We start from the raw sequence: 54,258 nt of genomic DNA, 5'->3' as shown, positions 1-54,258 counted from the left end.
CGCCGTCGGCGTGTGCGGCACGGACAAGGAGATCGCCGCCGGGGAGTACGGCTGGGCCCCGCCCGGCCGCGACCGCCTGGTCATCGGCCACGAGTCGCTGGGCAGGGTGCGGCAGGCGCCGTCCGGCAGCGGCTTCGCCCCGGGGGATCTCGTGGTCGGAGTGGTCCGGCGGCCCGACCCGGTGCCGTGCGGCGCCTGCGCGCACGGGCAGTTCGACATGTGCCGCAACGGCCGTTACACCGAGCGCGGCATCAAGGAACTGGACGGATATGCCGGCCAGAGCTGGGTGGTCGAGCCCGGATACGCCGTCCGGCTGGATCCCCGGCTGGCCGACGTCGGAATGCTCCTCGAACCGACCAGCGTCGTCGCCAAGGCGTGGGACGAGGTGGAGAAGGTCGGTGCCCGGGCCTGGTTCGCGCCGAAGACCGCGCTGGTCACCGGCGCGGGGCCGATCGGCCTGCTCGCAGCGCTGCTCGGCGTGCAGCGCGGGCTGGAGGTGCACGTCCTCGACCGGGTCACGGACGGCCCCAAACCGGCCCTCGTACGGGACCTCGGCGCGGTCTACCACGCCGGGGACGCCGGAGAGGTCGCCGCGAAGGTGAGCCCCGACGTGGTGATCGAGGCGACCGGCGCAGGACCGGTCATCTTCGCCGTGGCCGCCAACACCGCGCCGTACGGCATCGTCTGTCTGACCGGCGTCTCCTCGGCCGGGCGCCGGATCACGCTCGACGCGGGCGGCCTCAACCGCGACATCGTGCTGCAGAACGACGTGCTCATCGGCTCGGTCAACGCCAACCTCGGCCACTATGCCGGCGCGGCCGACGCCCTGGCCAGGGCCGACCTCGCCTGGCTGAACCGGCTGATCAGCCGCAGGGTGCCGCTGGAGGCGTTCCACGACGCCTTCACCGCCGGGCCGCAGGACGTCAAGGTCGTCATCGAGCTGTGACGGCTCCGCCGTTCACACCAGGAAGATCAGCATGGCGGTGAGGCCGAGGGTCACCGCTATGAAGCCCCCCGTCCTGGGCTGCCGGGCGGCCTCCCGGCGGGAGGAGACCACCAGCAGGGCGCCCACGCCGAGCGCCGCCACGAGGTGCAGGCCGTACCAGACGGGAATGGGCACCCTGGCCAGGAAGGTGCCGGAGAGCAGGTCGTCGGTGGACCCGTAGCCGCCGAGTGCGGCGACCGCGGCCAGGCCCAGCACCGGGAGCGCATACCGGAACCGGCCGAGCAGGGCCCAGACGACGGCCCCCAGGCCGAGCAGGATCGCGCAGCGATGGTGCAGTTGCCGCGCGAGCAGGCCGCGTTCGTCGAAGCCGATGTCGAGGATCGAGTGGTAGGCGGCGCTCATCTGCACCCCGCGCAGCGGCTCGTAGTCGCCGGTGTAGGAGACCATTTCGCCGCTGGGCACGTAGGAGAACGCCAGCACGCCACCGGTGATCAGGAAGGCCGCGAAAAGGTAGACGAGGATCTCACCCATCGCCTGCCTCGTCCGATTCACTGGCATATTTCAGCACATGCGTACGTCCCAGGCGGGCGGAACCAGACAGACCGCCGTACGTCTTCCGGGTCGTGAACGGAACCGGGCCGAGCACGTCGAGCCACTCGGCGAACTCGTGGACGAAGGAGCTACAGGTACGTCCGCGTACGACCGGCCCGGTCGCGGAACAACCACCAGTTCCAGACCTGGGAAAGCACCATCAGCGGCACCATGACCGCGGCGAAGACCGTCAGAATCCGCAGGGTGCCCGCATCCGCCATCGCCTCCGCCAGCCGCAGGCCGGTGCCGGAGGTGCCGGGGGCGCCGGAGGTGACCAGCGCGAAGGGGTGCAGGCCCGCACCGAGTGCCACGACGGGCAGGGCGGCCGCACACGAGGTCGCGGCGAAGGCACGGCCCGTACGGCCCGCGCGCAGCAGAGCCGCCCCGGTGAGGAGCACGACCACAAGGGCCCCGCCCGTCGCGAGGGCGGGCCACGGGTTGACGAGGGCGTGCCGCGCCGAGGAGAGGAAGCCGGTGACGAGGACGGCCGCCGCCGCCACGGCCGCCACGAGCAGGGCGCGGCAGCCGGCCCGCGCGGCCCGCGCGCCCGGCGCGCCGCCGGTTCGCCAGGCCAGGAAGGCCGCCCCGTGCGCGAGGAACACCGCCGTGGTCGTGGCGCCGCACAGCAGCACGAAGGGGTGGAGCAGGTCGGCCGGTCCGATCGAGAAGACGTTCCGGGCGTCCAGCGGCACCCCGGCGAGGAGGCGGCCGGTCACGAGCCCCCACCCCACGGCGGGCACCAGCCCGCCCAGGAAGATCAACCCATCCCAGAGCCGGCGTGCCGTGGCGCTCCGGTGGCGGCTGCGCAACTGTACGGCGGTGTTGCCGACGACGATGCCGACCAGGATCGCCGCGAACGGGAAGTACATCCCGGACAGCAGCCGCCCTTCCAGCAAGGGGAAGGCGCCGAACAGCACGCCCGCCGCGGCCACCAGCCAGACCTCGTTGCCGAGGAAGAACGGGCCGAAGGCGTTGAGCAGCGCGCGCCGCTCGCGGTCGTCGCGGCCGAGCCGGGGAGCGAGCATCTGCACGCCGTAGTCGAAGCCGGCCAGGACGAAATAACCGGCGAGCAGCAGCCCGAGCAGGGCCGGCCACACGAGTCCGAAAGTCACGAGGGCTCCTGTTTCACAAAGCGAGCGACGAGGCGGGCCGCTCCGGCTGCCCGTCGCCGGGTGCGCCCCCCAGGTCGGTGCCTGCCGGGCCGCGGCGGGCGTACCGGACGATCAGCGCCACATCGGCGACCGCAAGCGCGAGGAACACCCCGCAGAACAGGATCAGGGACGCCGTCATCGAGCCGACGGGCGACCGTGCGGCGGCCGTTGTGAGCTCGCCGTACACCGCCCACGGCTGGCGCCCCACCTCGCGCAGCAGCCATCCGCCGAGCGCGGCGACGAAGGGCAGGGGGACGGCGACCAGCATCAGGTAGGCCGCCGGGCGGAACCGGAGGTACCAGTCCCGGTAGAGCAGGACGAGGGCCACGACGATCAGCAGGAAGATCAGATAGCCGACGTCCTGCATGACGTCGAAGGCGGTGGCGATCCAGGCGGGCGGCCGGTAGTCGCCCGCGCCGAACCGCTGCACCAGGTGCGCCCGCACGTCCTCGACGCGCAGGGAGCCGAGGTCGTCGATGTGGCCCTGCAGGGTCGCCGCCTTCATCGGCTGGGTGTCCACGAGCGTCGGGATCTGCACGAACCCGTAGTAGAGCGCCACGAACGCCGCGGGCGTGGCCACGAACAGACCGAGCCGCAGCGAGGCGCGGAAGAACTCCCGCTCGGCCGTGCGCTTGAGGAAGTGGTAGGAGCTCACCCCCGCCACGAACACTCCACCGGTCATCAGCGCGGCGGTGGCCGCGTGCACCAGCGCGTTGATCGCGTTGGGGTTGGTGAGCAGGGCGCCGAAGTCGGTGAGGTAGGCGACGCCGCCGCGCACTTCGTGCCCCACCGGGTGCTGCAGGAAGCCGTTGGCCACCATGATCCAGTACGCCGAGGCGTACGCGGTGAGGGTGACCAGCCAGATCAGCGTGACGTGCACCGCCTTGGGCAGCTTCCCCCAGCCGAAGATCCACATGCCCAGGAAGGTGGACTCGGCGAAGAAGGCGACGATCGTCTCCAGTGCGAGCGGAGCGCCGAAGACGTTGCCGGCGTACTCGGCCAGCCCGCTCCAGGCCAGCCCGAACTGGAACTCCATGACCAGGCCGGTGACGACGCCCAGTGCGTAGTTCACGACGTAGATCTGTCCCCAGAACCGGGTCATGCGCTCCAGGAGCGGTGCGCCCCGGAGGGCGTGCCGGGTGTGCATCACCGCGATCAACGGGGCGAGGCCGAGGGTGAGCATGACGAACAGCCAGTGGAAGCCGGCCGTCGTCGCGAACTGGAGGCGTGCCAGCGTCTCGTCCGTCACCGGTGTCCGCCCGTCGTCGACGTTCGCCCGTCACCGGCGGCGAGAGGACCGGGGCATGGGGGGTGCGACAAATCAGCCCTTTTCTCGCAAAGTCCGCAAGAGTGGACGGATCATATCCTTCTCGTGGCAGGTGCTGGGGGCAGCGGGCCGCATCAGGACGACGCGGGTGCCGTCCCCGCGGAGCGGAACAGGGTGCCGTCGAGCGTCATCGTGAGGCAGCGGGTCGGCTCGTCGGCCGACATGGCCGCGATGGGGCCGCCGGCCAGGACATACCGGCTGAACGTGACCCCGATGAGGTGCGCGCCTCGGGGTCGCGCACCGTTTTTTCGCACATTCGGCTCATGCCCGCGTCGTTCGGGCTCAGCGGCGGAGCCGGGTCACGGTGGCGTACAGGGCCAGGGAGAGGGCCGCCCAGCTCAGGGTGGCGGTCGTGAGGGACAGCCACAGCGGCCAGGCGGTCACGGTGAGCGCGACGACGACGGCGAAGCCGATCAGGCCGATGGCGCCGAAGGTCGCACCCCCCACGTCCTGTACGGCCTGGCGCACGCCCTCCTCCTTGGCGACGAGGGTGACGCTCGCCAGCAGGATCGCCGGGAACGCGAGGAAGAGCCCGCCCGCGCGCGGGCCGGCCAGCACGGACACCACCCCGGCGAGCGCCGACACTCCCACGCCGAACGCGAACCGGACCGCCCAGTCCCGCTTGGGCGGCCGCCGCAGCTCGCTGAGCCGCAGCCGCACCTCTTGCTCGTTCTCAGGAGGCCGCTCGTCTTCAGCAGGTCGCTCGTCTTCACAAGGTCGCTCGTCTTCAGCAGGTCGCCGGCCTTCGTAAGGTCGCCCGTCGCCGGCAACCGGGCCGTCATCGGCCATCCGGCCGTCCGCGCCGTCATCGGAGGGCCGCTCGTCATCCGAAGACCGCCGGTCGCCGGGTGCCGGGCCGTCGTCTCGGCGGGCGCTCATGACGGGTGCGCCGATGGCGGGGCGAGGTCCAGGGCCGCCGGTGGCGGGGCGAGGTCCAGGGCCGCCGGTTGGGGGCGTGGACCGGGGACCGCCGTCGTCCGGACGCCGAGCAGGCCCTGCGGCGCCAGGGCATACCCGGCGGCCACGACGACGCCCCAGACCGCGAGCGCGGCCAGCGCCCCCCGCCAGGCGCCCCACCTGCGCAGCAGAGGAGCGGCGATCAGGCAATAGAGGGTGAACCCGACCGCGCCGATCTGCATGCCCTGAGCCGAGGCGAGGACGTCGGGCACACCGGTGATGGCGGCGGTGACGATGAGGCTGGCCAGGGCCACCGAAGGGGCGGCGCAGAACACCCCGGCGAGCCGTTTCGGCGTCAGCATCTCGGCCAGCGCCGCGAAGGCCAGCACGAAGACGCCCCCGGCCAGCGCCTTCACGACGACCTCCACGATCTGGCCGGTCATCTCGCTCACCCCGCGCCCCCTCCCCCGGAGCCGACACAGATGGATCGGGGGGCGCCGCTCGCCGGTTGAACCGCGTTGATTTCCGGCGCGAGTGTGCCCGAAACCCCCGGCGTGGACCGCGTACAGAGCGCGTCAATACTCGGTGCGAACCCGTATGAAAGCCGTCAAGAGCGTCCAACTGCCACCGATTCGGGACTTTGCTTGTGCTGAGACCGTCAACGGTCCACCGGTCCCGTACGCCGAGCTGCAGGCTCCTAGAGTGACCAGGGAACGGGGGCGGGACGTACGCGGGGTGCGGGCGCTGATCGCGGCCGCGCACACGACCGGCCGCGCGCCGGGCTTCCTGGGGAGCCCGGCGTGACCGTGCTCGAACTCAATCCGGCCCTCGACAGGGAGAGGTGATCGGCCATGCCACGCGGGCGGCTGCGGATCTACCTCGGCGCGGCACCCGGGGTCGGGAAGACGTACGCCATGCTGTGCGAGGGCCACCGCCGCGGCGAACGCGGCACGGACGTCGTGGTCGGCCTGGTGGAGACCCACGGCCGCGCTCGCACCGCGGAGCTGCTGGAGGGGCTGGAGATCGTCCCCCGCAGGACCGTGACGTACCGGGGTGCGGCCTTCACCGAGCTGGACGTCGACGCGGTGATCGCCCGGCGCCCGAGCGTCGCCCTGGTCGACGAGTTGGCGCACACCAACGCGCCGGGCTCGCGCAACGCCAAGCGCTGGCAGGACATCGACGACCTGCTCGACGCCGGGATCGACGTGATCTCCACGGTCAACATCCAGCACCTGGAGTCGGTCAACGACGTCGTCCAGCACATCACCGGCATTCCGCAGCGCGAGACCGTGCCCGACGAGGTCGTACGGCGGGCCGACCAGGTCGAGCTGGTCGACATGGCTCCTGAGGCGCTGCGGCGGCGGCTCGCGCACGGCAACGTGTATCTGCCGGAGAAGGTGGACGCCGCGCTCGCCAACTATTTCCGCGTCGGCAACCTCACCGCGCTGCGCGAGCTGGCCCTGCTGTGGCTCGCCGACGAGGTGGACGAGCAGCTCGACCGCTACCGGGCCGAGCACGGCATCGCCGACACGTGGGAGGCGCGCGAGCGGGTCGTCGTCGCGCTGACCGGGGGACCGGAGGGCGACACCCTCGTCCGGCGCGCGGCCCGTATCGCCGCCCGCACCAAGGGCGCCGACCTGCTCGCCGTTCACGTCACCCGGGCGGACGGGCTCGCCTCCGGGGGCGACCCGGCGCTGCTGGCGCGCCAGCGCGCCCTCGTGGAGAGCATGGGCGGCACCTATCACCAGGTCGTCGGCGACGACATCCCCCGCGCGCTGCTCGACTTCGCCCGCGGCGTCAACGCCACCCAGCTCGTGCTCGGCGCCTCCCGGCGCGGCCGGATCGCGCAGATCTTCGGCCGAGGGGTGGGCGTCGAGACGACCGCCAGGTCGGGCTCGATCGACGTCCACATGATCACGCACGAGCAGGTCAAGAAGGGACGGGAGGGCCCGCAGCGGTCGCGGGCGGCCCTCACCCGGCGGCGCAGGCTGACGGGGTGGGCCGTCGCGCTCACCGGTCTGCCGCTGCTCACCGCCGTCCTGCTGCCCTTCCGGGACACGCTGTCGCTGCCGAGCTTCATCCTGCTGTTCCTGACCACCGTCGTGGGCGTGGCACTGATCGGCGGCATGTGGCCGGCGATCACGGCGGCGGTCGCCGGATCACTGCTGATCAACTTCTTCTTCACCCCGCCGACGCACACGCTGACGATCGCCGACCCGGAGAACCTCTTCGCCCTGGCCGTCTTCGTCGTCGTCGCGGCGGCGGTCAGCATGATCGTGGACGTGGCGGCCCGCCGTACGCGGGAGGCGGCCCGCGCAGGGGCGGACGCCGAGATCCTGTCCGCGCTGGCCGGGCACGTGCTGCGCGGCGAGGGAGCCGTGCCGTCCCTGCTCGCGCGTACGCGGGAGACGTTCGGCCTGGTCTCGGTCACCCTGCTGGAACGGCGGCCCGAGGCGGGACAGGGGCCGGACGACCGGTCCGACCCCGCCTCGTGGCGGATCGTCGCCACCTCGGGGGGAGAGCCGTGCACCTGCCCGGACGCCGCGGGCACCGACGTGGACATCGACGGCGACCTCGTGCTCGCCGCGCGCGGTCGGCTGCTCGACGCCTCCGAGCGCCGCGTCATCGAGGCGTTCGCCGCGCAGATGGCCGTCGCCCTGCGGCAGGAACGGCTGGAGGAGGAGGCCGGGCAGGCCAGGCCGCTCGCGGAGGCCGACCGGATGCGCACCGCGCTGCTCGCGGCGGTCAGCCACGACCTGCGCACCCCGCTGGCCGCGGCGAAGGCATCCGTGGAGAGTCTGCGCGCCACCGACGTCGAGTGGTCCCCGGAGGACCGCGCCGAGCTGCTGGAGGCCGCGGACGAGTCGCTGGCCAGACTCGACCGCCTGGTGGCCAACCTGCTCGACATGAGCCGCCTGCAGGCCGGGGTGCTCGGCGTGGCCGCCCAGCCGGTCGCCGTCGAGGAGGTCGTGCCCCGGGCGGTGGACGACCTCGGGCCGCTCGCCGCCGAGGTGAAGATCGACATCCCGCACGACCTCCCCGAGGTCGTCGCCGATCCGGCGCTGCTGGAGCGGGTGCTCGCCAACCTCGTCGGCAACGCCGTCCGCTACACCCCCGCAGGAGAGAACGTGCTCGTCACCGCCAGCAGATACGGAGACCGGGCCGAGATCCGGATAATCGACCGCGGGCCCGGTGTGCCGCGCGACGCCTACGACCGGATCTTCCTGCCCTTCCAGCGGCTGGGCGACCGGGACAACCACAGCGGCGTCGGGCTGGGCCTGGCCCTGGCGCGCGGACTGACCGAGGCGATGGGAGGCCGGTTGTCACCCGACGAGACACCCGGGGGAGGGCTCACCATGATCCTGACCCTGCCCGTCGCCGTACACCTCCACGACCTGCGGGAGAGCCCCGCGGATCTGGGGGGTGCGGCGTCATGAGCCGGATCCTCGTCGTCGACGACGAGCCGCAGATCCTCCGCGCGCTGCGGATCAACCTGGCGGCGCGCGGGTATGAGGTCGCCGTCGCGGCGGACGGCGGCTCCGCGTTGCGCGAGGCCGCGGACCGGCGTCCCGACCTGATCGTGCTGGACCTCGGGCTGCCCGACATGGACGGAGTCGACGTCATCCACGGCGTACGCGGCTGGAGCAGCGTGCCGATCATCGTGCTGTCGGGACGCAGCGGCAACCAGGACAAGATCGACGCGCTGGACGCCGGGGCGGACGACTACGTCACCAAGCCCTTCGGGGTGGACGAGCTGCTGGCCCGCGTACGCGCGGTGACCCGGCGCACCGGCTCCCGGGAGAGCGAGCCCGCCCGTGTGAGCATCGGGGAGCACGTGATCGACCTCGCCGAGAAGACCGTTTCCGGCGACGTACGGCTGACCCCGACCGAATGGCACATCCTCGAACTGCTCGTGCGCAATCCCGGCAAGCTGATCAGCCAGCGGCAGCTGCTGCGCGAGGTGTGGGGCACGCAGTACGTCAAGGAGACGCATTACCTGCGGCAGTACATGGCTCAGCTCCGGCGCAAGCTGGAGAAGGATCCCGCCCACCCCGTCCACCTGATCACCGAGCCCGGCATGGGCTACCGCTTCACCTCCTGACGGCCGCACTTCCGCTGCCATCCTTCGAGCGCTCCGGCACGCGTCGTGGGACGGCGCTTAGCGGCAGGACGCCTCGGGACGGCGTCCTGCGGACGGCTCGAAACGGGCGTTGGGAAAGTGCGTCGAGGGACGGGGTCGAGGGCGCGGAACTGTCGGTCGGGTCCGGAAGAATCACTCTCATCATGACCACCACCGCGCTGCCCACGTCCGCGCTGCCCACGTCCGCGCCGCCCGTCGCCGCGCGGACCATCACTGCGCCGCCCCCGCCCGTCCCGGCCACCGTCGCCGCGCCGGCCGAGGCGCCGGCACGTGCCCTGCCGGTCGAGCTCATCGACGGCCCGGGAGGCAGGCTCTACCTGCTGCCCTTCGCGCCGCTCACCCCCGACGACTGCGAGGCCTTGTCCGTGCTCCTCGCCGCCCGCGCCGCCGCCGTACGCAGGAAGGAGTCCGCCACGCCCCAGCCCGAGTAGACCCGGCCTGCGCGCTCCAAGGGGGTGTGTGGTGCGGATCACATCAGGTGCGTGTCACGTATGGGCGGGCCGCTTCCATCTGCTGGTCGTCAACGGTTCGGACGAGGAGACGGAACGATGAGCGCACAGCACGAAGCCGGGGCGGCGACCACCCACCGAGTGGTGATCCTCGGGGCGGGATACGCGGGCCTGTCCGCGGCGATCCAGCTCGGGACGAGGGTCAAGCCGGGCGGCAACGTTCGGGTGACCCTGGTGAACGCGCAGGAGCGGTTCACCGAGCGGCTGCGGCTGCACATGACGGCGAGCGGGCAGCGGCTCGCCGAGCTGAGCATCCCCGAGCTGCTGGAGGGCACGGCCGCGCACTTCGAGCGCGGGTGGGTGACGGCGGTGGACGTGAACGCGAAGACCGTGCGGATCGACGACGAACGCGTCCTGCCCTACGACACGCTCGTGTACGCGCTGGGCGGCGTGGCCGACACGGCGGCGGTCCCGGGAGTCGAGGACCACGCCTACACCCTGAACACCGCCCAGGACGCCGAGGTGCTGGCCGACCGGCTGTCGGGGCTCGGCAGCGGCACGGTGGTGGTCGTCGGCAGCGGGCTGACCGGCGTCGAGTCGGCCGCGGAGATCGCCGAGCGGCACCCGGAGCTGCGCGTCGTGCTGCTGGGCCGCGGCGAACCCGGTGCGGCCATGAACCCGAAGGCCAGGGCTTATGTGCGGGCCGCGCTCGACCGCCTGAAGGTGCAGGTGCGCAGCGGAGTCGAGGTGGTGAAGGTGCTGCCCGGCACGGTCAAGCTGGCCGGCGGGGAGAGCGTGCCGGCCGACGCCGTCCTGTGGACGAGCGGCACGCGGGTGTCGCCGCTGGCGTCCGCCGCCGGGCTGACCGTCGACGACCACGGCCGGGTCGTCACCGACGCCGCACTGCGGTCGGTGTCCCACCCCGAGGTGTACGCCGTGGGTGACGCGGCGGCGATCCGTCAGGGCTACGGCGTCATGCACGGCACCTGCCAGGGCGGCATGCCGACCGGTGTGCACGCCGCGCTGTCGATCCTCCGGACGCTGAAGGGCAAGCGGCCCAAGCCGTTCCGCTTCGGCTACTACCACACGCCGGTCAGCCTGGGCCGGAACGACGCGGTCGTGCAGTTCACCCACCCCGACGACAGCCCCCGGCGGCTGTATCTGACGGGCCGCGTCGCCATGCGATACAAGGAGACGGTGACCGCAGCACCATGGCCCACGTGGGGCCGCATGAAGAAGATGCCCGCCTCGGGCGCGTTCTGGCCCCGCGGTGGCCGCTTCACCCGCGTGCGGGAGGCGTGATGACCGAGCTCCCCGGCATGACCGAGCCCTCCGGCATGGCCGGGCCTCCCGACATGCCCCAGCCTCCCGGCGTGAGCGAGACCCCTGGCATGACCGGGCCTCCCGGCGTGGCCGAGCCCTCCGGCATGACCGGGCCTCCCGACATGCCCCAGCCTCCCGGCGTGAGCGAGACCCCTGGCATGTCCGGGCCTCCCGGCGTGGCCGAGCTCTCCGGCATGGGCCTGCCTCCCGGTATGACCCGGCGTCCCGGCATCACGCAGCCTGGCGACCTCGACCAGCAGGTGTTCGTGCAGCATCGCAACCTGCTGTTCTCGGTGGCCTACCGCATCCTCGGCTCCGCGGCCGACGCCGAGGACGCGGTCCAGGACGCCTGGCTCAACTGGTCGGCGGCCGACCGTTCGCAGGTGGCCGACCCGAAGGCGTACCTGACGCGGATCGTGTCGAACGTGGCGCTGGAGCGCTTGCGCTCCACGCAGCGCAAGCGTGAGGCCTACGTGGGGCCGTGGCTGCCGGAGCCCATCCTGACCAGCGCAGACACCGCCGAGACCATCGCCGACGCCGATTCGGTGTCGATGGCGATGCTCGTGGTGCTTGAGACGCTGAGCCCGCTTGAGCGCGCGGTGTTCGTGCTCAAGGAGGTCTTCGACTTCAGCCACGCCGAGATCGCGGAGGCGGTCGAGCGTTCCGAGGCCGCCGTACGGCAGGCCGCGCACCGCGCCCGCGAGCACGTGGCGGCCCGGCGGCCGCGCTTCGCGGCGGACCGGTCGCGGCAGCGTCAGGTCACCGAGCGGTTCTTCGCCGCCGCGACCGGCGGTGACATGAATGCTTTGATGGAGCTGCTGTCCCCGGACGTCACCCTGTGGACGGACGGCGGCGGCAAGGTACGCCAGGCCCTGCGCCCGGTCATCGGCGCGGCGACGGTGGCCGCCTGGTTCGCCTCCATCGGCACGGTCAGCTACCAGGGCGTCGAGCCCGCAGACATGAACGCCGAGCTCGTCGAGATCAACGGCGGTCCCGGCATCGTCTTCGGCGCCCCGGGTCGTGTGATCGCCACCGTCACCTTCGATTTCGACACCGACGGCCGGATCACCACCATCCACAACGTGGCCAACCCGGACAAGCTCCAGGCGGTCGCGGATGGCACTCCCCGCAGTCTCGGGACGCGGTGAGCCCCGCGTGAGGGTGGCCGCTCAGGACACGCAGCAGGTGGAGCAGACCTCGGCGTCCGGCAGCGTGACCCACAGGCAGCACGTGCGGCGGCGATATCCGTCGCCGTCGGGCGTGAGCAGTCCGGCCACCGGCGGCCCGATCTCGTCCAGCAGGCGGGCCGCCTCGGCGTACGGACCGATCGTGAGCAGCGGGTGGGCGAACGCCTCCGCGGTCGAGCCCCACAGGGTGCGCTCGCCCACCTTGGTCAGGGTGCCGAGCGCCCTGACGAACGGATACTGGCTCTCCAGGAGCGCCTTCCTGATGGCCGCCGCGAGGTCGGGCACGACGACGGTGCCCTCGGCTCCGGCCAGCGGGTCGCCGGGGAGCACGGCGACGGTCACCCGCGACGCCGCCACCGTCACCCCCGCGGCGGACGGCCTGACCAGCGTGTCCTCCAGGCGCATCAGCGGCACCCGGCGGCCGAGACCCCAGCCCAGGGCCATCGGCATCGTGTGCCAGTAGCCGTAGGTCTTCCACAGCAGCGCCGCCGCCACGTGACGCGGCGCGCTCCAGCGTGCGGCCGTCTCGTCCACCAGCGCGAGCAGTCCCTCGTACGGCTCTCGCACCAGGGCGGCGGCAGGGGTCCAGCCGGGGGAGTCGTCGGCGACCAGCCCGGGCAGCACCCCCAGCACGCCGCCGCGCTCCGCCGCGAGGCCTTCCAGATGGCTGGAAAGGGTGTCGAGCAGCACTCCGCACTCCTTGGTCTCAGTGGTGGTCATCGGTGGTGGTCTCTGGCGAGGAAGAGCAGCCGGGCCCGCTTGTCCGGCAGGTCGATCTCGGGCCCGAGCGTGAAGCCGGTCCGCAGCATCCGGTCGATCACCTTGTCGTTGCGGGTGTCCGGCTCGGCGACGATCCGGGTGTGGCGCGGGTCGGCGAACACGTACGCCAGGAGCACGGACAGCAGGGCGGGGGTGAAGCCGCGCTCGCCCTTCCCCGTCGCCGGCCCGACGAGCAGGTGGACGCCGAAGTCGCCCGGCTGGACGTCGTAGCACTCCCCGACCGGGTCGGCCTCCGGCTCGTATGTCTGGAAGAGCGCCACCGGCCGGTCGTCGCGGCACACGAGATAGGCGTGATGGGTGGCGAGGCCATCCAGATAGTCATAGATCTCCAGCACCCGCTCGCGGCTCGCGTCGAGCATGCCCCAGAACCGGGCCCGCTCCTCGGTCACCCAGGAGTGGATGAGATCGGCGTCGGCCGGCGGGTCCACCGGCACGATGCGGAAGGTGCCGAACCCCTCGACCGTCTGTTCCCACACGGCCGCACGCCGTGCGGGGGCCGTGGTGTGCGCCTCAGTCGTCATGCCGCTCCTCGATGAGTAGGTCCCAGTCGGTGATCACCGGTGCGAGTTCACCGCGCAGCCACAGCGGGTGCTGGTCACGCCAATGGGGGTCGCCGGGCACGCCGCTCGCGCCGAACGGCACGATCCACAGGCTCCCGTCGCGCCGCGCGAGGTCCCACACGTAGCGCGCCGCCGGGCCCCGGGCGAAGTGATGGGTGACGCCCGGCACGCTCGACGTGGACAGCACGCAGTCGTGGTCCCCCGGCACGCCCGCCTCCCCCGGCACCGCGTCGTCCACAGAGCCCTGGCTTTCCACACGGCCCGTGTCCACAGAGCCCGCGCCTTCCACAGAACCCGCGCATGCGTCGTCCACAGAAGCCGGGTCGTCCACACGGCCCGTGTCCACCGGGCTCGCGCCCTCCACAGAACCCGCGCATGCGTTGTCCACAGAGCCTGGGTTGTCCACAGAAGACTGCAGGGCGCGCCAGGGGGCGAGGCGGTGCAGGTCGCCCCACCGGACGCCGGCGAGCTCGTCGCGTGCCGCCACCTCCTCCAGCGCCGCCCGGGCCAGCTCCGCAAGGGCCGCCCGGTCCAGCCCGGGCAGCACGTCGGTCGTCAGCAGGCTCTCCAGCGCGTACGCGACACGGGGGGTCAGCGCGAGCCACGGCCGGAAGACCTCGGGCGCCTCCGCGTCCACCCCGGCCAGGCATGCCAGGGCGGGGTGGGCCGCCAGGCGGCGCACCACCTCGGCGCGGACCTCCGCGTACGCCGCCGCGTCGATGCTGGCGACGTCCATGCGCCGGTCCCAGGCCGCCAGCCGGTCCCGCAGGCGTACGGCCTCGGGACTGAGCCCGCCCAGGCCGTCCAGCCCGGCCAGTCCGTCCAGCCCGGCCTGCCCGCGCAGCAGGTCGAGGAGAGGGCCGGCGCTCGGCAGCAGGGTGTCGGTGTGGACGGACGCCATGTCCGCGGCCGACCAGCGCGGCGAACCGTCGAGCAGCCGCCGGATCCGGTCGGCGCGGTGGCGCGGTGCGAACTCGACGCCGAGCGGCGCGGCGATCCCCCGCTCGTTGGCCATGACGGTGATGCCGGAGATCTCGCGGCGGGGCAGCGGCGCGTAGTCGCCGCTCCACTCGTGGCCGGGCTCCCAGGCGGGCACGGCCCGCAGCCCGTTGTCCGGATGACGGACGGGCACCACCCCGGCGACGCGGTGCAGGAGGCCGCCGGAGGTGTCGGCGGCGAGCACGACGTTGACGGGCTCGGCCCAGTGGTCGAGCGCCCGGTCCACGTCGGCCACCGTCTTCGCCCGCAGCAGCGACGGCAGCGCCGCGAACCCCAGGTCATGGCGCACCCGGGGCGGATAGCGCAGGCTCACCGCCTCCCACACACCGCCCGGAAAGCCACGCGGAAAGCCACGCGCGTGATCCGGACCTTCCGCGGTCGCCGGTCCCCCCTCGCCCACTTCCGGTCCGGGCCCGGCGTGCATGACGACCGGGCCGCGCTCGGTCTCGACGACCTCGACCTCGACCGGGGCCTCCCCCGCCACCTCGATGGTCTCGACGTGGGCGGCGCAGGGACGCCAGCCGTCCGGTCCCAGCGCCTCGACGCCGCCGTCCCGCCGCCGGAGCCGCTCGCGGTAGAGGTCCTGGTAGTCGGCCATGGCGTTGGTGATCGCCCAGGCGACCGAGCCGGCGTGCCCGAAATGGGCGATGCCCGGAACGCCTGGCACGGCCAGCCCGATCACGTCGAACTCGGGACAGGCCAGACGAATCTGCTGATAGAAGCCGGGGTCCTCGATGAAGCGATGAGGATCGCCCGCGATCAGAGCCGCGCCGGTGGTGGTGCGATCGGCGGGGACCAGCCAGCCGTTGCTCCCGCCGCTGCCCGGCCCGTCGGCCGCGAACACCGCGACCGCCTCGGGACCCAGCCGCTCGGCCACCGCCGCGCGCCACAGCTTGGCCGGAAAATGCGCGAAGAGGATGTGGTGCGACAGCCAGATCGCCAGCGGCGTCCACGGCTCCCACCGGCCCGGCGTGAGCCCCGCGGCCGTCCCCTCCCGCGACGCCGCGAACTCCGGAGCCCGGCGTGCTCCCGCGGGCATCTCCTCCCGCGCGGACTCCGGATTCCGGCGCGTTCCCGCGGCCGTCCCCTCCCGTGACGCGGTGAACTCGGGAGCCCGGCGTACCCCCGCAGCAAGCCCCGCGTTGACGCCGTCCACGTAGGCGCGCACCCAGCGCGCCGTGTCGTCGTCCAGGGCGTCCAGGGCGCGCAGGCAGCGCTCGGCGGTGTCCGCCAGCCGGGCCTGCCGGGCGAAGCGGTCCCACGCGACGGCGTCCGGACCGAGGATCGCCGCCGACGTGCCGGTCGCCCGGCGCCGCTCGACCTCGATCTGCCAGGCCCGGTCGATCGCCGTGACACGTCCCTGCGCGAAGGCCAGCTCGTACGGATCGCCCGCGCGCAGGTGGGGAATGCCCCAGGCGTCCCGATAGAGCCCGTTCGGCGTGGTCATCGCGTGGCCGTACGGCGGCGGGCGGCGGGGACGACCAGCGGTGTGCCGGTCTCGGGGTCGTCGATCACCCGGCAGGGCAGCCGGAAGACCTCCTCCACCAGGTCGGCCGTCATGACCTCGCCCGGCGTCCCGGCGGCCACGACCCGGCCGTCGCGCATCGCGATCAGATGAGTGGCGTAGCGGGCGGCGTGGTTGAGGTCGTGGAGCACCGCCACGAGCGTGCGTCCGCGCTCCTCGTGCAGCCGGGCGCACAGGTCGAGCACCTCGATCTGGTGGGCGATGTCCAGATAGGTCGTCGGCTCGTCCAGGAGCAGCAGCGGCGTCTCCTGTGCCAGCGCCATCGCGATCCACACGCGCTGGCGCTGCCCGCCGGACAGTTCGTCGACCAGGCGTCCGGCCAGGTCGGCGACCCCGGTGGCCTCCATCGACGCGTGCACCACCCGCTCGTCGTCGGACGACCACTGGCGCAGCAGCCGCTGGTGGGGATAGCGCCCGCGGCCGACGAGTTCGGCGACCGTGATGCCGTCCGGCGCGACGGACGTCTGGGGCAGCAGGCCGAGGGTCCTGGCGACCTTCCTGGCGGGCAGGGCGGAGATGTCCCGCCCGTCCAGCAGCACGCTGCCCGCGGCGGGCCGGAGCGTGCGCGCCAGCGCCCGCAGCAGCGTGGACTTGCCACAGGCGTTGGGCCCGATGATCACGGTGAACGACCGGTCGGGGATGACGACGTCGAGACCCTCGGCCACGACCCTCTTGTCGTACGAGAGGGTGAGCGCGCTGCCGCGCAGGCGCGGCCCGTCCTCCTGCATGCCTGCCATCACGTTTCCGTCCACGATCGTGCCGGTCATATCCGTCCCGCCTTCCGCTGGGCGGCGAGCAGCCAGACGAGGTAGCCGCCGCCGAGCACCCCCGTCACCACCCCGACCGGAAGCTGGTGGCCGGCGAACAGCCGCTGCGCGGCCAGGTCGGCGCCGGTCAGCAGCGCCGCGCCGGTGCACGTCGCGGCGAGCAGGTTGGGCCCGGGCGCCCCGGTCATCCGCCTCGCCAGGTGGGGGGTGGTGAGCGCGACGAACGACACGGGCCCGGCGGCAGCCGCCGCGAGCGAGGTGAGCAGCACGGCCGCCGCCACCAGGGTCAGCCGCAGTCCCTGGACGCGTACGCCGAGGCCGCGCGCCAGGTCGTCGCCCATCTCCGTCATGGCCAGCGGGCGGGCGCAGCCGATCAGCACCACCGGCGCGAGCACGGCCATCGCGGCGAGCAGCGGGAGGACGTCCTCCCAGCCGCGCCCGTCGAGGCTGCCGGTGAGCCACAGCATGGCCCGCGCCGCCTCCATCAGCCGTCCCCGGGTCAGCAGATAGCCGTTGACGCCGGTGAGGATCGCGGTGGCGCCGATGCCCACCAGCACGAGGCGGTGGCCGTGCAGTCCGCCGCGCCAGGCCAGCGCGTAGATGACCGCGCCGGTGACGACGCCGCCGAGCACCGCGCCGCCCGCGAGCGCCGCGCTGCTCCCGCCCGTGACGACCACGAGCAGCGCCCCCGCCGCCGAGCCCTGGGTGAACCCGAGCAGGTCGGGGCTGCCCAGCGGGTTGCGTACGAGCGACTGGAAGACCGCCCCGGCCAGTGCGAGGGCGGCGCCGACGAGCAGCGCGGTGACCACGCGGGGCAGCCGGAGCTCCCACACGATGAACTCATCGGCCGGTGCGCCGCCGCCGAGGAGGGTGCGGACGACGTCGGAGGGGCTCATCGGATAGTCGCCGCCGCCCACCGCGAGCACGCCGAAGACGAGCGCGAGCAGCAGGCAGCCGGCTCCGACGGCGACGGCCCTCGGCCGCAGGGGGATGCCGCCGGCGACCCTGCGGACGGGCATGGGCCCGACGGCGGTCATGCGCGGACCTTCCTTCGCACGAAATACAGGAACAGCGGGCCGCCGAGCACCGCCGTGACGATGCCCGCCTGCAGCTCGCCCGGCCTGGCCACCAGCCGCCCGAGCACGTCGGCGCCGAGCAGCAGCACGGGCGCGAGCAGCGCGCAGCAGGGGAGCATCCAGCGCTGGTCGGGGCCGGTCAGCGCCCGCACGAGGTGCGGCACCATGAGCCCGACGAAGACGATCGGCCCGCAGGCCGCCGTCGCCGCCCCGCACAGCAGCGTCACCGCCACGATGGCGCCCGCACGCACCCGTGCGGGGTGCGCGCCGAGCGAGCGTGCCGAGTCGTCGCCGAGCGCGAGCGCGTTGAGCGGCCTGGCCAGGGCCAGCGCCGGCAGCAGGCCCGCCACGACGAACGGCGCCATCATGGCCGAGGTTTCGCCCTGTGCGCTCGCCAGCGAGCCGACCGTCCAGAAGCGCATGGTCTCCAGCGAGGCCGAGTCGAGCAGCATCGTCCCGTTCACGTACGAGTAGAGCGCGGCGTTGACGGCGGCTCCGGCGAGCGCCAGCCGCGCCGGGGTCGCCGCGCGCCCGCCGCCCACGGCGTAGACCAGCACGGACACGGCCGCCGCGCCGGCCAGCGCGAACCAGACGTAGCCCTGGAACGTCCCCACCCCGAAGATCCCGGCGGCCGTGGCGACCGCCGCGGAGGCGCCCGCGTTGATCCCCAGCAGGCCGGGGTCGGCGAGCGGGTTGCGGGTCAGCGCCTGCATGACGCCGCCCGCGACGCCCAGCGCGACTCCGGCGAGCAGCCCGAGCAGGGTGCGCGGCAGCCGCATCTGGTGGACGACCGTGTAGGCGGCCGAGCCGGGGTCGACGAGCCCGTGCCACACCTCGGCCGGGGAGAGCTGCCGGGCGCCGAGGCCGAGGCTGAGCACGAGCACGGCGGCCAGGGCGATCGCCGAGCCCAGCAGTGCCGCGGCGCGCCGGCCGTTTTCCGCGCGTTTTCGCGGCGGCCCCGCAGGCCCGCTGATCTGCGAGGACTCCATGACGACCACGGCCGGCTCCGGTGGGGGGGCGTGGGGGCGATTTCGCTCACCCCTCTGGACAAGAACTTAGGTAAGGGTAACCTAACTACCGATCAACCCCAAAGACCCCCGGGTCAACGCGAGAGAAAGACGAACCGTGCGATACCTGACCTCCCCCATGCCCCGTCGCGGCTTCTTCGCGGCGGGCGGAGCGGCCGTACTCACCCTGGCGCTCGCCGCCTGCGGGTCGAGCGATCCGGCACCCTCCTCCGCAGGTCAGAGCGCGAAATCGTGGTCTTTCGTGGACGACAGGAAGGAGACCGTCACGGCCGCGGCCGTCCCGTCGCGGATCGTGGCGTTCACCGGGACGGCCGCCGCGCTCGTCGACTACGGGCTGCAGGACAAGATCGTCGGTGTCTTCGGCGAGACCAAGCGCGCCGACGGCTCGCCCGAGCCGCAGGCCGGCGACCTCGACGTGAACAAGGTCACGATCCTCGGCAACGTCTGGGGCGAGTTCAACATCGAGAAGTACGCCGCGCTGCGTCCCGACCTTCTCGTCACGCACATGTACGACCCCGGTGCCCTGTGGTATGTCCCCGACGAGAGCAAGGACAAGATCGTCAAGCTGGCCCCGACCGTGGCCGTCAGCGTGGCCCGGGTGCCGATGACCGAGCCGATCGAGCGGTACGCCGCCCTCGCCGAGTCGCTGGGCGCGGACCTCGGCGCACCGAAGGTCACCGAGGCCAAGGCCAGGTTCGAGGCCGCCGCCGAGAGCGTGCGCAAGGCGGTCGCCGACAACCCCGGCATCAAGGTGCTGGCCGCCTCCGGCAGCCCCGACGTGCTGTACGTCTCCAACCCCGAGGTCAACACCGACCTCATGTACTTCGCCCAGCTCGGGGTCGAGATCGTCAAGCCCGACAAGCCCGGTGACGGCGGCTACTACGAGAACCTGAGCTGGGAGAACGCCGACAAGTACGACGCCGATCTGATCCTGCTCGACAACCGCAGCACCGCGCTGCAGCCCAAGGACCTGACGTCGAAGCCGTCCTGGGCCAAGCTGCCCGCCGTCAAGGCAGGCCAGATCATCGGCTGGGACCCCGTGCCGCGCTTCTCGTACGCCGGAGCCGCCCCGATCCTGGAGGGCCTGGCGACGGCGATCAGGAACGCCGAGAAGCTCGGCTGACCCCACTCCGGAACCCGGGGACACGTGTCGACTCCCAAAAGTTAGGTTCGCCTACCCTAACTTCTTCACGGTAAGGATGACAATGACCTCTCCCCATGCCGGGACCGTGCGGCCGTACCTCTTCAACGACCGCACGGTGGAGGGATACCGGCGGGCGATGACCGAGGCGACCGCGCGGGTGGCCGACCGGATCCGGCGCGCCGACCGGCCGTTCAGCGGCGTGTCCCCGGAACGGCTCGCGCCGGAGATCGCCGCGATCGACCTCGAACGGCCGCTGCACGACCACGCCGCCGCCCTCGACGAGCTCGAACGGGTCTATCTGCGCGACGCCGTCTATTTCCACCACCCCCGCTATCTGGCCCACCTCAACTGCCCGGTGGTGATCCCCGCGCTGCTGGGAGAGGCCGTGTTGTCCGCGGTGAACTCCTCACTCGACACCTGGGACCAGAGCGCGGGCGGCACGCTCATCGAGCGCCGCCTGATCGAGTGGACGGCCGGCCGGATCGGCTTCGGTCCCGCCGCTGACGGCGTCTTCACCAGCGGCGGCACCCAGTCGAACCTCCACGCCCTGCTGCTCGCCCGCGAGGAGGCCCGTACGGAGGCCCCACCGGCGCGGCTGCGCGTGATCACCTCGGAGGCCGGGCACTTCAGCGTGCGCAAGGCGGCCGACCTGCTCGGGCTCGGGCCCGACGCCGTCGTCACCGTGGAGACCGACGGCGAACGGCGGATGCGGCCGGCCGCGCTCGCCCGCGAGCTCGACCGATGCCACCGCGCCGGGCAGGTGGTGATGGCCGTGGTGGCCACCGCGGGCACCACCGACTTCGGCTCGATCGACCCCCTGCCGGAGATCGCCGCGCTGTGCGAGGCCGCCGGGGTGTGGCTGCACGTCGACGCGGCCTACGGCTGCGGGCTGCTGGTCTCCCGCAGGCGGCGGCACCTGCTCGACGGCATCGAGCGGGCCGACTCGGTCACCGTCGACTTCCACAAGTCCTTCTTCCAGCCGGTCAGCTCCAGCGCCGTGCTGGTGCGCGACGGCGCGCTGCTGCGGCACGCGGCCCACCACGCCGACTACCTCAATCCCCGGCGGATGGCCGAGCGCGGCATCCCCAACCAGGTGGACAAGAGCCTGCAGACCACTCGCCGCTTCGACGCGCTCAAGCTCTGGCTGACGCTGCGGATCATGGGCCCGGACGCGGTCGGCGAGCTGTTCGACGAGGTCGTGGACCGCGCGGCGGAGGCGTACGACCTGATCGCGGCGGACCCGCGCTTCGAGATCGTCACGCGGTCGCCGCTGAGCACGCTGGTCTTCCGCTACCTGCCGCCGGACGGCCCGCGGCACGGAGGCCTGGGCCGCAAGCTCGCCGACGACGCCAACCTGTACGCCCGGGAGGCGCTGGCCGCCTCCGGCGAGGCCGTCGTCGCGGGCACCACGGTCGACGGCCGCCACTACCTGAAGCTCACCCTGCTCAACCCGGAGACCACGCTGGACGACGTCGCGCACGTCCTCGACCTCCTCGCCGGACACGCCCAGCGGTACGTGGACGACCTGGCTCCGCTCACCGAGGAGGTGACGCATGTCTGCTCATGACTTCGTCGCCATCGGGCTGGGGCCGTTCAATCTGGGCCTGGCCTGCCTGGCCGAGCCCATCGCGGAGCTCGACGGCGTGTTCCTGGAGGCGCGGCCCGGCTTCGCCTGGCACCCCGGGATGATGCTCGACGGCGTGACGCTGCAGACGCCGTTCATGGCCGACCTCGTCACGCTGGCCGACCCGACCTCGCCCTACTCCTTCCTCAACTACCTGAAGGAGACCGGCAGGCTCTATCCCTTCTATATCCGCGAGAGCTTCTACGCGCTCCGCGCCGAATACGACGCCTACTGCCGATGGGCCGCCGCACGGCTGCGCAGTGTCCGCTTCGGCCACCGGGTGACCTCGGTGACGTACGACGAGGCCGACGGGCACTACGTCGTACGCGCGGTCACCGACGGCGGCGCGGAGACCGAGCACCGTGCCCCCCATCTCGTGCTCGGCACCGGCACCCCGCCGTACGTGCCGGAGGCCTGCCGCGGCCTCGGCGGCGACCTCGTCCACAACGCCGGTTATCTCGACGCCAAGGCCGCGCTACAGGCGAAGGAGAGCATCGCGATCGTCGGCAGCGGGCAGAGCGCCGCGGAGATCTACCGCGACCTGCTGGCCGACGTCGACACGCGCGGCTACCGGCTCACCTGGGTGACCAGGTCGCCGCGGTTCTTCCCGCTGGAATACACCAAGCTGACCCTGGAGATGACCTCGCCGGAGTACGTGGACTACTTCCACGCGCTGCCCGAGGACACCCGCTATCGCCTCGAAAGCGAGCAGAAGGGCCTCTACAAGGGCATCGACGCCGCGCTGATCGACGAGATCTTCGATCTGCTCTACGCCAAGACCGCCGGCGGCCCGATCCCCACCCGGCTGCTGACCTGCACCGAGCTGCGCGAGGCGGCGTACGACGCGGGCCGGGGCGAATACACGCTCGGGCTGCGCCACGTGGAGCAGGAGCGCGACTTCACGCTCGTCACCCAGGGGCTCGTGCTGGCCACCGGCTACCGCTACGAGCCCCCCGCCTTCCTCGACCCCGTACGCGACCGGATCCGGTGGGACCGGCACGGCCGCTTCGATGTGGCCAGGAACTACAGCATCGACGTCACCGGCCGGGGGATCTTCCTGCAGAACGGCGCCACCCACGCCCACAGCGTGACCTCGCCCGACCTCGGCATGGGCCCCTACCGCAACTCGTGGATCATCGCCCAGATCCTCGGCCGGGAGCACTACCCCATCGAGAAGACCATCGCCTTCCAGGATTTCGGCGCGCCCGAGGGCGTGATCGCATGAGTGACGTCCTGTTCCGCCGCACCGACGGGCAGGTCGGCGAGCTCGCCGTACGCCACCTCGATCCGGAGGCCGACGCGGTGACCGTGCACCTGTGGGTCACCCATCCCAAGGCCGTGTTCTGGATGATGCAGGACGCCGACGTCGCCCGCGTGGAGAAGGAGTACCGCGAGATCGTCGAGCACCCGCACCGCGACGCGTACCTGGGGCTGGTGAACGGCCGCCCGGCCTTCCTGGCCGAGCGCTACGACCCCGCCCGGGTCGAGCTGGCGGGCCTCTACGACGCCGAGGAGGGCGACGTCGGCATGCACTTCCTGTGCGCGCCCGCCGAGACCCCGATCCACGGATTCACCCTCGCCGTGATCACCACGGTCATGGAGCTGCTGTTCGCCGATCCCGCGACCCGGCGGGTGGTGGTCGAGCCCGACGTACGCAACACGGCGGTGCACGCGCTCAACGCGGCCGTCGGCTTCGAGGTCGTCGGAACGATCGCCAAGCCGGAGAAGGACGCCCTGCTGAGCGTCTGCACCCGGGAACGGTTCCGCGCGGCGGCCCGGGAGGTGCACGCGTGAACTCGTCAGCGGCGGCCCCCATGACGGCGAATCCCGTGGCGGCACACGACCCCATGGCCGCGGTCGCGCATCTCACCCCCGCCACCTGGGAGAAGGCCAACCGGCGGCTGGTGCGCAAGGCGCTCGCCGAGTTCGCCCACGAGCGGCTGCTCACCCCGCGGCCGCTCGGCGACGGGCGGTACGCCGTGCGCGGGCCGGGCGGGGTGGAGTATCGGTTCACCGCCGCGGTCCTGTCCCTCGACCACTGGCACATCGGCGAGGTCACCCGCCACGGGCCCGATGGCGAGCCACTGCCGCTCGACGCGCTGGAGTTCGTCACCGAGATGCGCGGCCCGCTCGGGCTGAGCGACGCGATCCTCCCCGTCTACCTGGAGGAGATCACCTCCACGCTGGCGAGCCTCGCGTACAAGCTGAGCCGCCCGCCGGTCGGCGCGGCCGAGCTGGCGAAGGCGGGCTTCCAGGACATCGAGGCCGCCATGACCGAGGGCCACCCGTGCTTCGTGGCCAACAGCGGCCGGATCGGTTATGGCATCGACGACCACCACCGCTACGCCCCCGAGGCCGCCGCGCCCGTACGGCTGATCTGGCTGGCCGCCCACCGCGACCACACCACGTTCACCTGCTCGCGCGACATCGACTACGAACGGCTCATGCGGGGCGAGCTGGGCGAGGAGGTCCTGGCCCGCTTCGCGGGCACGCTGGCCGGCCTGGGGCTCGACATGGCCGACTATCTGCTCGTGCCGGTGCACCCCTGGCAGTGGTGGAACCGGATCGCCGTGACGTTCGCGGCGGACGTCGCCGAGCGGCGGCTGGTCTGCCTGGGCCCCGGCGACGACGAGCACCTCGCGCAGCAGTCGGTGCGCACGTTCTTCAACGCGAGCGAGCCGTCCCGGCACTACGTCAAGACCGCCCTTTCGGTGCTGAACATGGGCTTCGTGCGCGGCCTGTCGGCGGCGTACATGGAGGGCACCCCGGCGATCAACGACTGGCTCGCCGACCTGATCGCGGACGACGAGGTCCTCCGCACGACCCGCCTGACGATCATCCGCGAGCGGGCGGCCGTCGGCTATCGCAACCGCCGGTTCGAGGCGGCCACCGACCGCCACTCGCCCTACCGCAAGATGCTGGCGGCGCTGTGGCGGGAGAGCCCGGTCGCGGGCCTGGAGCCGGGCAGGCGCCTGGCCACCATGGCCTCCCTGCTCCACACGGACCAGGACGGCCGGTCGTTCGCGGCGGCGCTGATCGAGCAGTCGGGCCTCGCCCCCGAGGTGTGGCTGCGGCGCTACCTCGACGCCTACCTCGTGCCGCTGCTGCACGCCTTCTACGCGTACGACCTGGCGTTCATGCCGCACGGCGAGAACGTCATCCTGGTCCTGAACGGCGGCGCGGTGGAACGGGTGATCTTCAAGGACATCGCCGAGGAGATCGTGGTGATGGACCCGCACGCGGAGCTGCCGCCCGAGGCCCGGCGGATCCGCGCCGAGGTGCCCGAGGAGCACCGGCTGCTGTCGATCTTCACCGACGTCTTCGACTGCTTCCTGCGGTTCCTCAACGCGGTGCTCGCCACGGACGGCGTGCTCGACGAGGACGCCTTCTGGCGGACCGTCGCCGAGTGCGCGACGGCCTACCAGCGGTCGGTCCCTCACCTCGCGGAGCGGTTCCGGCGCTACGACCTGTTCGCGGAGACGTTCGCCCTGTCGTGCCTCAACCGCCTGCAACTGCGCGACAACCGGCAGATGGTGGACCTGACCGACCCGTCGGCGGCACTGCAGATGGCCGGCGAGCTGGTCAACCCCATCGCCCGATTCGCTCCGGTTCGTCGTGAGGGCGGAGCGGTTACGCGGGCGCGTACGTGAGGCAGTCGGCCTCGTCCAGGGAGTAGCCGATGTCGATGCCGGGCGCCTGGCACTCCAGCGACACGTTGTGCTGGCAGTCGGAAATCTTGCAGGCGCCCACCCGGCCCACGGTCTGCTGGTCGCCCCCCGGTGTGGGTGCGGTGAAGAACGTGTCGCAGTGCGCGTGGGACACGTCCCCGACCGTGATGGCGGTGGCGTGGCAGGTGCCGTCGCGGTTGTACGCGCACGAGGTGGCCTGGCAACGGTTGACTACGGGCATTTCCATGGGCGGCTGCTCCCTCTGACGATCGTGGCTTTCGTCCTGGCTCATACCGCCTTCGACCAGGTCGGCAATCTCCACCGAGATCCCAGACTCGGCCAAGCCACGCCAGGGGACACAGCAGTTTGGTGCAGCAGCTCCTCGGCCAGGGCGAGGAGCTGCAGGGCGGTCGGGTCGGCGGCCCCGCCGTCGCGTGGCACCCGGGGCGGAGATGCGTTGCAGCAGCACGTGGACGTCGTCGCCGCCGCGGCCGGAAGGCGGTGCAGGCCGCCACCTAAACTGGGACGCACTCGTGCGGGATCCGCTCCCCTTGGCGACCGTCGTACGGACCCGTGATCAGGCCGGGCGGCGGGCCCGGCCGCAAACGGGCCGCGAAACGGGCCGCGAAACGGGCGCAGAACGAACGCGGGGCGGGTGGCAGGCCGGGTGGTGAGGAGGACGGTGTGAGCCGGCGCGTACGCGGCGATCGGGAAGAGGCGGATCTGCCGGTCGACCCCGACGTGGACCTCCGGCATGCACCGGACCCGTTCCGCACGCCCGCGCCCCCGGCTCGCGGCCGGACCTGGGATGTCCTCGCGGTGATCGCCCTCGGCGGCGGAGCCGGCGCCGTGGCCAGATATCTGGTCGGCCAGGCCTTCCCCGGGCCGCCCACCGGATTTCCCTGGGGGACGTTCCTCATCAACGTCACCGGCTGCTTCGCGCTCGGGCTCCTGATGGTCTTCGTCCTGGACGTCTGGCCGCCGAGCCGCTACGTCCGGCCGTTCTTCGGGGTCGGCGTCCTCGGCGGGTTCACGACGTTCTCCACCTTCAGCGTGGAGATCGTCGACAGGGTGTCGCGCGGCGCGGGGGTGGTGGCCGGTGCGTACGCCGCGGCGAGCCTGGTCGCCGGACTGGTCGCGGTCTGGTGCGGCATCGTCCTCGCCCGCACCCTGGCGGGCCTCCCCGTACGGCGAGGCGGGAGGAAGGGCGAATGAGACTGCAGGGGCCCGCGCAGCGGCTGACGATCCTGATCGGCGAGAGCGACCAGTATCGGCACCGGCCGCTGTACACCGAGATCGTGCACCGGGCGAGGGCGATGGGCCTGGCGGGGGCGAGCGTGTTCCGGGGCATCGAGGGCTTCGGCGCGTCCTCGCGCATCCACACGAGCCGCCTGCTGTCGCTCAGCGAGGACCTGCCCGTCGCGGTCGTCATCGTGGACATCCCGGAGAAGATCACTGCGTTCCTGGCGGAACTGGACGAGCTGGTGACCGAGGGCCTGGTGGTCGTCGATCCCGTGGAGGTCTACCGCTACGTCGGGCGTGAGGCGGGGCGGGGCGAGTCGTGACCCTGCTGCTCGTCTTCCTCGGCGGCATCGTCGGCGCCCCCGCCCGTTATCTCCTCGACCGCCTGGTGCAGCGCCTGCACGACAGCGTGTTCCCGTGGGGCACGCTGTCGGTCAACCTGTCCGGGGCGTTCGTGCTCGGGCTGCTGTTCGGCGCCCACGACCACCTCGGGCTGCCCACCGCCATGCTCACCCTGCTCGGCACCGGCTTCTGCGGTGCGTTCACGACGTTCAGCACGTTCGGCTTCGAGACCGTACGGCTGCTGGAGGAGGGCTCGGTGCTGGAGGCCGGGCTCAACGCGCTCGGCAGCCTGGTCTTCGGCGTCCTCGCCGCGGCCGCCGGATTCGCGCTGGCCGCCCTCCTCGCCTGACCCGACCCGGCCGCGCGCTTCCCTGAGACCGGCCGCGCTGTTTCCCCAAGACCGCCCGGTCGTGCTGCTCCCCCTGAGACCGGCCGCGCTCCCCCTAAGACTGGCCGGCCGCGTTGCTTCCTGAGACCGGCCGCGTTGCTTTCCCGGGACCGCCCGGCCGTGCTCCTTGCCCGGGACGGCCCCGGCCGCCCCGCGTGTGGAGGAGCGGGGCGGCGCGTCTCGGACGGCCGACGGCGTCAGCGGTGCCGGGTCATCACGACGATGGGGATCACTTCGCCAGGAAGGCGAGGAGCGCGTCGGTGACCTCCTGGGCGTGGGTCCACAGCAGACCGTGCGGGGCGCCCTCGATCTCGACGTACTCCGCCTGGGGGAGCGCCCGGTGGAACGGGCGGCCGGTGGACTCGATGGGCAGGATGCGGTCGGCGGTGCCGTGCACGATGAGCGCCGGAACGTCGATCTTGGGGATGTCGGCCCGGAAGTCCGTCGTCCAGGTGGGGACGACCGCGGACGAGGCATACCAGGAGGCGCCCGCTGCGGTGTTCCAGTTGGCCCGGACGACCTCCTCGCTCAGGCGGGTGCCGAGGTTCTCGTCGGTGTTGTAGAAGGCGTTGTAGAACTCGGTGAAGTAGGCGTAGCGGTCCTTGGTCACGGCCGCGAGGATGCCCTCGAACACGCTGCCGTCGACGCCCTCCGGGTTGTCGTCCGTCTTGAGCAGGAACGGTTCGAGGGAGGCCAGGAACGCGGCCTTGGCGACCCGCGCCGAGCCGTACGTGCCGAGGTAGCGGCCGACCTCGCCGGTGCCCATGGAGAAGCCGACGAGGATCACGTCGCGCAGGTCGAGGGTCTCCAGCAGCGTGTTCAGGTCGGCGGCGAAGGTGTCGTAGTCGTAGCCGACGGTGGGCTGGCTCGACTGGCCGAAGCCGCGGCGGTCGTAGGTGATGACGCGATAGCCGGCGTCGAGCAGGGCGGGGATCTGCTTCTCCCACGAGTGGCCGTCCAGCGGGTAGCCGTGGATGAGCACGATCGGCTGCCCGGTGCCGTGGTCCTCGTAGTAGAGGTTGATGTCGGTGCTGTTCTCCTGGCCGACAGTGATGTACGCCATGACGCGCTCCTTCTGATCTCCGTTGCGGTTCGCAATCTTGGTACGCGCTAGAGACTAGACCACGATTAAGTTGTGCGCAAGGTAATCGCGTCCGAGGAGTCCGGATGTGAGTACGATCACGGGTGTGCCGGTCGCGCCGCGGCCCGGGGGAAGGGTGGAGAAGGATGCTGGCCGGTTTGCGGAGGATCGGTTGGGGAGCGTTCGCGCTCTTCCTGGCCGCGTTCGCGGTCTTCGAGAGCGTCAAGTACGGCCTGCCGACCACCCTCGCCGCGCTCGCGTTCTTCGCGTTGATCGACATCGCGCGGCTCGCCGGGGTCCGGCCGCCCGGCGTGCTCTACCAGGCGGTCCACCGCGTGTGGATCCCGCTCGTGGTGCTGGTCGTCTATTCGTTCGGCCCGATCGTGTGGCCGCCACTGTTCACCGCCGGCCTCGGCTGGCTGGCCCGCATCGCCCTCGAACGGACGCTGGGGCGCCGGGTGGCATCGCGGGATGTGCCGGCCGAGCGGTGAGGGCGGCTCTCAGCCTCGCCGGTCGGCGTGGGCGGTGACGTTGGCGGTCAGGCGGCGCAGGGTGGTGAGCGTGCGGGCGAACTCGTCGGGTTCGAGCGCCATCGCATCGCCGACGGAGGCGAAGACCGCGTCGCTGCGCTCCCGCAGTGCGGCGCCCTTCTCGGTCAGCGTGATCTGCACCGTGCGCTCGTCGTCCACGCGGCGCTCCCGGCGCAGCAGGCCGTTCGCCTCCAGGCGCTTGAGCAGGGGCGTCATCGTGCCGTAGTCGAGCTGCAACGCCCCGCCGAGCTCCTTGACCGCGACGCCCTCCTCGGGGCCGTCCCACAGCACCAGCAGGACCAGGAACTGCGGGTACGTCAGCCCCATCTCATCGAGAATCGGCCGATAGAGGGCGGTGACGGCGCGGGAGGCGGCGTACAGCGCGAAGCACATCTTGTCGTCGAGAACGCGGGGCAGCCCGTCGCTTGTGGTGCTGGTCATCTCTCCACTGTAGGAGCCTGGCCCGCCATTGGCACGTGTACGTTCCAATCGTGCACAAGGTTTTATGTCGAGGGTGACCCGGTGCCGGCCGGGTCACCGCCGACCGGTCAGCCGCAGTAGCGCAGCACCGCGGGCTTGCCGCAGGCCAGAGTCCCCGAGCGGGTGCCGCCCTGCGCGTCCAGGCCGAGGCCGAGGCCGAGGTCGACGTTCACGTCGAGGGCGACGTTGAGGCCGAGTCCCAGGCCGACGTTCGCGTCGGCCTTGGCGCCGAGGCCCACCGCGGCGGTGGCGGTGGCGGGCGTGGTGGCCTTCGGCGCGTCACCGCCGCAGCCCGCGTAGGCGGGCGCGGCGGCGAGGATGCCCGCACAGGTCAGGGCGGCCAGGGACATAAGACGAATAGGGCGGTGCATGAAGATTCCTCATCTCAGGTGTAACCGATCGTGCTTGATCGTCACCCTTCGTATCCGTGTGTAGGTAGCGACAAACTCAGGTCACGCCCGCCGGGGCACCAAAAGCGCGGCGAGAACCGGTGACGAAACGGGCCATTGCCCGCCGGAAAGTACGGACGTACCGTCAGGGCGTGGCAGTCATCCACAGGGAACGTGTGGCCTGGGAGAGCGCCAGGGTGTTCGTCGCGGCCGCGACGGCCGACGCCTACTGGTGGCTCGGTGAGACGCTCGCACGCCGTCTCGGGCAGGGGTACGAATCGGACCTGGCCCGCACCCGCCTGCGCCTCCAGCGCGAGGAGGCCGGGCCGGCGCAGGGCACCCGCGCCGCAGGTGGGGACGCGTTGTCCGCCGAGGTCGGCGCCTGGCGCGCCCGGATCGAGGACGCCCTGACGGAGCGTCCGGAGCTCGCGGACGTCCTGCGGCAGGTGATCGAGGAGACCGGCCGCCGCATGGATAGCCCGCACTCCACCGGCCCGGCGCGCCGGGAATGACCAAGGCCGGGTTGTCCACAGGCTGTGGACAACCCGGCCTCGAATGGCCCGGAGGCGACGTCAGCGGAAGCGGCCTCAACGGAAGCGGCGGAGCCTCAGGCTGTTGCTGACGACGAAGACACTGGAGAAGGCCATCGCCGCTCCGGCGATCATCGGGTTCAGCAGCCCCGCGGCGGCCAGCGGCAGGGCCGCGACGTTGTAGGCGAACGCCCAGAACAGGTTCCCCTTGATCGTGCGCAGCGTGCGCCGCGACAGCCGGATCGCGTCGGCCGCCACCCGCAGGTCACCCCGCACCAGCGTCAGGTCGGCCGCCTCGATCGCCACGTCGGTGCCGGTGCCCATGGCCAGACCGAGATCGGCCTGGGCCAGCGCGGCGGCGTCGTTGACCCCGTCTCCGACCATCGCGACGGTCTTGCCCTCGGCCTGCAGTCGCTTGACCACGTCGACCTTCCCGGCGGGCAGCACCTCGGCGATCACCTCGTCGATCCCCACCTGGGCGGCGACCGCCCGGGCGACCGCCTGGTTGTCGCCGGTCAGCAGCACCGGGGTCAGCCCCAGCGCCCGCAGGTCGGCGATGGCCTGGGCGCTGGTGGGCTTGACCACGTCGGCCACCACCAGCACCCCGCGGGCCTGGCCGTCCCAGCCGACCGCCACCGCCGTACGGCCGGCCGCCTGCGCCTGCTCCAGGGCCTCGGTGAGGTCGGCGGGCAGGTGCTGGGACCACTCGGCCAGCAGCCGGGGCCGTCCCACGAGTACGGCGTGGCCGTCCACGATGCCCTGCACCCCCAGGCCCTCGACGTTGGCGAAGTCCTCGGTGGTGGGCAGCTCGCCCACGCGTTCGGCGGCGCCCCGGGCGATCGCCTGGGCGATGGGGTGCTCGGAGGCGTGCTCCAGCGCCCCGGCCAGCCGCAGCCCCTCCCGCTCGGTGACCCCGCCGGTGGTGTGGACCTCGACCAGGGTCATCCGGCCTTCGGTGACGGTGCCGGTCTTGTCCAGCACGATCGTGTCGATCCGCCGGGTCGACTCCAGCACCTCGGGGCCCTTGATCAGGATGCCGAGCTGGGCGCCGCGGCCGGTGCCGACCAGCAGCGCGGTCGGCGTGGCCAGCCCCAGCGCGCACGGGCAGGCGATGATCAGCACCGCGACCGCGGCGGTGAACGCCGCGCCTGCTCCTTCGCCGGTGCCGAGCCAGTATCCCAAGGTCGCCACCGACAGGGCGATGACGATGGGGACGAAGATCCCGGAGATGCGGTCGGCCAGGCGCTGCACCTGTGCCTTGCCCGTCTGGGCGTCTTCCACCAGGCGGGCCATCTGGGCGAGCTGGGTGTCGGCGCCGATCCGGGTGGCCCGCACCACCAGCCGCCCGCCGGCGTTGACCGTGGCGCCGGTCACCGGGTCGCCGGGCCGCACCTCGACCGGGACGGATTCGCCGGTGAGCATCGAGGCGTCGACCGCCGAGGTGCCCTCCTCGATCACACCGTCGGTGGCGATCTTCTCCCCGGGACGGACCACGAACAGGTCGCCCACCCGCAGCTCCCCGACAGGGATGCGTGTTTCGCGGCCCTCGCGCAGGACGGCGACGTCCTTGGCGCCCAGCTCCAGCAGCGCCCGCAACGCCGCACCCGCCCGCCGCTTGGAGCGGGCCTCGAAGTAGCGCCCGGCGAGGATGAACGCCGTCACCCCGGCGGCGGCCTCCAGGTAGATGTTGCCCGCGCCGTCGCTGCGGGTGATGGTCAGGTCGAACCCGTGGGTCATCCCCGGCACCCCCGCATCCCCGAAGAACAGGGCCCACAGCGACCAGCCCAGCGCGGCGATCGTGCCCAGGGAGACGAGGGTGTCCATGGTGGCGGTGCCGTGCCGCAGGTTGGTCCAGGCCGCCTTGTGGAACGGCAGCCCGCCGTACACCACGACCGGGGCGGCGAGCGTGAGCGACAGCCACTGCCAGTAGGTGAACTGCAGCGCGGGGATCATCGCCAGCGCGATCACCGGCACCGCCAGCACAACCGACACCAGCAGCCGGGTCCGCAGCGGAGCCAGCTCGTCGCCCGGCTCCTCGGGAGCCTGTTCGGGCTTCGGCGGTTCGGGGAGCGCGGCGGTGTAACCGGCCTTCTCCACCTCCGCCACCAGCAGATGGGGGTCCAGATCGGCCGGGAAGGTCACCTTGGCCTTCTCCGTGGCGTAGTTCACCGTGGCGGTGACACCGTCCAGCTTGTTGAGCTTGCGCTCGATCCGGTTCGCGCACGACGCGCAGGTCATGCCGCCGATCGAGAGCTCGACGGTGCCGCCCGCGGCAGACGGCTTGTCGCCGGTGATGGAGGACATCGCTCCTCCTTTCCGCGTCTTGTGCGCTGTCAGTGGCCGGGATGGGCGTCTTCGAGACCATGCCCCGCCGCCGTGCCGGTGGACCGTACGGTGAACGCGGCGGTGTGCACGGTGCCGCCGTGCTTGAAGTCGAGGAACAGGCGGTAGTCGCCGCCGCTCGGTGCCGACGCGGCGAAGGTCACCCCGGCCGCCGTCGTGTCCTCCTCGGGATGCACGTGCAGGTAGGCCAGGTCGCCCGCACGGATCGCGACGAGGTGGCCCTTGGCGCCCAGGTAGGGCTCGAGATCGCCGACCGGCGTGCCGTCCTTGCTCACCGTGAACACGAGCTTAGTCACCTGGCCCGCCGTGAGGTCGCCGGCCAGTGTCACCGTGTATCCGTCCACCTGGGCCGTACGTTCCACCGGCGGCAGCGGCCGGGGCCGGTAGTCGCCGGGGACGAACAGGTCGGCGCCGAGCGTCAGGTCGGGCCCGCCCTCGGGGGCGAAGTCCGCGAACATCCGATAGGCGCCGGCGTCGGGCAGCGTCAGCGGCACCGACCAGACCCCGTCACCGGCCTCCTCCGGGTGCAGGTGCCAGAAGTCGCCGAGGTCCCTGGAGACCACGATGAAGTGCAGCTTCTTCTCGTGCTTCACCTGATAGCGGGTCACCGGCGCGCCGTCGGGCCCGTTGACGGTGAAGCGGAAGTCGGTGGCCTTCCCCCGCTTGAGCGTCGTGGTCAGGGGGACCAGCGTGTAACCGTCCTGGGAGATCTGCAGGCCCGGGGGCGCGCTCGCCACCTCTGAGGTCTGCTCGTGAGCGTGGCCGGGCGCGGAGCCAGCGTGGTCCGCGGGGCCTGTGGAGTCCGCGGGGCCTGTGGGATCCGTATGGCCGTGGGCGGGGCGCGGGGTCGCGCGCGGGGGCTCACCGGAGCCCAGCGCGGTCCCCGCGCCCAGCGCCGCCACGAAGACCACGGCGAGGCCCGCGGCGTACGCGCCGAGCCGGGCCGGGGTGTTCACGAGACACCCGCCACGTCATATCCGGCCTCCCGGACGGCCGCCACGACGGCCGCGTCGTCCACGCCGCCGTCGCTCTCGACCGTCAGCAGGCCGGTGGCCAGGTCCACCTGAACGCCGGTCACGCCGGGGACCACGCCGACCTCTTCGCTGACCGAGCTGACGCAGTGGCCGCAGGTCATACCGGTGACGGTGTAGGTGCTGGTCATGCCGATCACTCCTGATAACTCGTTCCGCATCGACGGGAACACCATACCCCCCTATGGTATTTCTGCGTCAAGCCGGACCCCTGGAGAGAAGGGGCCCAGCGGGCTAGAGGAGGTAGCGGAGCCAGAGGTACGGCACGCAGAGGGCCACCGTGACGACGGTGACCACCAGGCCATATTTGGTGAACTGCCAGAAACTGATCCGCGCGCCGTTGCGCTCGGCGATGCCGAGGATGACGACGTTGGCGGAGGCCCCCACAGCGGTGGCGTTGCCGCCGAGGTCGGCGCCGAGCGCGAGCGCCCACCACAGCACGTTGTGGTCGCCGGGCACCTGCTGCGCGAGGTCGGCCACGATCGGGCTCATCGTCGCGACGTACGGGATGTTGTCCACGATCGCGGACAGTCCGGCCGAGGCCCAGAGCAGGACCATGGTGGTCACGCCGGGCCGCCCGGCCGTCGCCTCCGCCGCCGCCTGCGACACCTGGGCGATCACCCCCGTCTCGACGAGCGCGCCGACCATCACGAACAGCCCGGCGAAGAACACCAGCGTGGGCCACTCCACCTCGCGGAGCGCGTCCTCGGTGGTGATCTTGGTGACCAGTACGAGCAGCCCCGCCCCGAGCAGCGCCACGACCGACGGCTCGTAGTGCAACACCGGGTGCAGCACGAACGCCGCGATGACCACGCCGAGCACGGACAGGCTCTGCACGAGCATGACCTTGTCCTGGATGGCCGCCCGCTCGTCCAGCTGCATGATCTCGGCCGCCCGCTCGGGGTCGTACCGGAACGCCTTGCGGAACAGCAGCCGGCACATTCCGATGAAGACCGCCGTCAGCACGATCACCAGCGGGGTGAGGTGGACGAGGAAGTCGTTGAAGGTCAGCCCGGCGCGCGAGGCGATGATGATGTTCGGCGGGTCGCCGACGAGGGTCGCGGTGCCGCCGATGTTGGACGCCATCGCCTCGGCGATCAGGAACGGCGCGACCGGCAGCGCGAGCCGTTCGCAGACGAGGAACGTGACCGGCGCGATCAGCAGCACGGTCGTGACGTTGTCCAGCAGCGCCGACGCCCCGGCCGTGATCACCAACAGCAGCACCATGAGCCGGAACGGCCGTCCCCTGGCCCGTTTGGCCGCCCAGATGGCGAGATATTCGAAAACGCCGGTCTGCCGCAGCACCCCGACGATGATCATCATGCCGAGCAGCAGGAAGACGACGTTCCAGTCCACGCCGGACTCCTGCGAGAAGAACGCGGAGTCGGCCGCGGTCGCGTGGACCAGCAGCATGATCGCGGCGCCGCCCAGGGCGGCCTTGACCCGGTGGATCTTCTCGCTGGCGATGAGGACGTACGTGGCGACGAAGACGATCGCCGCCAGCCATGCGGTCACCGTCATGTGAGCCGCTTCAGCAGCGCGGAGAGCGTGACCGCGCCCAGCAGGCGGTCGCCGTCGAGCACGGCGACCAGCGGGCTGCGGGTGCGCGCCATCAGCGCGCCGATCTCCAGGAGCGTGGCGTCCGGATCGGTCACCGGAAGCTCGCGCGGCCGTTCCGGCAGCGCCTCGCGGACCGTGCGATCGCCCAGCGCGCGGACGAACGCGTCGGCGTGCGCCTCGTCGATCACCCGGGCCAGCGCGGGGTCGTCCTGGCAATAGCGGGGCACGGCCAGGCGCAGCACCTGCGTGCCCGGCAGGATCGACACCGGCACGCCGCGCTCGTCCAGCACGATCAGCCCGGGCAGCTCGCGCTCGGCCATGAGGCGGGCGGCGTCGGCCACGGGGGAGTCGAGATCCACGGTGGGGAACTGCACTACGAGATCCCGGGCACGCATGCTCTCACCTGCCTGCCACGTGTGGCTGTGCTCATGTCCACCTTCCGGTCGTCGATACGGTCCCCGGGTAGGGGGGACCCATTCGCCGACCAGACTTCCCGGCACACCCCGCATCAGGCTATCGACTGGACAGGCCGTACAAAACCCCTGAAGAGGCGCGGACGAATACCCCCTCGGCGTACGGCAGGCGTCCGAGCGACCCGGCCGGGAGCGGCACCATGCCCCTGAGCGCCTCCGGCACCATCCCCTTGGGCGTCTCCGGCACCGTGCCGTTGGCCGTCTCTGGCGCCGTGCCGTTGGGCGCCTCCGGCGCCTCGGTCAGCAGGGCCGAGAAGGCGAGACGGCGTCCGGTGCGTCCCCGGTGCGAGACGTAGTCGTCCGATCCTGCGAACGTCACCTCTCCCACCGGGGCGAGCCGCGCCAGCGCCGCCTCCACGCTCTCGCCCGGCCGTACGACCGTGGCGGGCAGGCGGTCGGTCTCGTCGTCGGAGTGGACGAGCACCGCGCCGTCGAGCCGGGCGACCAGGCAGACCGTGATCTCCTCGAACCCGGCGCGTACGGCCTCGGCCGCCAGATCGGCGGGGCGGGGGACGTCCCAGCCGTGCAGGGAGAAGAGCGGCGATCCGGAGACGACAGGGGCGGCGTCTGCAACGGCGTCGATGGCCGTGTTGTCCGCCGTGTTGTCCGCCACGGGAAGGCCCGGCGGGCGCGTGGCGTCGTGTGCCGCGTCGTGTGCCGCGTTGTTCGCTGCGGGAAGGCCCGGCGGGGGCGCGGCGTCGATGGTGGCGTCGTGTGCGGCGTTGTTTGCCGTGGGGAGGCCCGGCGGGCGCGCGGCGAGTGCCCGCCGCACGGCCTCGACGCCCGCCCGTGAGTACGGCACGGTCCGCTCGGGCAGCCGGTCGAACGGAAACCAGGCCAGCTCGGCGCACTTGTGCGGCTCGGCGTTGACCGGTGTGCCGGTGATGGAGTGCGGCATGAGGAACATCCCGATCCGTGCCGTCCCGCCCGCATTGTGGTGATGCATGACGTGGACGACCTCGCAGCCGTCCACCTCGATGCCGAGCTCCTCGCGGGCCTCGCGGACGGCGGCGTCCACCACCGACTCGCCCTCCTCCAGGTGCCCGGACGGCATGATCTGCCACTCGCCGTCCGCATAGCCGGTGCCCTGGCGGCGGCCGAGCAGCACCTTCTCTCCATCGGTGAGCAGCAGGTGCACGTCCACGACCGGCCGATAGCGGCCCGGGGCGTACGTCGCGGCGTCGAGCAGCTTGGGCAGGGTCGCGGCGTTCGCGGAGATGTACTCCCCCAGCTCGGGCGGGACCATGTTCAGCGTGCGCGCCTCCTCCGGGCGCACCCGCCGCACCTCGTGCAGGCCGATGTCCGGTTCGAGGAACTCCGGGCCGCTGCGGCGCGACAGGTCGAGCGACACCAGCCGGCAGGCGAAGACCGTGCTCAGGCGGCCGGGCTCGACAAGGGTGAACACGTGCAGCGCCGGCCCCGCTGTCGCGCCGAGCTCCTCGTCGAGCTCGCGGCGCAGCGCCGCCTCGGGATCGGCGTCGGTGTCCTCCACCCCGCCGCCCGGCGTGATCCAGTACGGCTCCCGCCCCGCCCGCACACGCCGGAACAGGACGATGTCGTCGCCGTCGAACAGGATGGCCCGGACGCTGTGCCGTACGGAGGTCATGCTCCGCATCTTCTCGCGGATGGTCCGGTGGCGGCCCCTGGAAGGGACCGAAATACGGTGAGGAGAGATCTCCCGCAGGGAGATGCTCCATGAGAAGGGATCCACGGGCATGACCGAAATGACCTACCGGCGGCTGGGGGACTCGGGACTCGTCGTCTCGGCTCTCGGCCTCGGCGCCAACAACTTCGGCCGCAGGATCGACATCGACGCCACGCGCGCCGTGGTCGACGCGGCGCTCGACGCCGGCGTCACGCTGATCGACACGGCCGACATCTACGGCGAGTCGGAGGCGTACCTCGGTGAGGTGCTGAAGGGGCGGCGTGACCAGGTCGTCATCGCGACCAAGTTCGGCGGCGACCTGAACGGCGCCAACGGGCCCGACTGGGGTGCGCGGGCCTCGCGGCGCTACGTCCGCCTGGCGGTCGAGCGGTCCCTGCGCCGCCTCAAGACCGACTGGATCGACCTTTACCAGCTGCACTTCCCGGACGGTTCCACGCCGATCGAGGAGACCCTGTCGGTGTTGACCGACCTGGTGCGGGAGGGCAAGGTCCGCTATGTGGGCTCGTCCAACTTCGCGTCCTGGCAGGTCACCGACGCCGACTGGATCGCCCGCACCCGCGGCTTCGAGCGTTTCGTGAGCGCGCAGAACGAATACAGCCTGCTCGACCGCGGAGTGGAGCGGGAGCTCGTCCCCGCGCTGCTGCACCACGGCATCGGCCTGCTGCCGTACTTCCCGTTGGCGAACGGCCTGCTCACCGGCAAGTACCGGCGCGGGGAGGAGCCCCCGGCGGGCACCCGCCTCCAGGGCCGGCCGGAGTATCTGACCGACGCGCGGTTCGAGGTGGTGGAGCGGCTGCAGAAGTTCGCCGAGCGGCAGGGCGTGACCCTGCTGGACGTCGCGATCGGCGGCCTGCTCGCGCAGCCGGCCGTCTCCTCGGTGATCGCGGGGGCGACCCGGCCCGAGCAGATCAAGGCCAACGTCGCGGCGGCGGCGTGGCGGCCGGACGACGCGGCGCTGAAGGAGCTCAACGAGATCGCGAGCTGATAATATGCCGTTGTGGCTATATAGCTGAGCGGGTATGTTCTAGGGCATGTCAGCGACCTTCGACGTACTCGCCGAGCCCGCCAGGCGGCGCATCCTCGACCTGCTGCTCGAACGTCCTCGCCTGGTCGGGGAGCTCACCGAGCGGCTCGGCCTCACCCAGCCCGGCACTTCCAAGCACCTCAAGGTGCTCAGGGAGGCCGGGCTGGTCCGTGTGCGCAGGGACGCCCAGCGCCGGTGGTACGAACTGTGTCCCGAGCCGCTCGCCGAGATCGACGCCTGGCTCGCGCCCTATCGGCGGCTGTGGTCGGACAGCTTCGACGCGCTGGAACGACACCTGGACGCGATGCCCGATCAGTCAGAGGAGACACCGTGAACGCGACACTCGGCATGTACGAAGGACAGGCGGCGTTGCGCATGGAGCGCAGGCTGGCCCACCCCCGGGAGAAGGTCTGGCGGGCGCTCACCGAGCCCGACCGGCTCGGCCAGTGGTTCCCGTTCAAGGTCGTCGAGATGGACCTGCGAGTCGGCGGGAAGATCGCCTTCGACGGCGGCGGCATGACGATGGACGCCGAGATCACCGAGCTCGACCCGCCCCGCCTGTTCGCCTTCCTCCAGCACGCGCCGCGGGAGATGCCGCGCGAGGGCGACAACATCCTGCGTTTCGAGCTGCTGCCCGACGAGGGCGGCTGCCTGCTCGTGTTCACCCAGGTCTTCCAGGACCGGCCCGCCGCCGCGAGCTACGCGTCCGGCTGGCAGGTCTGCCTCGACGCCATGGACGCGATCGTCGGCGGACGGCCCGCGCAGTGGCCCGAGGGGAACTTCGCCCACCTCCATGAGGCGTACGTGGAGGCGCTCGGGCTGGCGGAGGGCACGGCCGAGCGGCTGGACGAGAGCCTTGGCGACCAGGCGGGCGGCGGCTGGCGGGTGCGCTTCGAGCGCCAGCTCACCCGGCCGGTCGAGGAGGGCTGGACGGCCGCCGGCGCGCCCGCCGCGACGCCGGGCGCGCCGGTGCCCGGCGGCATCGGCGAGGGGATCGTCACCGCCGTACGGGAACCCGCCGCCGGGCTTCCCGCGTACGTGGAGTCCGGCGAGCCGGGCAGGCGCGTGCGCTGGGAGCTGTCGCAGGGCACCGGGCACGGCGCCCGGCTGGTCGTCACCGAGACCGGCCTGCCCGACCCCGACGGGCCGCTGCGGGCGTGGCGGGACCGGATAGAGGCGCTGGCGCGGGGCCTGCTCGCCTGAGCCCGGCAGGCGCGGCCGTCACCGGTCGAGCATCTCGCGGCCGAGCGGCCGGCGTCCGCTGCCGACCCGCTGTGGTCACGGCCGAGTGGCCGGGTTCGTGGTCGGGTGGCTACGTTCGCGGCTGACCGGGCTGGTGGTTGCGGCCAGGTGGCTACGTTCGCGGCCGACCGGCTGGTGGTCGCGGGCGAGTGGTCACCGCTTGCGGCCGGTCGGTCAAAGCTTGCGGCCGACGCCGCCGACCGACCAGACCGTGTCTTTCGGTGGTCGCAGCTCGCCGGGCTCCGGTCGCCATTCGGGCACCTGGACGAGGCCGGGCTCCACCATTTCCAGGTCGCCGAACAGCGGCAGGATCTCGGCCTGGGTGGGCAGCCGCAGGCGGCCGTCGTCCTTGACCGCCCATTCGCTGGCGAACAGCAGGGCGAGCCTGTCCGTCACCTCCGGCCGGAGGTCACAGATCGCGTGGCTGATGACCATATAACTGCCGGGCGCGATCGCCTCGCGCAGCCGTGCGGTGATGGACATCGTGAGGTCGTCGTCGTTGATCGCCGCCAGCACCGAGACGAGCAGGACGCCCACGGGCTCGCCGAGGTCGACGAGCTCACGCAGCCGCGGATGGGTGAGGATCGAGCCGGGGTCGCGTACGTCGCCGCGGATCACCGCGACGCGTTCGTCGTCCTCCACCAGCGCCTGGCCGTGGCTGACCACGACCGGGTCGTTGTCCACGTAGACCACGCGGGCGTCGGGAGCGCACTCCTGTGCGATCTCGTGCACGTTGCCCTGGGTCGGCAGGCCGCAGCCGATGTCGACGAACTGGCGGATCCCGGCCGCGGCCAGGAACCGTACGGCCCTGCGCAGGAACTTCCGCCCCTCGCGGCACATCAGGGGGAGCTCCGGCGCGATCAGCAGCGCGGCTTCCGCCGCCTCGCGGTCCGCGGCGAAGTTGTCCTTCCCGCCGAGCCAGTAGTCGTAGACCCGGGCCTCGTTCGGGACGGACGGGTCGAAACCCACAGGCTCGACCGGGGGGAAACCCGGCATGATCCTCCGTTCAGGCCTGATCACCGATCTTACCGGTGCAAGACGGGCCTTGATGAGGATCCGTACGCGCCTGCGAGCGGACCTTCTCCGGAGGTGCTTTCCGGGCGGTGTTTCCCGGCTGGAGGGTGTTGCCAGGCTGGAGGGTGCTTCCTGGCTGGAGGGATCAGCGGTAGCCGGCGGCCTCGGCCGTGAAGCCGGCCCACACGGCCTTGCCCACGGGACGCAGCCGTGCCCAGCCCCACATGCGGCTGACCCCGGCGACGACCTGCAGGCCGCGCCCGGTCTCCGCGACGTAGTCGGGCTCGCGCAGCACCGGCGCGTCGTTGCTGGGGTCGGTGACCATGCACAGCAGCGCGCGGGCCGAGCGGAACATCAACAGGCGCACCGGCAGGGGATGGATGGCCTGGTGCCGCAGGCCGTGGCGCAGCGCGTTGGTGACCAGTTCGCAGACCGCGAGCGCGGCGTCGTCGGCGACGTCATCCATGGACCAGGTCTGCAACACCCCGGCGGTGAAACGCCGCGCGGTGCGCGCGGCGAGGCTCTCACGGTGGAACTCGTGCACCGCCACTTGGGGGACACCACACGGCTCTTCGCCGCAGGTCCAGGGCCAGCGCTTGCCATCCGGAAAGACCTGCTCAAGTGTGCCCAGCCAGGGGTCCCGGGCACCGCTATCGGCTTCTGCGAGGGAAGCGCGGTCTGTCCGATAACCAGTCATTGAGAGCCTTATGAGGTTGATGTCGACCATGTGGCGGGATGACTCAGTAAGTCATACTGCTCCCATTGATGCTCCTGTGCAAGTACAGATGCACGTGCAAACGCACGAATGTCGTTGCTTGGGCTGGGATTCCGAAACGAGGCGCCCCGTGTCCATGATCTACAACGGAATGCCCTCTTCACAACTGGGACGGCAAGACTGGCGCAAGAGCCGGCACAGCAATCCGAGCGGCAACTGCGTCGAGATCGCCCTGCTGTCCGACGGGCGGGTGGCCGTACGCAACTCCCGGCACACGTGCGGACCTGCGCTGATCCTGTCTCTACAGGCCATGGCCGCATTCCTCCGCTCCGTCAAGGAGGGCGAATTCGACGACCTTCTGGACGAAGCAGAGAAATGATCTCGCCACTTGCGCGGCCCGGCGCGGCGGGTATCGTTAACGTGGCGTAAACGTCGGTGCACCTCAAAGGACCCCATATGACTGCGGCCCCTACCGAGGGTGTGCCTCACCCGCTCGACCTGGCGGCACGATCACGCCGTAGCCCCACCGTCCTGCGCATCCTGCTCGGCACCCAGCTGCGGCGGCTCCGCGAAAGCCGGCACATCCGCCTGGAGGAGGCCGGCCAGGCCATCCGCGCCTCCCACTCCAAGATCAGCCGGATGGAGCTCGGGCGGGTCGGATTCCGCCGCCGCGACGTCGCCGATCTCCTCACGCTGTACGGCGTCACCGAGGAGAGCGAGCGCGAGGCGCTGCTCTCCCTCGTCGCGCAGGCCAACGCCCACGGCTGGTGGCACAAGTACGACGACGTCCTGCCGTCCTGGTTCGAGGCGTACGTCGGCCTGGAGCAGGCCGCGAGCGCGATCCGCTGCTACGAGGTGCAGTTCGTGCCCGGGCTGCTGCAGGCCCCCGAGTACGCCGAAGCGGTCGTGCGACTCGGCCACCCCGACGCGTCGGACGAGGAGGTCGAGCGCCGCGTCCGGCTGCGGATGGACCGCCAGGAGGTGCTGGTCCGGCCGGACCCGCCCACCGTGTGGGCGGTGATCGACGAGGCCGTGCTGCGACGTCCGGTGGGCGGGTCCCGGGGGATGCGGGCCCAGATCGAGCACCTGCTCGAAATGATCACCCTTCCTCGTGTAACGCTCCAAATCATCCCGTTCAGCGCCGGCGGGCACGCCGCCGCCGGCGGGCCGTTCAGCATCCTGCGCTTCGCGGGGGTCGGCCTGCCCGACGTCGTCTATCTCGAACAGCTCACCAGCGCCATCTACCTGGAGAAGCGGGATGACGTCGACCGCTATCTCGCCGTCATGGAACGGCTGTGCATCCAGGCCAGGCCGGTGACGGACACCAAGCGGATGTTGCAGCAGCTCCTGACGGAGCTGTGACGATGCGCTAGCGTCGCTGCGCGACCCCGCTGCCGCACGCCCACAGGAAACGATGGCGCAAGCCGCACCTGGAAATACGTGTCAGGCGCCCGTGGGAGGTAAGTGGAGTGACTACCACCGTGGGCAAGCAGGAGGGCGGTGAGAACCTTGGCGGGCAGCCTGCTCAGCCTGGAGTTCGACCGAAGTTCGGTCACCAGGGTGCGGCATCTCGTCATGGTGTCGGCGCAGGAGGCCGGTCTTGAGGGCGTGGCCCTGCAGGACTTCGTGCTCGCGGTGCACGAGGCGGTCACCAACGCCGTACGGTACGGCTCGCCGCCGCGGGGAATCGCCATGTGGCGCGAGGCGGGGACGCTGGTCGCCGAGATCACCGACAAGGGCCCCGGCATACCCGACGAGGCCCTGGAACGCGAGCAGACGGTCACGCGGTTCGACTTCGGGGGACGCGGACTGTGGCTCATGAACCGCCTGGCCGACCTCGTCGTGCGTACGGGAGCCGAGGGAACCACGATCCGCCTCTGCGCGGCGCTCGACTGAACGACATCCGACTTCCGCTGAGAGCGGAGCGGGGGCCGCCTGACCGAAAACGGGCCTCCTCATCTCCCCGAACATGATCCCCGCGCAGGGTTAGCACCGTTGTGAGCTGGGCACTTCTGATCTCGCCGCCCTGCCGCCAGGGTCGGACGGCAGGCATGCGGGGCGGGCCGTAATCATGATTTTGGTGCACCGGAATTTCTGGCAATCCGGGCCGGAGGCCGAAGCCTTGCTAGGCTGCAGGGAACCGTAGAACCGGGCGTTGTCTCACCCGGCAGGTGAGACCGTCGAGAAGTGGGGTCACACCGTGAAGAAGCTGCTTGTTCTCGCTCTGGTCGCCGTCGGCGGGCTTCTGGTCTGGCGCAAGGTGCAGGCCGACCGTGCCGAGCTCGACCTGTGGACCGAGGCCACCGGCAGCGAGAACTGACCACCAGGGATGGTGCTTGATCGTGGCAAGGGTACGGGAATGAGCCCCGTGAAGCTGGCCTGTCTTGACCTGGCCGGCACCACGATCGGTGACATCGACATGGTGGAACGGGCGTTCGCCGAGGCGATCGCCACGCAGGGCATCGTCCCCGGGACCAGTGCCTATGCCCGTGCCATGGTGCATGTGCACAGGTCTCGGGGATGTCCCAAGATCGAAGTCTTCCGGGGCATCTTCCCCGGCAACGAAGCCCAGGCGCAGGCCGCCAACCTGACCTTCGAGCGTTCGTACGAGGGAGCCATCGAACGGGCCGGTCTCGTGCCGCTTCCGGGGGCCGTCGAGGCCATCACGAAGCTCCGCGACGCGGGCCTGAAGATCGCCCTGATCACCGGATTCAGCCGGGCGACCCTGGGACGGGTGCTGAGCACCCTCACCTGGGTCGACATGCTGGATCTCGCGCTGTGTCCCGAAGACGCCGGACGCGGCCGTCCCTACCCCGACATGGTGCTCACCGCCATCCTGCGTTCCGGCATCGACGACGTACGGCAGGTCGCCCTGGTGGGCGACTCCGAGAGCGACATGCTGTGCGGCCGGCGCGCGGGCGCCTCGATCGTCGCCGGCGTTCTCACCGGCGTCCACAGCAAGGACCGCCTGATCGGCGGCGGCGCCACCCACATCATCGAATCCATCGCCGACTTCCCCGGGCTCGTCCTCGCCAACGAGGTCGGCGCCTCGCCCGTGGCCACCTCCTGATCGCCCGTCTCCCTCGAAGGTTTTCCCGGCGCCGGGGGCCACGCGGGCGGCACGGGCGGTATCGAGTGGCGCTCGAGTGCGGGCTGTTGCTACCGTGTATGCACCGGCGGCCTGTGGATCTGCACATTTGCGCAGTTCGCACCCGTCACGGGGCCTTAGCTCAGCTGGCAGAGCGCCTGCTTTGCAAGCAGGAAGTCAGGGGTTCGAATCCCCTAGGCTCCACCAGCCAAAACGCCGCTTCCACGATCATGGGAAGCGGCGTTCGTGCCATTAACGTGCCATTAGCTCTTGCCGGCATCGCGCTCCGCCTCGACTCGCGCGCTAAGCGCGTCGGCGATCTTCCGGTCTGCGTCGCGGGTGGCGTGCTGGTAGATCAGCGCGGCTCGGTCGCTGTCGTGACCCATCCGGGCCTTGAGGTCGGCGAGGCTCGCGCCTGACTGCGCGGCGAGTGTGTTGCCGGTGTGCCGAAGGTCGTGGAAGTGCAGCCCCTTGACGCCCATCTCCTTGAGCGCTTCCGCCCACTTGGCCTCACGCCGGAAGTTGCCACCGCGGAGGAACGCACCGCGCTTGCCGAGAAAGACGAACGCGTCGTCTCCCGTGCCGGTGAACTGGTCGAGGTGGTCGACGAGGGCCGGAACGATGGCCGAGGGGATGCTGACCGTCCGCTTGCCGGCCCGCGACTTGGGCGGAGCGAGCACCATGTCTCCCCCGTCCAGCTCGATGAGCTGTTCGCGTACGCGGACCGTGCGCGCCTCGATGTCGATGTCCGAGCGCCGCAGCGCGATGACCTCGCCCCAACGCAGGCTTGCGAAAGTGGTCAGCAGGATCAACGCGCGGAATCGCCGGTCCGCCATCCGGTCGGCCAGCTCGAAGACCTGGGCGACGGTGAGAATGGGCCGCTCCGGCGTCTGCTCGTTGTCCGCGCCCTTGATGCGGCAGGGGTTCTGGCTGATCAGCTTGTCCTCTTCGACGGCCGTCATCAGAACGGCCCGGAGGAGCCGGTACGCCTTGGCCGCCGTGGACACCGAGACGCCTTTGTCTATAAGGGCGGCTCGCCAGGAGCGGACAAGCGCTGTCGTGAGTTTGCCGACCGGCACCTCGCCGAGGCCGGGAACGATGTGCCGTTCAAGGAGCCAGGTGTAGAGCTCGACCGTCTTGGGCCGCAGGCCAGGACGTTCTTTGATCCAGGTCCGCGCGTAGTCGCCGAGCAGGACTTTGCCGCGATCGAGGTCCGTCCACTCTCCAGAGATCATCTGCGCTTCGAGCAGCGTGAGCGCACGGTCGGCGTCCGTCTTGGTTGCGTAGGTCGTGGAGCCCGTGTGGATCCGCCCATCGGGGCCGGGATAGCGAATCTGAAAGCGGCCGGAGGGAAGCTTGCGGATATTGCCGAAACGCCGGTGACCGTCTCTGTTCGCCATCAGGCCGCCCGTCCCTTCGGCGCTTTGACCGGCTCGACGAGCCCGGCCGCAATGAACGCTTCGAGGGCGGCTTCGGGAATGCGAACGCCCCGGCCGACGCGGACGAAGAAGATACGGCGTTCGGCGATCAGCCGACGAGGAAAGCGAACCGAGGTGTTCAGCCGTTCGGCCGCCTCTTCGACACGGAGAAGCCGACCTTGGGCCTCGGGGGGGAGTAGCGCGTTAGGAGAAAGCGCGTTCGTCATGCAGCCCTCCCTTCAGTTGCCGAAAAATCTCTGCCGTCTGCCTCGGCTTCGAGCCGGGCCAGGTGGTTACGCCAGCGCTGCCGTTCGTGAACCGACCGCAGGAGCCGTACGCCGATCGGGGCCAGGTCGGGGTCTCCGGGTTTGACGGGTCGCCAGATGTAGCGGTGGGGGTCGGCCGGTTCGTCGGGCAGGCCGAGGGCTTCCAGGACCCAGGTGCGTCGGTCGTGCTTGTGCTCGGTGAGGGTCTTGTTGGACCACTTGCGGGAGACCAGGACGCGGCGGCCGGCGTAGCCGAGGTGGTCCGGCTTGTGCGCCTTGCCCCTGCACCGACCGGGGGCCATCCCCGGTTTGGCGCCCTTGGGTTGGATGCCGTAGCGCAGCCAGTTCGGGCACGTGGGCGAGCACGGCTCAAAGCGCAGGGCGTCGAGCAGCCGTTCGGCATGGGCCTTGCGGCGCGGGTCGTCGGTGCCGAGCGCGTCACCGAGGGACTTGGTGAGGTACTTGGACAGGTACCGGATCAGCTGGTCGGCGTCCGGGGTCCCGGCGAGGACGCTCTGAATGTCCATCTGGTCGCCGAAGCGGAGCACGTGCAGGGGCCGGGCGTCCTCGTCGGCGTCAAGGGCGTCGAGGGCTTGGTCCCAGGTGGGCAGGACTTCCCCGGTGTCGGGGTCGAGGTAGCCGGTCCCGTCCTCCCACACCGGCAGGTGCTCACCCTCGAACCGCACGACATCCGTGGGTGGCCACCACACCTGGTGGTAGGTGGCCGCGACGATCTGCCGCAGCTCCGCCCTGGGGAGGGTGCCGCGGATCGCCATGTGCAGGTGCGGGGCGAGGCGCTTTTGTGGTTCGACGGTGGCGAAGTACTGCACGTCGTATCCGGCGACGCGGCGGAGGTTCTGCACAAACCGGTCCACCAGCTTGGAGAAGTGCAGGGCATCCCGGGCCGCCCGCGCGTAGTCGTACCGGTCGGGATCGAGCGGTGCACCCTCCAGCACCCGCCCGTAGGAGGGCAGGGTGAGCGTGACGAACATCGACGGCCGGTAGGTTCTGCCGTTGGCGCCGGTGAAGGTCCGCCCGAGCGTGGTCGTGGCCATGCGCCGCTTGGGCAGGTTCGGGGCGTCCTGCCGCCGCTTGGTCGAGCGGGTGCGCTTGCCGGAGGTGCGACCGAGGACGTTGCCGCGCATCCCCGCCGCGTTGATCTCCTCATCCAGCTCCACGATCGCGGCGTCCAGGTTGGTGGTGTCCCCGCCGGCCTTTCCCCCCTCATCCCGCCACGCCTGAGCGTCGGCCCGCAGCTCCACGAGATGCCGCTGGTACTCATCCGGGGTGTCGGGGAGGTTGACGGGTTCGTGGTCGAGGTGCCAGCCCTCCCGGCACTGCGCCTGCCGAAGCTGCCGGTTGCGCTTCGCACACGGCGGGCACTTGCTCTCCAGCGTGGCCCCGCAGGGGACGTCGATGACCTCGACCTGTCCGGTGAGGATGTCTTGCCGCCGCATCGGCACCGGCCGGATGCACACGCCGTACTGTTTGGCGATCTCCTCGACCACGTCCCGCGCGAGCGGCTGAGCCATGCGGATGGCGCGTGGGGTGGAGCGGTCGTGCGGGTTGGTCACCGGTCACCGTCCCACGCGTTGAGGGGGTCCAGGAGGTCGGATGGGCCGAGGCCGTCAACGATGACGGCGGCTTTCTGGCCGCACTCGTGGCACTCGACCAGGCCGCGCGGGTCGAGCCACAGCACATCGAGCGCCTGGCAGCACGAGCAGCGCAGGCCGTCCAGGAGGTCGGCAAGACGCCGCATCATCGGCCCACCCCCGCGAACTCGGCGACCATCGCCCGGATGTCGGCGTCGGAGACGTACGCCGCCCGGACCCGCACCGGGTCAGGGCTGGTTTCGAGGCGGACGTAGCCGACGCCCGCGCCGAGTTCGGGGATGGGTGAGATGTGGTCGGCCAGGGCGCCCCGGTCGCGTGCGCCGTCGCCGAGGACCATGTCCACCTGTTCCGACTCGTCCAGGCGGAGGGCGATCTTGTCGGGGAACAGGTTGCGGATATTCATGACCTCCTTGCGCGGGTCCTGAAGCGCGGCCATCACCCCGACACCGACCGCGCGGCCCTGGGTGGTGAGCGTAGCCAGGGCCGCCGTGATGCGCTGGCGAAGGCGCTTGTCGGATTGGTAGGCGGTGAGGAAGGCGACCTCGTCCACGAGCACCAGGACGAACGGGTCATCGACGGTGGGGGTGTGGGAGCGGTGGAGGCCGGCGAACCGGTCGGCCCGCTCCTGCATCACGCTCACGGCTTCATCGAGCAGGTCGGCGCACTCCTTCGGATCGGCCGCGTACCGGGACCCGAACAGGGCGCGGCCGAAGGAAAGTTCCATCCGCTTGGGATCGAGGGCCCAGACCTGCACGAGCCCGGCGCGCATGGCGGGGAGGAGGCCGCGGATGGTCGACCACAGCCACGAGCCCTTACCCGCCCCGGTCGCCCCGGCGATCAGGACGTGTGTGCCGTGGACCTTGAGCCGGTACGGTGTGCCGTCCTCGCACCGGCCGACCTCCACCGGCCCCACCGTCACCTCATCGGGAACCGGGATGGCGGGCAGGGGTTCGGCGAGGGGGTCGCGCCGGGGGAAGGTGAGCACGAGCCGCCCGGCCTTGGCGACGGTCACCCGGCAGGAGGGTGCGCCGAAGCCGTGGGCGAGGTGGTCGGTGTGGTCGGCCCAGTCCTTGACGGACTGCCCGGACAGCATGCGCACGGTGACGCGGTCGGCCCAGCCGTCGCACTCGACCCGCAGCAGGCGGGGCAGGTAGTCGCGGCCCTGGAGGTGACGGCCGAGCCCGGAGACGATCATCACGGGTTGCCAGTGCCGCCGGTAGACCCAGACTCGGCGCCAGAAGGCCAGCAGTCGCCAGCCCACCCAGCGCGCGAACGAGGCCCGGCCGGCCAGCGCCCAGCCGAACAGCAACGAGCACGGGATGGTAACGGCGGCAACCGCCGTAAGCCAGCCGTACCGGACCAAGATCACCCAAGGCACCGCGAGCACCGCGACCGCAATGGGGTGGGTAAGGAGGGTGCGAACGAGCCCGGCGACCAGGCGGCCGAGGAAGACCAGGATCGTGAGGAGCGCCGGAGTCTGGACGACGGCCGGTTTGAACACGACCGCCGTGTCCGGGGTGGTGGACACGAGGTTGCGCACCTCGCCACCGGGAAGGCGCTTGAGCATAAGCTTGGACACCTCTTCTCTTGATTCGCAGTCAGGAAGAGAACCGAGGGGCCGCCGGAAGTTGCCGCTTCCCGCGGCCCCACCTGCATGTCAGGCCGCCGTCTCGCCGGTGGCGGGAAGAGTGAGCTGGTCGGAGGTGGCCGACTGTTCGGCGTGCATGCGCTCGCAGTCGGCCAGGTACCGGGCGGCGGCGTCGAAAATGCGCCGGGCGGTCTCCACGTCGCTGGCGGTGGCGGGTCCGGCCCCGGTCGTGGAGATCGACATGTACGCCTCGCGGGTCTCCAGGACCAGGTACGGCCGCCCCGAGTCCAGCTTCCGGACGTCGGCGCGAAGGCGGGGGGTGTAGAACGCGACGCGCACCTGTGGCCGTTCGTCGGAGGTGATGGCGATGGTGAGGTGCGTGTAGGGGTTCTGCCTCATCGGGCCGCCACCCCCTCACCATTGGGAAGGCCGTGAAACCGCCGCTCCACCGACCGGGCGAACGAGGCCGCCTCACGCGCCAGGCAGCGGGCGAACTCGACATCGGCCCGGCTGACCCGATCGCTGTCGGAGGTGGTCACCAGCACCGAGGTCGAACCGAAGTCCAGCGCCAGCACTGGCGTCCGCGCCGGGTACGGCAGGGCCTTGGCCGAGGCCCCGCACCCGGTGTTGACGCTGATCACCGTCGACGGCCGTACCGTCCGCCGCCCCATCACGCCGCGTCCTTCGCAGCGTTGGCGGTCTTGCCGGCCGCGGTGCGGGGAGCCCGCATCACCCGTGCCGAGATCGAGTAGGCCAGCCGCCCCGTCGCCTGATGCACGTACGGCTTGATCTCCAGCCCATCGAACTCGGCCGGAGCCAGCGGCACACCCGGTAGCGACGGCGGGACGACCGGCTGCACCTCCGACAGGATCTTCACCGTCACTGTCTTCTGCGCGGCCTTCAGCGACGGGTCGGCGTCCATCACCGGGACCTGCCAGATCGGCAGACCGGTCGCCTTGTCCTTGGCCTGGACATCGCGCTTGGCGTCGAAGTCCCTCGCCGCGGTCACCTCCCCCACGACATAGCAGCCGTACGGGAACAGCAGCTCGAAGCTGACCGGAATGGGTCCTTGCAGCGCCATCGCTCATCACCTCCTTTGTCCATCCCCCTAGACGGCGGCGGCCGGTCCGCGACGAGAACTGTCTAGGGGGCTATGCGGATGACGATAGCAAGCTCGCTTGCAACTGTCTAGGGGGGTGGACGAGTGTCAGGGTGGCACCTAGAGTCGCGCACCGATGGCCGCCGCGTAGCCCGCTGATCAGATTGTGACTGCGGAACGCTCAGAAGCGGCAGTAGCAGGCGGTGGCGTCGTCATAGGTCTTGCCTCGTGGCCACCGTTGCCCGTGCGGGTCGGAGCGCTCGGCCGCTCGGACCTGCCGGATCAGTTCGTCGGGTCCGGCCTGGGCGAGGAGGTCGAGGAGGCCGCGCCAGGTGGTGAGGCCGAACCGGTCGACGAGGCGGGATGCACCGTCGCTCAGGAGCGCCGCCGCTCGGACCTCACGATGCGGCATGCTGCCGGTGAGGGCTTGTTCGGCGGCGAGGGGATCGACGGAGGCGACCCAGAAGCCGCCGTCGCGGTTGCGATGACTGCGCAACGTCTCGACGTACTCGCGATGGGCGGCGACGTGTTCGGGCGTACTGGAATCGAGGGAGTCCATGCGCTTGCGGTAGCGGGCGCCGACCTGGGCTTCCCGGTCGTCGCAGATCACCAGCGGCTCAGCCTTGCCTGTGTCGAGGATGAGTACGGAGTCGGCCAGGACGAGCCAGTCCAGGAAGTCACCGATACGGCGCAGCATGACCACGGTCGCCGAGGGGGAGCCGGGGTGGGTGACGTCGCAGGTGAAGTCGTGGAGTGATGTCGTCGCCTTGATGCCCTCGGCGAGGAGTTCGGCCAGGGGGCCGGTGCTTTGCGTCATCGAGGTGAGGAGGGTTGAGCCGAGCGTGCGGGAGTACCACGCCACGCCATGGGTGCACCCCGACTCCGACCCCACCGGCGTGCCCGAACCGTCGAGGAGGACCACCGCGTCAGGGGTCGCAGCGACGAAGTCCTCATTCACGCGTTCGGGGTCGGCGGCTTCGGTGGCGAGGGCGACGCGCACGGTGTGGTCTCCTGTCGTTCAATCCTCGTCGTGCCGGTACAGAGGACTTGCCAGTTCCGCTTTCACCGGTTCCCCGCTCTGAGGGTCGTACTCGACGCCGACGACACAGGAGAACCGCCTGTCGCCCACCTGCCCCCACAGTGCGTTGATCTCGGTACTGATCAGGTGAACCACGCCGAGAGTGCCCTGAGGGTGAATGCCCGTGAACACCAGGAGATTGCCCCGCCCGTCCGGCCGCGCGAGGCGACCAAGGTAGGCATAATCGATCGGCCGGGGCGGAACCGAGTCGGAGCCCGACCGATAGACCTTGCCCGTACGGCTGTCGCGCAGTGTCCACGCGCCGTCCTTGACCCACTCCAACACGGGGTCGGACTCATACAACGCGCCCATGGTTTGGGACAAGCGTGGGCCGCAGATCACGATCAGCCCCGGCCGGTTGAGCTCGATCTCGCCAGTGAGGGGGACGTGCTCCAGCTCGACGGTAAGGCCGAAGCCACGCGCCAGGTCTTCCAGGCGCTTGGAGGCGGCGACGTCTTCCATCGCGACCACCGGGCGGGCGTTGTCGGCCTCTTGCTTGAGAGGTGTGGCTATCGTGATCACGCCCGTACCCAAGAAGGCACCCTCGGGGGCGGGGCCGGTGTGACGGATCTGGTGAATACGCCCGCGGGACAGGCCGGCCTTCTCGGCGATCTGCGCATACGACATGCCCTGGGCGTGGAGTTCCTGAATGACACGGCGGCGCAGCCGGGCCAGTTCGGTGACTTCCTGCTGAGCCGCGTTGAGTCGTTCGGTGGCAACCCGGAGCAGCAGGTAAGGATCGTCGATCGCGGCGATTTTGTCCAGGTCGCTCGGTGACACGGTTCCTCCTCTATGGTGCGCACCCGAGTCTAGAGCCCTAGACGAAATGCCGTCTATCCCCCTTGACAGTACGGTTTTGGCGGGTTTGCCGGTTTTTGGGTCCACGGCCCGGATCGCCGAGCGCCGGTTGGGGACCCCGCGCGGGCTCACCGCGCCCTCCCCGTCAGCAGGTCCGCCCAGACCTCATGCGCCTGGGTGAGGGGCCAGTGGTGCGTCTCGCGGATCTCGGGGGCGTCCTCGTTCTGCAGGGTCCGCCGGATGAACCCCTGTCCGCCCGCCTGGCACAACTCATACACCATGGCCAGGCAGTCACAAGTCCAGGCCAGCACGCGCACCCGCGCCCCATCTGTCGGTTTAAACCATTGCAGCTTCGTGCAGCCGGGTTGCCGGCGGTCGGGGACGTGCGGGCTCACGCACTTCATCACCGGGAGGTCGCCTTCGCGGCGGCGGCGATGGAGTCGACCTTGAGCAGCGCCCAGACGGTACGACCGGCCGGGCCGCCGTACACGCCCCAGTTGTCGGCCATGGAGGCGACCAGCAGCAGCCCGCGCCCACCCTCGTCCTCGGCAGGCCGGATGAGCCGGGGGGCGCCGGGGCCGCCCTCGTCGGTGACGCCGAGCCAGACCTGATCGGGTTCGGCCTGGATGCTGACGATGAACTTGCCACCGAACCGGGCCGAGGCGGTGTGCCGGACGGCGTTGGTCGCCAGCTCGCTCACGATCAGCTCAGCCGACTCCACCACCGGCCAAGCGGCGAGGGTCGCGGTGATGAAGCGGCGGGCTTCGGTGACCGAGGCGGGACGGCCGAGGAAGTGCCGGGACAGGCGCCATGGGGGCATGGAACACGCTCCGTCGTCTAGGGGGCTAGACATGCCTACGAGCAGGAGCGTATGACCAACGCTAGAACCATCTCAAGGAATACGACGCATAAATGCGTCAGTCGTGGTGTTGCTTCGCCAGCTCCCGGAAGTCCGCCGCGATCTCCCCCAGCAGCGCCCGCAACTCATCCCCGTACACGGCCGCGCCCGCGAACGCCTCAAACGCCTCCTCATGGGTCTCGATCTCGGCCGTCTCCGTCAGTGTCAGGTCGCCGCTCAGGCTCTCCACCACGCTCACCGTGCCGTCGTAGATGGTGAACCCATGCAGCGGAAAAACCGGAGCCTCCACCTTCCACGGCACGACCCCGAGACGGACATGCGGCAACGTCGAGACCTGGGCTAACCGGTCGAGCTGCGCCGGCATCAACGACGGCGACCCCGGCCAGGTACGCACCGCACCCTCGGTCAGCACGAACGCGAACCGCCGACCCTGCTCAAACAACACCGCCTGCGCATCAACCCGTACCGCCGCCGCCTTGGCCGCATCGTCCTCATCCACATCCCGGCCGAGCGCCACCGCCAGCCGCGCATACTCCGCCGTCTGCAACAACGCCGGAATCATCGCCGAGGAGAAGACCGCCACCCACTTCGATGAACGCACCCGCGCAGCGTTCGCCGCCTCCCTGCTGGCAAGCCCGCCCTTCAACCGGGCCACCTCATCCCGCAACCGCACCAGCAGCGCGTCCAACTCAGCGCGAGCCTCGTCATCGAGGCGGAGAGCCGCAGCCACCCGCTCAACCGTCTCCGGCGTCGGCAACAACTGCCCAGTCTCCATGCGCGAGATCGTCGGCTGCGCCAAACCGGCCCGCTGCGCCAGCTCCTTACCCGTCAACCCGGCATCCTTGCGCAGCCGCCGCAGCAGCTCACCCAACTCCCGCAACCGATCCCGCCGCTCCACCATGCTGGCGTTCTACCACTAGCGCTCTACCAGGTGGCGCACGATCACGCGGAACTCTGCTGAATTGCGCTCATAAGGATCAAGGCGGCGGCGTGGCGCGCCGCCGTACGGCCCAGCGTCGCGGACCCCGGCCGCGCTGCGGCCTGGGGGCCCGGTCACGGCCGGGGCCGCACTTGAGCCGCCCAACCGCCTGCCGGCCCCGCTATATTCACCCGACTCGCCCTGAGTTGGCTCAATTTAGTGCGCACCTTCGGGGCTGCGGATCTGCTTGAGTGCGTCGCGTAGGTCTGTGGGCAGGGGGTCGGCGGCGGTCAGGACGT

The 54,258-nt window shown here is 71.2% G+C and carries 62 protein-coding genes and 1 tRNA gene (1 of these 63 only partly in view); 26 read left to right on the top strand and 37 right to left on the bottom strand.

Features of this window, described 5'->3' with window-relative positions; translation table 11 throughout:
- A protein-coding gene (locus tag FLV34_RS17890; protein ID WP_142650014.1) for a glucose 1-dehydrogenase crosses the window boundary here: on the top strand, positions 1-946 show its 3' portion. The gene continues 101 nt to the left of window position 1, outside the view; only the last 946 of its 1,047 coding nucleotides appear in the window; its start codon lies beyond the left edge, outside the window; its stop codon occupies positions 944-946.
- 12 nt (positions 947-958) lie between these two features.
- Here FLV34_RS17890 and FLV34_RS17885 read toward each other — a convergent pair whose 3' ends face one another.
- The 6 genes from FLV34_RS17885 to FLV34_RS17860 all read right to left on the bottom strand — a co-directional run bounded on the left by FLV34_RS17885 (position 959) and on the right by FLV34_RS17860 (position 5,355).
- Positions 959-1,477: a hypothetical protein gene (locus FLV34_RS17885; RefSeq protein ID WP_142650013.1), complete on the bottom strand. Its 519-nt coding sequence runs from the start codon at positions 1,475-1,477 to the stop codon at positions 959-961.
- A 149-nt stretch (positions 1,478-1,626) separates the two neighbouring features.
- Positions 1,627-2,649 (bottom strand): cytochrome d ubiquinol oxidase subunit II, encoded by a 1,023-nt coding sequence (cydB, locus tag FLV34_RS17880; protein ID WP_142650012.1) that lies wholly within the window; start codon positions 2,647-2,649, stop codon positions 1,627-1,629.
- A 13-nt stretch (positions 2,650-2,662) separates the two neighbouring features.
- Entirely contained in the window at positions 2,663-3,937 is a 1,275-nt protein-coding gene (locus FLV34_RS17875) for a cytochrome ubiquinol oxidase subunit I (protein ID WP_147943617.1), read from the bottom strand.
- Between the two features lie 152 nt (positions 3,938-4,089).
- Positions 4,090-4,269: a hypothetical protein gene (locus FLV34_RS17870; protein ID WP_142650010.1), complete on the bottom strand. Its 180-nt coding sequence runs from the start codon at positions 4,267-4,269 to the stop codon at positions 4,090-4,092.
- 28 nt (positions 4,270-4,297) lie between these two features.
- The gene (locus tag FLV34_RS40515) at positions 4,298-4,675 is read right to left on the bottom strand and encodes a DUF3147 family protein (protein WP_168066259.1); all 378 of its coding nucleotides are present in this window, start codon (positions 4,673-4,675) and stop codon (positions 4,298-4,300) included.
- Between the two features lie 215 nt (positions 4,676-4,890).
- Positions 4,891-5,355, bottom strand: a complete 465-nt coding sequence (locus tag FLV34_RS17860) for a DUF3147 family protein (RefSeq protein WP_261985820.1) — start codon at positions 5,353-5,355, stop codon at positions 4,891-4,893.
- A 259-nt stretch (positions 5,356-5,614) separates the two neighbouring features.
- On the opposite strand from FLV34_RS17860, the gene FLV34_RS42540 reads away from it, so the two are divergent.
- The 6 genes from FLV34_RS42540 (at position 5,615) to FLV34_RS17830 (ending at position 11,973) form a co-directional block, all read left to right on the top strand.
- A complete protein-coding gene (locus tag FLV34_RS42540; protein WP_142650007.1) occupies positions 5,615-5,716 on the top strand; it encodes a potassium-transporting ATPase subunit C in 102 nt (33 codons plus the stop codon).
- 47 nt (positions 5,717-5,763) lie between these two features.
- Positions 5,764-8,349 (top strand): sensor histidine kinase KdpD, encoded by a 2,586-nt coding sequence (locus tag FLV34_RS17850; RefSeq protein WP_147943615.1) that lies wholly within the window; start codon positions 5,764-5,766, stop codon positions 8,347-8,349.
- On the top strand, positions 8,346-9,014 hold the full coding sequence (locus FLV34_RS17845; protein WP_142650005.1) for a response regulator: 669 nt from the start codon (positions 8,346-8,348) through the stop codon (positions 9,012-9,014). The genes FLV34_RS17850 and FLV34_RS17845 overlap by 4 nt, the downstream gene beginning before the upstream one ends.
- Positions 9,015-9,196: 182 nt before the next feature.
- Complete coding sequence (locus FLV34_RS17840; protein ID WP_147943614.1) at positions 9,197-9,484, top strand: hypothetical protein; 288 nt, start codon at positions 9,197-9,199, stop codon at positions 9,482-9,484.
- Between the two features lie 117 nt (positions 9,485-9,601).
- Positions 9,602-10,804, top strand: coding sequence for an NAD(P)/FAD-dependent oxidoreductase (locus FLV34_RS17835; protein ID WP_142650003.1), 1,203 nt, complete (start codon positions 9,602-9,604; stop codon positions 10,802-10,804).
- Positions 10,804-11,973, top strand: a complete 1,170-nt coding sequence (locus FLV34_RS17830; protein ID WP_315985199.1) for an RNA polymerase sigma-70 factor — start codon at positions 10,804-10,806, stop codon at positions 11,971-11,973. Before FLV34_RS17835 ends, FLV34_RS17830 begins: the two co-directional genes overlap by 1 nt.
- A gap of 21 nt (positions 11,974-11,994) precedes the next feature.
- Here FLV34_RS17830 and FLV34_RS17825 read toward each other — a convergent pair whose 3' ends face one another.
- From FLV34_RS17825 to FLV34_RS17800, 6 genes are read right to left on the bottom strand one after another with little or no spacing between them, the layout of a single operon-like run.
- A complete protein-coding gene (locus FLV34_RS17825; RefSeq protein ID WP_142650002.1) occupies positions 11,995-12,732 on the bottom strand; it encodes a (2Fe-2S)-binding protein in 738 nt (245 codons plus the stop codon).
- Positions 12,729-13,313 (bottom strand): GNAT family N-acetyltransferase, encoded by a 585-nt coding sequence (locus FLV34_RS17820; protein ID WP_142650001.1) that lies wholly within the window; start codon positions 13,311-13,313, stop codon positions 12,729-12,731. The genes FLV34_RS17825 and FLV34_RS17820 overlap by 4 nt, the downstream gene beginning before the upstream one ends.
- A complete protein-coding gene (locus FLV34_RS17815; protein ID WP_147943613.1) occupies positions 13,303-15,798 on the bottom strand; it encodes a penicillin acylase family protein in 2,496 nt (831 codons plus the stop codon). The genes FLV34_RS17820 and FLV34_RS17815 overlap by 11 nt, the downstream gene beginning before the upstream one ends.
- Positions 15,795-16,604, bottom strand: coding sequence for an ABC transporter ATP-binding protein (locus FLV34_RS17810; RefSeq protein WP_142650078.1), 810 nt, complete (start codon positions 16,602-16,604; stop codon positions 15,795-15,797). Before FLV34_RS17810 ends, FLV34_RS17815 begins: the two co-directional genes overlap by 4 nt.
- Positions 16,605-16,639: 35 nt before the next feature.
- Complete coding sequence (locus FLV34_RS17805; RefSeq protein WP_261985816.1) at positions 16,640-17,680, bottom strand: iron chelate uptake ABC transporter family permease subunit; 1,041 nt, start codon at positions 17,678-17,680, stop codon at positions 16,640-16,642.
- Positions 17,677-18,708, bottom strand: a complete 1,032-nt coding sequence (locus FLV34_RS17800; RefSeq protein WP_142650076.1) for an iron ABC transporter permease — start codon at positions 18,706-18,708, stop codon at positions 17,677-17,679. Before FLV34_RS17800 ends, FLV34_RS17805 begins: the two co-directional genes overlap by 4 nt.
- 136 nt (positions 18,709-18,844) lie before the next feature.
- Between FLV34_RS17800 and FLV34_RS17795 the strand changes: the two genes are divergently transcribed.
- From FLV34_RS17795 to FLV34_RS17775, 5 genes are all read left to right on the top strand, one after another.
- Positions 18,845-19,870, top strand: a complete 1,026-nt coding sequence (locus tag FLV34_RS17795) for an ABC transporter substrate-binding protein (RefSeq protein ID WP_222709547.1) — start codon at positions 18,845-18,847, stop codon at positions 19,868-19,870.
- Between the two features lie 82 nt (positions 19,871-19,952).
- Positions 19,953-21,458 carry an aspartate aminotransferase family protein gene (locus FLV34_RS17790; protein WP_315985198.1) on the top strand — a complete coding sequence of 502 codons (1,506 nt, stop codon included), beginning with the start codon at positions 19,953-19,955 and terminating at the stop codon, positions 21,456-21,458.
- On the top strand, positions 21,445-22,740 hold the full coding sequence (locus FLV34_RS17785; RefSeq protein ID WP_147943611.1) for a lysine N(6)-hydroxylase/L-ornithine N(5)-oxygenase family protein: 1,296 nt from the start codon (positions 21,445-21,447) through the stop codon (positions 22,738-22,740). Before FLV34_RS17790 ends, FLV34_RS17785 begins: the two co-directional genes overlap by 14 nt.
- Positions 22,737-23,309: a GNAT family N-acetyltransferase gene (locus tag FLV34_RS17780; protein WP_147943610.1), complete on the top strand. Its 573-nt coding sequence runs from the start codon at positions 22,737-22,739 to the stop codon at positions 23,307-23,309. The genes FLV34_RS17785 and FLV34_RS17780 overlap by 4 nt, the downstream gene beginning before the upstream one ends.
- A gap of 20 nt (positions 23,310-23,329) precedes the next feature.
- Complete coding sequence (locus tag FLV34_RS17775) at positions 23,330-25,165, top strand: IucA/IucC family siderophore biosynthesis protein (protein WP_315985201.1); 1,836 nt, start codon at positions 23,330-23,332, stop codon at positions 25,163-25,165.
- On the opposite strand, the gene FLV34_RS17770 is transcribed toward FLV34_RS17775, so the two are convergent.
- Positions 25,146-25,430: a DUF1540 domain-containing protein gene (locus FLV34_RS17770; RefSeq protein ID WP_142649996.1), complete on the bottom strand. Its 285-nt coding sequence runs from the start codon at positions 25,428-25,430 to the stop codon at positions 25,146-25,148. The two genes, FLV34_RS17775 and FLV34_RS17770, sit on opposite strands and share 20 nt — an antisense overlap.
- A gap of 437 nt (positions 25,431-25,867) precedes the next feature.
- Here FLV34_RS17770 and crcB (FLV34_RS17765) point away from each other — a divergent pair, with 437 nt between their 5' ends.
- From crcB (FLV34_RS17765) to crcB (FLV34_RS17755), 3 genes are read left to right on the top strand one after another with little or no spacing between them, the layout of a single operon-like run.
- Positions 25,868-26,398 (top strand): fluoride efflux transporter CrcB, encoded by a 531-nt coding sequence (crcB, locus tag FLV34_RS17765; protein WP_261985815.1) that lies wholly within the window; start codon positions 25,868-25,870, stop codon positions 26,396-26,398.
- Positions 26,395-26,748: a DUF190 domain-containing protein gene (locus FLV34_RS17760; RefSeq protein WP_147943609.1), complete on the top strand. Its 354-nt coding sequence runs from the start codon at positions 26,395-26,397 to the stop codon at positions 26,746-26,748. Before crcB (FLV34_RS17765) ends, FLV34_RS17760 begins: the two co-directional genes overlap by 4 nt.
- Positions 26,745-27,116, top strand: coding sequence for a fluoride efflux transporter CrcB (gene crcB / locus FLV34_RS17755; RefSeq protein ID WP_142649994.1), 372 nt, complete (start codon positions 26,745-26,747; stop codon positions 27,114-27,116). The genes FLV34_RS17760 and crcB (FLV34_RS17755) overlap by 4 nt, the downstream gene beginning before the upstream one ends.
- Before the next feature lie 268 nt (positions 27,117-27,384).
- Here the strand turns inward: crcB (FLV34_RS17755) and FLV34_RS17750 are convergent, their stop codons facing one another.
- Positions 27,385-28,218 (bottom strand): alpha/beta fold hydrolase, encoded by an 834-nt coding sequence (locus FLV34_RS17750; RefSeq protein ID WP_142649993.1) that lies wholly within the window; start codon positions 28,216-28,218, stop codon positions 27,385-27,387.
- A 176-nt stretch (positions 28,219-28,394) separates the two neighbouring features.
- Between FLV34_RS17750 and FLV34_RS17745 the strand changes: the two genes are divergently transcribed.
- The gene (locus tag FLV34_RS17745) at positions 28,395-28,727 is read left to right on the top strand and encodes a hypothetical protein (RefSeq protein ID WP_222709546.1); all 333 of its coding nucleotides are present in this window, start codon (positions 28,395-28,397) and stop codon (positions 28,725-28,727) included.
- A gap of 9 nt (positions 28,728-28,736) precedes the next feature.
- Here FLV34_RS17745 and FLV34_RS17740 read toward each other — a convergent pair whose 3' ends face one another.
- Positions 28,737-29,207, bottom strand: coding sequence for a MarR family winged helix-turn-helix transcriptional regulator (locus FLV34_RS17740; RefSeq protein WP_142649991.1), 471 nt, complete (start codon positions 29,205-29,207; stop codon positions 28,737-28,739).
- 107 nt (positions 29,208-29,314) lie between these two features.
- Entirely contained in the window at positions 29,315-29,596 is a 282-nt protein-coding gene (locus tag FLV34_RS17735; RefSeq protein WP_147943607.1) for a hypothetical protein, read from the bottom strand.
- Positions 29,597-29,787: 191 nt separating this feature from the next.
- On the opposite strand from FLV34_RS17735, the gene FLV34_RS17730 reads away from it, so the two are divergent.
- The gene (locus tag FLV34_RS17730) at positions 29,788-30,147 is read left to right on the top strand and encodes a hypothetical protein (RefSeq protein ID WP_142649989.1); all 360 of its coding nucleotides are present in this window, start codon (positions 29,788-29,790) and stop codon (positions 30,145-30,147) included.
- 75 nt (positions 30,148-30,222) lie between these two features.
- Here FLV34_RS17730 and FLV34_RS17725 read toward each other — a convergent pair whose 3' ends face one another.
- From FLV34_RS17725 to FLV34_RS17700, 6 genes are all read right to left on the bottom strand, one after another.
- Complete coding sequence (locus tag FLV34_RS17725) at positions 30,223-32,469, bottom strand: cation-translocating P-type ATPase (RefSeq protein ID WP_147943606.1); 2,247 nt, start codon at positions 32,467-32,469, stop codon at positions 30,223-30,225.
- 29 nt (positions 32,470-32,498) lie between these two features.
- A complete protein-coding gene (locus FLV34_RS17720) occupies positions 32,499-33,464 on the bottom strand; it encodes a hypothetical protein (protein WP_142649987.1) in 966 nt (321 codons plus the stop codon).
- On the bottom strand, positions 33,461-33,670 hold the full coding sequence (locus tag FLV34_RS17715) for a heavy-metal-associated domain-containing protein (RefSeq protein ID WP_142649986.1): 210 nt from the start codon (positions 33,668-33,670) through the stop codon (positions 33,461-33,463). The genes FLV34_RS17720 and FLV34_RS17715 overlap by 4 nt, the downstream gene beginning before the upstream one ends.
- Positions 33,671-33,773: 103 nt before the next feature.
- Positions 33,774-35,060 carry an ArsB/NhaD family transporter gene (locus tag FLV34_RS17710; RefSeq protein WP_142649985.1) on the bottom strand — a complete coding sequence of 429 codons (1,287 nt, stop codon included), beginning with the start codon at positions 35,058-35,060 and terminating at the stop codon, positions 33,774-33,776.
- Positions 35,057-35,494: a CBS domain-containing protein gene (locus FLV34_RS17705; RefSeq protein WP_142649984.1), complete on the bottom strand. Its 438-nt coding sequence runs from the start codon at positions 35,492-35,494 to the stop codon at positions 35,057-35,059. The genes FLV34_RS17710 and FLV34_RS17705 overlap by 4 nt, the downstream gene beginning before the upstream one ends.
- Positions 35,495-35,612: 118 nt before the next feature.
- Positions 35,613-37,178 (bottom strand): NUDIX domain-containing protein, encoded by a 1,566-nt coding sequence (locus FLV34_RS17700; RefSeq protein ID WP_222709545.1) that lies wholly within the window; start codon positions 37,176-37,178, stop codon positions 35,613-35,615.
- A gap of 109 nt (positions 37,179-37,287) precedes the next feature.
- Here FLV34_RS17700 and FLV34_RS17695 point away from each other — a divergent pair, with 109 nt between their 5' ends.
- Genes FLV34_RS17695 through FLV34_RS17685 form a run of 3 tightly spaced genes read left to right on the top strand, consistent with a single transcriptional unit; the run spans position 37,288 to position 39,465 of the window.
- Positions 37,288-38,223 carry an aldo/keto reductase gene (locus FLV34_RS17695; RefSeq protein WP_205830712.1) on the top strand — a complete coding sequence of 312 codons (936 nt, stop codon included), beginning with the start codon at positions 37,288-37,290 and terminating at the stop codon, positions 38,221-38,223.
- Between the two features lie 46 nt (positions 38,224-38,269).
- Positions 38,270-38,596, top strand: coding sequence for a helix-turn-helix transcriptional regulator (locus tag FLV34_RS17690; RefSeq protein ID WP_142649983.1), 327 nt, complete (start codon positions 38,270-38,272; stop codon positions 38,594-38,596).
- Positions 38,593-39,465 carry an SRPBCC family protein gene (locus FLV34_RS17685; RefSeq protein WP_222709544.1) on the top strand — a complete coding sequence of 291 codons (873 nt, stop codon included), beginning with the start codon at positions 38,593-38,595 and terminating at the stop codon, positions 39,463-39,465. The genes FLV34_RS17690 and FLV34_RS17685 overlap by 4 nt, the downstream gene beginning before the upstream one ends.
- 213 nt (positions 39,466-39,678) lie before the next feature.
- On the opposite strand, the gene FLV34_RS17680 is transcribed toward FLV34_RS17685, so the two are convergent.
- Both FLV34_RS17680 and FLV34_RS17675 read right to left on the bottom strand, forming a co-directional pair.
- The gene (locus FLV34_RS17680; protein ID WP_147943605.1) at positions 39,679-40,500 is read right to left on the bottom strand and encodes an SAM-dependent methyltransferase; all 822 of its coding nucleotides are present in this window, start codon (positions 40,498-40,500) and stop codon (positions 39,679-39,681) included.
- Between the two features lie 163 nt (positions 40,501-40,663).
- Complete coding sequence (locus FLV34_RS17675) at positions 40,664-41,068, bottom strand: ATP-binding protein (RefSeq protein ID WP_185949035.1); 405 nt, start codon at positions 41,066-41,068, stop codon at positions 40,664-40,666.
- A 301-nt stretch (positions 41,069-41,369) separates the two neighbouring features.
- Here FLV34_RS17675 and FLV34_RS17670 point away from each other — a divergent pair, with 301 nt between their 5' ends.
- The 6 genes from FLV34_RS17670 (at position 41,370) to FLV34_RS17650 (ending at position 44,528) form a co-directional block, all read left to right on the top strand.
- Positions 41,370-41,612 (top strand): DUF397 domain-containing protein, encoded by a 243-nt coding sequence (locus FLV34_RS17670; RefSeq protein ID WP_185949036.1) that lies wholly within the window; start codon positions 41,370-41,372, stop codon positions 41,610-41,612.
- Positions 41,613-41,689: 77 nt separating this feature from the next.
- Positions 41,690-42,595, top strand: coding sequence for a helix-turn-helix transcriptional regulator (locus FLV34_RS17665; RefSeq protein WP_142649979.1), 906 nt, complete (start codon positions 41,690-41,692; stop codon positions 42,593-42,595).
- A gap of 138 nt (positions 42,596-42,733) precedes the next feature.
- Positions 42,734-43,129: an ATP-binding protein gene (locus FLV34_RS17660; protein WP_142649978.1), complete on the top strand. Its 396-nt coding sequence runs from the start codon at positions 42,734-42,736 to the stop codon at positions 43,127-43,129.
- Between the two features lie 304 nt (positions 43,130-43,433).
- Positions 43,434-43,553, top strand: coding sequence for a DLW-39 family protein (locus FLV34_RS41655; protein WP_208802288.1), 120 nt, complete (start codon positions 43,434-43,436; stop codon positions 43,551-43,553).
- A 39-nt stretch (positions 43,554-43,592) separates the two neighbouring features.
- Positions 43,593-44,303 (top strand): HAD-IA family hydrolase, encoded by a 711-nt coding sequence (locus FLV34_RS17655; protein WP_142649977.1) that lies wholly within the window; start codon positions 43,593-43,595, stop codon positions 44,301-44,303.
- A gap of 149 nt (positions 44,304-44,452) precedes the next feature.
- A tRNA-Ala gene (locus tag FLV34_RS17650) sits at positions 44,453-44,528 on the top strand.
- A gap of 56 nt (positions 44,529-44,584) precedes the next feature.
- On the opposite strand, the gene FLV34_RS17645 is transcribed toward FLV34_RS17650, so the two are convergent.
- The 13 genes from FLV34_RS17645 to FLV34_RS17590 form a co-directional block, all read right to left on the bottom strand.
- Entirely contained in the window at positions 44,585-45,721 is a 1,137-nt protein-coding gene (locus tag FLV34_RS17645) for a site-specific integrase (RefSeq protein WP_142649976.1), read from the bottom strand.
- Entirely contained in the window at positions 45,721-45,966 is a 246-nt protein-coding gene (locus FLV34_RS17640) for a helix-turn-helix domain-containing protein (protein WP_142649975.1), read from the bottom strand. The genes FLV34_RS17645 and FLV34_RS17640 overlap by 1 nt, the downstream gene beginning before the upstream one ends.
- Positions 45,963-47,537, bottom strand: coding sequence for a helitron helicase-like domain-containing protein (locus FLV34_RS17635; protein WP_261985819.1), 1,575 nt, complete (start codon positions 47,535-47,537; stop codon positions 45,963-45,965). The genes FLV34_RS17640 and FLV34_RS17635 overlap by 4 nt, the downstream gene beginning before the upstream one ends.
- 38 nt (positions 47,538-47,575) lie before the next feature.
- Positions 47,576-47,767, bottom strand: a complete 192-nt coding sequence (locus tag FLV34_RS17630; protein ID WP_142649973.1) for a hypothetical protein — start codon at positions 47,765-47,767, stop codon at positions 47,576-47,578.
- Entirely contained in the window at positions 47,764-49,197 is a 1,434-nt protein-coding gene (locus tag FLV34_RS17625; RefSeq protein ID WP_312845770.1) for an FtsK/SpoIIIE domain-containing protein, read from the bottom strand. Before FLV34_RS17625 ends, FLV34_RS17630 begins: the two co-directional genes overlap by 4 nt.
- Before the next feature lie 78 nt (positions 49,198-49,275).
- Positions 49,276-49,605: a hypothetical protein gene (locus FLV34_RS17620; protein WP_147943603.1), complete on the bottom strand. Its 330-nt coding sequence runs from the start codon at positions 49,603-49,605 to the stop codon at positions 49,276-49,278.
- Positions 49,602-49,877 carry a hypothetical protein gene (locus tag FLV34_RS17615; protein ID WP_142649971.1) on the bottom strand — a complete coding sequence of 92 codons (276 nt, stop codon included), beginning with the start codon at positions 49,875-49,877 and terminating at the stop codon, positions 49,602-49,604. Before FLV34_RS17615 ends, FLV34_RS17620 begins: the two co-directional genes overlap by 4 nt.
- Entirely contained in the window at positions 49,877-50,287 is a 411-nt protein-coding gene (locus FLV34_RS17610; RefSeq protein WP_142649970.1) for a plasmid replication, integration and excision activator, read from the bottom strand. The genes FLV34_RS17615 and FLV34_RS17610 overlap by 1 nt, the downstream gene beginning before the upstream one ends.
- A 199-nt stretch (positions 50,288-50,486) precedes the next feature.
- Positions 50,487-51,305 (bottom strand): protein phosphatase 2C domain-containing protein, encoded by an 819-nt coding sequence (locus FLV34_RS17605; RefSeq protein ID WP_142649969.1) that lies wholly within the window; start codon positions 51,303-51,305, stop codon positions 50,487-50,489.
- Between the two features lie 18 nt (positions 51,306-51,323).
- On the bottom strand, positions 51,324-52,163 hold the full coding sequence (locus FLV34_RS17600) for a sigma factor-like helix-turn-helix DNA-binding protein (RefSeq protein WP_260617402.1): 840 nt from the start codon (positions 52,161-52,163) through the stop codon (positions 51,324-51,326).
- A 146-nt stretch (positions 52,164-52,309) separates the two neighbouring features.
- Entirely contained in the window at positions 52,310-52,462 is a 153-nt protein-coding gene (locus tag FLV34_RS40510; RefSeq protein ID WP_168066255.1) for a hypothetical protein, read from the bottom strand.
- 122 nt (positions 52,463-52,584) lie between these two features.
- Complete coding sequence (locus tag FLV34_RS17595) at positions 52,585-53,001, bottom strand: ATP-binding protein (protein ID WP_142649968.1); 417 nt, start codon at positions 52,999-53,001, stop codon at positions 52,585-52,587.
- A gap of 97 nt (positions 53,002-53,098) precedes the next feature.
- Positions 53,099-53,941, bottom strand: a complete 843-nt coding sequence (locus FLV34_RS17590; RefSeq protein ID WP_147943602.1) for a Scr1 family TA system antitoxin-like transcriptional regulator — start codon at positions 53,939-53,941, stop codon at positions 53,099-53,101.
- Positions 53,942-54,258 lie beyond the last annotated feature (317 nt).

The organism is Microbispora sp. CSR-4 (genome assembly GCF_008033685.1).
Taxonomy (GTDB): Bacteria; Actinomycetota; Actinomycetes; order Streptosporangiales; family Streptosporangiaceae; genus Microbispora.
The sequence above is the reverse complement of the archived record's forward strand: the minus strand, read 5'-3'. Positions and strand labels throughout refer to the sequence as shown.

Coding starts and splice junctions, on each gene's coding strand:
- FLV34_RS17885 (WP_142650013.1), bottom strand. CDS start 1,477: ATGGGTGAGATCCTCGTCTACCTTTTCGCGGCCTTCCTGATCACCGGT.
- FLV34_RS17860 (WP_261985820.1), bottom strand. CDS start 5,355: ATGACCGGCCAGATCGTGGAGGTCGTCGTGAAGGCGCTGGCCGGGGGC.
- FLV34_RS17850 (WP_147943615.1), top strand. CDS start 5,764: ATGCCACGCGGGCGGCTGCGGATCTACCTCGGCGCGGCACCCGGGGTC.
- FLV34_RS17845 (WP_142650005.1), top strand. CDS start 8,346: ATGAGCCGGATCCTCGTCGTCGACGACGAGCCGCAGATCCTCCGCGCG.
- FLV34_RS17840 (WP_147943614.1), top strand. CDS start 9,197: ATGACCACCACCGCGCTGCCCACGTCCGCGCTGCCCACGTCCGCGCCG.
- FLV34_RS17835 (WP_142650003.1), top strand. CDS start 9,602: ATGAGCGCACAGCACGAAGCCGGGGCGGCGACCACCCACCGAGTGGTG.
- FLV34_RS17830 (WP_315985199.1), top strand. CDS start 10,804: ATGACCGAGCTCCCCGGCATGACCGAGCCCTCCGGCATGGCCGGGCCT.
- FLV34_RS17825 (WP_142650002.1), bottom strand. CDS start 12,732: ATGACCACCACTGAGACCAAGGAGTGCGGAGTGCTGCTCGACACCCTT.
- FLV34_RS17820 (WP_142650001.1), bottom strand. CDS start 13,313: ATGACGACTGAGGCGCACACCACGGCCCCCGCACGGCGTGCGGCCGTG.
- FLV34_RS17815 (WP_147943613.1), bottom strand. CDS start 15,798: ATGACCACGCCGAACGGGCTCTATCGGGACGCCTGGGGCATTCCCCAC.
- FLV34_RS17810 (WP_142650078.1), bottom strand. CDS start 16,604: ATGCAGGAGGACGGGCCGCGCCTGCGCGGCAGCGCGCTCACCCTCTCG.
- FLV34_RS17805 (WP_261985816.1), bottom strand. CDS start 17,680: ATGACCGCCGTCGGGCCCATGCCCGTCCGCAGGGTCGCCGGCGGCATC.
- FLV34_RS17800 (WP_142650076.1), bottom strand. CDS start 18,708: ATGGAGTCCTCGCAGATCAGCGGGCCTGCGGGGCCGCCGCGAAAACGC.
- FLV34_RS17790 (WP_315985198.1), top strand. CDS start 19,953: ATGACCTCTCCCCATGCCGGGACCGTGCGGCCGTACCTCTTCAACGAC.
- FLV34_RS17785 (WP_147943611.1), top strand. CDS start 21,445: ATGTCTGCTCATGACTTCGTCGCCATCGGGCTGGGGCCGTTCAATCTG.
- FLV34_RS17780 (WP_147943610.1), top strand. CDS start 22,737: ATGAGTGACGTCCTGTTCCGCCGCACCGACGGGCAGGTCGGCGAGCTC.
- FLV34_RS17775 (WP_315985201.1), top strand. CDS start 23,330: ATGACGGCGAATCCCGTGGCGGCACACGACCCCATGGCCGCGGTCGCG.
- FLV34_RS17770 (WP_142649996.1), bottom strand. CDS start 25,430: ATGGAAATGCCCGTAGTCAACCGTTGCCAGGCCACCTCGTGCGCGTAC.
- FLV34_RS17760 (WP_147943609.1), top strand. CDS start 26,395: ATGAGACTGCAGGGGCCCGCGCAGCGGCTGACGATCCTGATCGGCGAG.
- FLV34_RS17750 (WP_142649993.1), bottom strand. CDS start 28,218: ATGGCGTACATCACTGTCGGCCAGGAGAACAGCACCGACATCAACCTC.
- FLV34_RS17740 (WP_142649991.1), bottom strand. CDS start 29,207: ATGACCAGCACCACAAGCGACGGGCTGCCCCGCGTTCTCGACGACAAG.
- FLV34_RS17735 (WP_147943607.1), bottom strand. CDS start 29,596: ATGTCCCTGGCCGCCCTGACCTGTGCGGGCATCCTCGCCGCCGCGCCC.
- FLV34_RS17725 (WP_147943606.1), bottom strand. CDS start 32,469: ATGTCCTCCATCACCGGCGACAAGCCGTCTGCCGCGGGCGGCACCGTC.
- FLV34_RS17715 (WP_142649986.1), bottom strand. CDS start 33,670: ATGACCAGCACCTACACCGTCACCGGTATGACCTGCGGCCACTGCGTC.
- FLV34_RS17710 (WP_142649985.1), bottom strand. CDS start 35,060: ATGACGGTGACCGCATGGCTGGCGGCGATCGTCTTCGTCGCCACGTAC.
- FLV34_RS17705 (WP_142649984.1), bottom strand. CDS start 35,494: ATGCGTGCCCGGGATCTCGTAGTGCAGTTCCCCACCGTGGATCTCGAC.
- FLV34_RS17700 (WP_222709545.1), bottom strand. CDS start 37,178: ATGACCTCCGTACGGCACAGCGTCCGGGCCATCCTGTTCGACGGCGAC.
- FLV34_RS17695 (WP_205830712.1), top strand. CDS start 37,288: ATGACCGAAATGACCTACCGGCGGCTGGGGGACTCGGGACTCGTCGTC.
- FLV34_RS17690 (WP_142649983.1), top strand. CDS start 38,270: ATGTCAGCGACCTTCGACGTACTCGCCGAGCCCGCCAGGCGGCGCATC.
- FLV34_RS17680 (WP_147943605.1), bottom strand. CDS start 40,500: ATGCCGGGTTTCCCCCCGGTCGAGCCTGTGGGTTTCGACCCGTCCGTC.
- FLV34_RS17670 (WP_185949036.1), top strand. CDS start 41,370: ATGATCTACAACGGAATGCCCTCTTCACAACTGGGACGGCAAGACTGG.
- FLV34_RS17665 (WP_142649979.1), top strand. CDS start 41,690: ATGACTGCGGCCCCTACCGAGGGTGTGCCTCACCCGCTCGACCTGGCG.
- FLV34_RS17655 (WP_142649977.1), top strand. CDS start 43,593: ATGAGCCCCGTGAAGCTGGCCTGTCTTGACCTGGCCGGCACCACGATC.
- FLV34_RS17645 (WP_142649976.1), bottom strand. CDS start 45,721: ATGGCGAACAGAGACGGTCACCGGCGTTTCGGCAATATCCGCAAGCTT.
- FLV34_RS17640 (WP_142649975.1), bottom strand. CDS start 45,966: ATGACGAACGCGCTTTCTCCTAACGCGCTACTCCCCCCCGAGGCCCAA.
- FLV34_RS17635 (WP_261985819.1), bottom strand. CDS start 47,537: ATGGCTCAGCCGCTCGCGCGGGACGTGGTCGAGGAGATCGCCAAACAG.
- FLV34_RS17630 (WP_142649973.1), bottom strand. CDS start 47,767: ATGATGCGGCGTCTTGCCGACCTCCTGGACGGCCTGCGCTGCTCGTGC.
- FLV34_RS17620 (WP_147943603.1), bottom strand. CDS start 49,605: ATGAGGCAGAACCCCTACACGCACCTCACCATCGCCATCACCTCCGAC.
- FLV34_RS17615 (WP_142649971.1), bottom strand. CDS start 49,877: ATGGGGCGGCGGACGGTACGGCCGTCGACGGTGATCAGCGTCAACACC.
- FLV34_RS17610 (WP_142649970.1), bottom strand. CDS start 50,287: ATGGCGCTGCAAGGACCCATTCCGGTCAGCTTCGAGCTGCTGTTCCCG.
- FLV34_RS40510 (WP_168066255.1), bottom strand. CDS start 52,462: ATGGTGTATGAGTTGTGCCAGGCGGGCGGACAGGGGTTCATCCGGCGG.
- FLV34_RS17595 (WP_142649968.1), bottom strand. CDS start 53,001: ATGCCCCCATGGCGCCTGTCCCGGCACTTCCTCGGCCGTCCCGCCTCG.
- FLV34_RS17590 (WP_147943602.1), bottom strand. CDS start 53,941: ATGGTGGAGCGGCGGGATCGGTTGCGGGAGTTGGGTGAGCTGCTGCGG.